This is a genomic window from Rhizobium favelukesii (genome assembly GCF_000577275.2).
Lineage (GTDB): Bacteria > Pseudomonadota > Alphaproteobacteria > Rhizobiales > Rhizobiaceae > Rhizobium > Rhizobium favelukesii.
In genome coordinates this window covers 344,058-401,728 of record NZ_HG916855.1, presented here as the reverse complement: position 1 = coordinate 401,728, position 57,671 = coordinate 344,058, and the positions used below count along the sequence as shown (strand labels likewise).

The 57,671-nt window shown below is 58.2% G+C and carries 42 protein-coding genes and 7 pseudogenes (1 of these 49 only partly in view); 27 read left to right on the top strand and 22 right to left on the bottom strand.

Annotated elements, in window-relative coordinates:
* Positions 1-125, top strand: the 3' portion of a protein-coding gene (locus LPU83_RS65360; RefSeq protein ID WP_024317162.1) for a DUF2798 domain-containing protein. It extends 97 nt beyond the left edge of the window; the window shows 125 of its 222 coding nt (coding positions 98-222); the start codon falls outside the window, past its left edge; its stop codon occupies positions 123-125.
* A gap of 30 nt (positions 126-155) precedes the next feature.
* Positions 156-1,103: an alpha/beta fold hydrolase gene (locus tag LPU83_RS65355; RefSeq protein WP_374046207.1), complete on the top strand. Its 948-nt coding sequence runs from the start codon at positions 156-158 to the stop codon at positions 1,101-1,103.
* Here LPU83_RS65355 and LPU83_RS65350 read toward each other — a convergent pair.
* Positions 1,092-2,006, bottom strand: coding sequence for a LysR family transcriptional regulator (locus LPU83_RS65350; protein WP_024317164.1), 915 nt, complete (start codon positions 2,004-2,006; stop codon positions 1,092-1,094). The genes LPU83_RS65355 and LPU83_RS65350 overlap by 12 nt on opposite strands.
* 335 nt (positions 2,007-2,341) lie before the next feature.
* Between LPU83_RS65350 and LPU83_RS65345 the strand changes: the two genes are divergently transcribed.
* The 3 genes and pseudogenes from LPU83_RS65345 (at position 2,342) to LPU83_RS65335 (ending at position 5,618) form a co-directional block, all read left to right on the top strand.
* Positions 2,342-3,310 carry a DMT family transporter gene (locus LPU83_RS65345; RefSeq protein WP_024317165.1) on the top strand — a complete coding sequence of 323 codons (969 nt, stop codon included), beginning with the start codon at positions 2,342-2,344 and terminating at the stop codon, positions 3,308-3,310.
* A 115-nt stretch (positions 3,311-3,425) separates the two neighbouring features.
* Positions 3,426-4,176: pseudogene (locus LPU83_RS65340) on the top strand (IS6 family transposase).
* 365 nt (positions 4,177-4,541) lie between these two features.
* On the top strand, positions 4,542-5,618 hold the full coding sequence (locus LPU83_RS65335) for a nucleotidyltransferase family protein (RefSeq protein WP_024317166.1): 1,077 nt from the start codon (positions 4,542-4,544) through the stop codon (positions 5,616-5,618).
* 192 nt (positions 5,619-5,810) lie between these two features.
* Here the strand turns inward: LPU83_RS65335 and LPU83_RS65330 are convergent, their stop codons facing one another.
* A complete protein-coding gene (locus LPU83_RS65330; protein ID WP_051166721.1) occupies positions 5,811-6,131 on the bottom strand; it encodes a macro domain-containing protein in 321 nt (106 codons plus the stop codon).
* 53 nt (positions 6,132-6,184) lie between these two features.
* Here LPU83_RS65330 and LPU83_RS65325 point away from each other — a divergent pair, with 53 nt between their 5' ends.
* The 9 genes and pseudogenes from LPU83_RS65325 to LPU83_RS65285 all read left to right on the top strand — a co-directional run bounded on the left by LPU83_RS65325 (position 6,185) and on the right by LPU83_RS65285 (position 17,297).
* Positions 6,185-6,835: an IS6 family transposase gene (locus LPU83_RS65325; RefSeq protein ID WP_037071065.1), complete on the top strand. Its 651-nt coding sequence runs from the start codon at positions 6,185-6,187 to the stop codon at positions 6,833-6,835.
* Between the two features lie 360 nt (positions 6,836-7,195).
* Positions 7,196-7,690, top strand: a complete 495-nt coding sequence (locus LPU83_RS65320; protein WP_024317167.1) for a YciE/YciF ferroxidase family protein — start codon at positions 7,196-7,198, stop codon at positions 7,688-7,690.
* 86 nt (positions 7,691-7,776) lie between these two features.
* The gene (gene katE / locus LPU83_RS65315; RefSeq protein WP_024317168.1) at positions 7,777-9,915 is read left to right on the top strand and encodes a catalase; all 2,139 of its coding nucleotides are present in this window, start codon (positions 7,777-7,779) and stop codon (positions 9,913-9,915) included.
* Between the two features lie 670 nt (positions 9,916-10,585).
* Positions 10,586-12,119: pseudogene (gene istA, locus LPU83_RS65310) on the top strand (IS21 family transposase).
* Between the two features lie 12 nt (positions 12,120-12,131).
* Positions 12,132-12,887: an IS21-like element helper ATPase IstB gene (gene istB, locus LPU83_RS65305; RefSeq protein ID WP_024317169.1), complete on the top strand. Its 756-nt coding sequence runs from the start codon at positions 12,132-12,134 to the stop codon at positions 12,885-12,887.
* A 53-nt stretch (positions 12,888-12,940) separates the two neighbouring features.
* A pseudogene (locus LPU83_RS65300) lies at positions 12,941-13,614 on the top strand (DUF72 domain-containing protein).
* A gap of 953 nt (positions 13,615-14,567) precedes the next feature.
* A complete protein-coding gene (locus tag LPU83_RS65295; RefSeq protein ID WP_024317170.1) occupies positions 14,568-15,080 on the top strand; it encodes a sigma-70 family RNA polymerase sigma factor in 513 nt (170 codons plus the stop codon).
* 481 nt (positions 15,081-15,561) lie between these two features.
* Entirely contained in the window at positions 15,562-15,981 is a 420-nt protein-coding gene (locus tag LPU83_RS65290; protein WP_024317171.1) for a CopG family transcriptional regulator, read from the top strand.
* 29 nt (positions 15,982-16,010) lie between these two features.
* Positions 16,011-17,297 (top strand): extracellular catalytic domain type 1 short-chain-length polyhydroxyalkanoate depolymerase, encoded by a 1,287-nt coding sequence (locus LPU83_RS65285; protein WP_024317172.1) that lies wholly within the window; start codon positions 16,011-16,013, stop codon positions 17,295-17,297.
* An 87-nt stretch (positions 17,298-17,384) separates the two neighbouring features.
* Here LPU83_RS65285 and LPU83_RS65280 read toward each other — a convergent pair whose 3' ends face one another.
* Together LPU83_RS65280 and LPU83_RS65275 are read right to left on the bottom strand one after the other, a co-directional pair.
* Positions 17,385-18,506: an AI-2E family transporter gene (locus tag LPU83_RS65280; RefSeq protein ID WP_024317173.1), complete on the bottom strand. Its 1,122-nt coding sequence runs from the start codon at positions 18,504-18,506 to the stop codon at positions 17,385-17,387.
* Between the two features lie 759 nt (positions 18,507-19,265).
* Complete coding sequence (locus LPU83_RS65275; RefSeq protein WP_024317174.1) at positions 19,266-19,787, bottom strand: sensor histidine kinase; 522 nt, start codon at positions 19,785-19,787, stop codon at positions 19,266-19,268.
* Between the two features lie 597 nt (positions 19,788-20,384).
* Here LPU83_RS65275 and LPU83_RS65270 point away from each other — a divergent pair.
* The 4 genes from LPU83_RS65270 (at position 20,385) to LPU83_RS65255 (ending at position 25,438) form a co-directional block, all read left to right on the top strand.
* Complete coding sequence (locus LPU83_RS65270) at positions 20,385-21,854, top strand: adenylate/guanylate cyclase domain-containing protein (RefSeq protein WP_231052152.1); 1,470 nt, start codon at positions 20,385-20,387, stop codon at positions 21,852-21,854.
* Positions 21,805-23,019 (top strand): IS701 family transposase, encoded by a 1,215-nt coding sequence (locus LPU83_RS65265; protein ID WP_082321218.1) that lies wholly within the window; start codon positions 21,805-21,807, stop codon positions 23,017-23,019. The genes LPU83_RS65270 and LPU83_RS65265 overlap by 50 nt, the downstream gene beginning before the upstream one ends.
* Positions 23,020-23,248: 229 nt before the next feature.
* Positions 23,249-24,012 (top strand): IS5 family transposase gene (locus tag LPU83_RS65260; protein ID WP_112334169.1). Its coding sequence is split into 2 segments (ribosomal slippage): positions 23,249-23,564 and positions 23,564-24,012, totalling 765 coding nucleotides; the frame shifts between segments, so codons are not numbered across the junction.
* 85 nt (positions 24,013-24,097) lie between these two features.
* The gene (locus LPU83_RS65255) at positions 24,098-25,438 is read left to right on the top strand and encodes an IS701 family transposase (RefSeq protein ID WP_040680878.1); all 1,341 of its coding nucleotides are present in this window, start codon (positions 24,098-24,100) and stop codon (positions 25,436-25,438) included.
* On the opposite strand, the gene LPU83_RS65250 is transcribed toward LPU83_RS65255, so the two are convergent.
* From LPU83_RS65250 to LPU83_RS75225, 4 genes are all read right to left on the bottom strand, one after another.
* Entirely contained in the window at positions 25,421-26,767 is a 1,347-nt protein-coding gene (locus LPU83_RS65250) for an IS701 family transposase (protein WP_065814349.1), read from the bottom strand. The genes LPU83_RS65255 and LPU83_RS65250 overlap by 18 nt on opposite strands.
* Positions 26,768-26,997: 230 nt before the next feature.
* The gene (locus LPU83_RS65245) at positions 26,998-28,212 is read right to left on the bottom strand and encodes an IS701 family transposase (RefSeq protein ID WP_082321218.1); all 1,215 of its coding nucleotides are present in this window, start codon (positions 28,210-28,212) and stop codon (positions 26,998-27,000) included.
* Positions 28,213-28,639: 427 nt separating this feature from the next.
* Positions 28,640-28,843 (bottom strand): hypothetical protein, encoded by a 204-nt coding sequence (locus tag LPU83_RS65240; RefSeq protein ID WP_024318617.1) that lies wholly within the window; start codon positions 28,841-28,843, stop codon positions 28,640-28,642.
* 313 nt (positions 28,844-29,156) lie between these two features.
* Complete coding sequence (locus tag LPU83_RS75225; protein ID WP_176703653.1) at positions 29,157-29,621, bottom strand: diguanylate cyclase domain-containing protein; 465 nt, start codon at positions 29,619-29,621, stop codon at positions 29,157-29,159.
* 346 nt (positions 29,622-29,967) lie between these two features.
* Here LPU83_RS75225 and LPU83_RS65230 point away from each other — a divergent pair.
* Positions 29,968-30,228, top strand: a pseudogene (locus tag LPU83_RS65230) (plasmid stabilization protein); the annotation flags it as partial.
* 306 nt (positions 30,229-30,534) lie between these two features.
* Here LPU83_RS65230 and LPU83_RS65225 read toward each other — a convergent pair.
* From LPU83_RS65225 to LPU83_RS75480, 6 genes and pseudogenes are all read right to left on the bottom strand, one after another.
* A pseudogene (locus LPU83_RS65225) lies at positions 30,535-30,754 on the bottom strand (cold-shock protein).
* Positions 30,755-31,408: 654 nt separating this feature from the next.
* A complete protein-coding gene (locus LPU83_RS65220; RefSeq protein ID WP_024318614.1) occupies positions 31,409-33,676 on the bottom strand; it encodes a glycosyltransferase family 4 protein in 2,268 nt (755 codons plus the stop codon).
* Positions 33,673-36,912, bottom strand: a complete 3,240-nt coding sequence (locus tag LPU83_RS65215) for a glycosyltransferase (protein WP_024318613.1) — start codon at positions 36,910-36,912, stop codon at positions 33,673-33,675. Before LPU83_RS65215 ends, LPU83_RS65220 begins: the two co-directional genes overlap by 4 nt.
* Positions 36,909-39,254, bottom strand: coding sequence for a UDP-galactopyranose mutase (glf, locus tag LPU83_RS65210; RefSeq protein WP_024318612.1), 2,346 nt, complete (start codon positions 39,252-39,254; stop codon positions 36,909-36,911). The genes LPU83_RS65215 and glf overlap by 4 nt, the downstream gene beginning before the upstream one ends.
* A 59-nt stretch (positions 39,255-39,313) precedes the next feature.
* The gene (locus LPU83_RS65205; protein ID WP_024318611.1) at positions 39,314-40,486 is read right to left on the bottom strand and encodes a glycosyltransferase; all 1,173 of its coding nucleotides are present in this window, start codon (positions 40,484-40,486) and stop codon (positions 39,314-39,316) included.
* Between the two features lie 257 nt (positions 40,487-40,743).
* The gene (locus LPU83_RS75480; protein ID WP_309475092.1) at positions 40,744-40,863 is read right to left on the bottom strand and encodes a DUF6766 family protein; all 120 of its coding nucleotides are present in this window, start codon (positions 40,861-40,863) and stop codon (positions 40,744-40,746) included.
* Positions 40,864-41,668: 805 nt separating this feature from the next.
* Here LPU83_RS75480 and LPU83_RS65200 point away from each other — a divergent pair.
* The 3 genes and pseudogenes from LPU83_RS65200 to LPU83_RS65190 form a co-directional block, all read left to right on the top strand.
* Positions 41,669-42,592 carry a hypothetical protein gene (locus LPU83_RS65200; RefSeq protein ID WP_024318609.1) on the top strand — a complete coding sequence of 308 codons (924 nt, stop codon included), beginning with the start codon at positions 41,669-41,671 and terminating at the stop codon, positions 42,590-42,592.
* Positions 42,593-42,614: 22 nt separating this feature from the next.
* Positions 42,615-43,106, top strand: coding sequence for a YciE/YciF ferroxidase family protein (locus LPU83_RS65195; RefSeq protein ID WP_024318608.1), 492 nt, complete (start codon positions 42,615-42,617; stop codon positions 43,104-43,106).
* Positions 43,107-43,303: 197 nt separating this feature from the next.
* Positions 43,304-43,892: pseudogene (locus LPU83_RS65190) on the top strand (IS6 family transposase); the annotation flags it as partial.
* 46 nt (positions 43,893-43,938) lie between these two features.
* On the opposite strand, the gene LPU83_RS65185 reads toward LPU83_RS65190, so the two are convergent.
* The 6 genes from LPU83_RS65185 to LPU83_RS65160 form a co-directional block, all read right to left on the bottom strand.
* Positions 43,939-44,643 carry an IS6 family transposase gene (locus LPU83_RS65185; protein WP_040680874.1) on the bottom strand — a complete coding sequence of 235 codons (705 nt, stop codon included), beginning with the start codon at positions 44,641-44,643 and terminating at the stop codon, positions 43,939-43,941.
* 91 nt (positions 44,644-44,734) lie between these two features.
* Positions 44,735-45,400: a nitroreductase gene (locus tag LPU83_RS65180; RefSeq protein WP_024317221.1), complete on the bottom strand. Its 666-nt coding sequence runs from the start codon at positions 45,398-45,400 to the stop codon at positions 44,735-44,737.
* Positions 45,401-45,477: 77 nt separating this feature from the next.
* Positions 45,478-46,395, bottom strand: coding sequence for an MBL fold metallo-hydrolase (locus LPU83_RS65175; protein ID WP_037071080.1), 918 nt, complete (start codon positions 46,393-46,395; stop codon positions 45,478-45,480).
* A gap of 665 nt (positions 46,396-47,060) precedes the next feature.
* On the bottom strand, positions 47,061-47,813 hold the full coding sequence (locus LPU83_RS65170) for an SDR family oxidoreductase (RefSeq protein WP_024317223.1): 753 nt from the start codon (positions 47,811-47,813) through the stop codon (positions 47,061-47,063).
* A 91-nt stretch (positions 47,814-47,904) separates the two neighbouring features.
* Positions 47,905-48,312, bottom strand: coding sequence for a cupin domain-containing protein (locus LPU83_RS65165; RefSeq protein ID WP_024317224.1), 408 nt, complete (start codon positions 48,310-48,312; stop codon positions 47,905-47,907).
* Positions 48,313-48,397: 85 nt separating this feature from the next.
* Positions 48,398-49,153, bottom strand: coding sequence for an SDR family oxidoreductase (locus tag LPU83_RS65160; protein WP_024317225.1), 756 nt, complete (start codon positions 49,151-49,153; stop codon positions 48,398-48,400).
* Between the two features lie 545 nt (positions 49,154-49,698).
* Between LPU83_RS65160 and LPU83_RS65155 the strand changes: the two genes are divergently transcribed.
* From LPU83_RS65155 to LPU83_RS65140, 4 genes are read left to right on the top strand one after another with little or no spacing between them, the layout of a single operon-like run.
* A complete protein-coding gene (locus LPU83_RS65155) occupies positions 49,699-54,180 on the top strand; it encodes a PAS domain-containing protein (RefSeq protein ID WP_024317226.1) in 4,482 nt (1,493 codons plus the stop codon).
* A complete protein-coding gene (locus LPU83_RS65150) occupies positions 54,177-54,818 on the top strand; it encodes a response regulator transcription factor (RefSeq protein ID WP_024317227.1) in 642 nt (213 codons plus the stop codon). The genes LPU83_RS65155 and LPU83_RS65150 overlap by 4 nt, the downstream gene beginning before the upstream one ends.
* A gap of 2 nt (positions 54,819-54,820) precedes the next feature.
* Positions 54,821-55,198 carry a response regulator transcription factor gene (locus LPU83_RS65145; protein ID WP_024317228.1) on the top strand — a complete coding sequence of 126 codons (378 nt, stop codon included), beginning with the start codon at positions 54,821-54,823 and terminating at the stop codon, positions 55,196-55,198.
* 1 nt (position 55,199) lies between these two features.
* Positions 55,200-55,892, top strand: a complete 693-nt coding sequence (locus LPU83_RS65140; protein ID WP_024317229.1) for a response regulator transcription factor — start codon at positions 55,200-55,202, stop codon at positions 55,890-55,892.
* 216 nt (positions 55,893-56,108) lie between these two features.
* On the opposite strand, the gene LPU83_RS75975 is transcribed toward LPU83_RS65140, so the two are convergent.
* Complete coding sequence (locus tag LPU83_RS75975; RefSeq protein ID WP_024317230.1) at positions 56,109-56,342, bottom strand: DUF4145 domain-containing protein; 234 nt, start codon at positions 56,340-56,342, stop codon at positions 56,109-56,111.
* Positions 56,343-56,501: 159 nt separating this feature from the next.
* Here LPU83_RS75975 and LPU83_RS65130 point away from each other — a divergent pair.
* Positions 56,502-56,933, top strand: a pseudogene (locus tag LPU83_RS65130) (IS66 family transposase); the annotation flags it as partial.
* 58 nt (positions 56,934-56,991) lie between these two features.
* Here LPU83_RS65130 and LPU83_RS75970 read toward each other — a convergent pair.
* The gene (locus tag LPU83_RS75970; protein WP_051166722.1) at positions 56,992-57,282 is read right to left on the bottom strand and encodes a dihydrofolate reductase; all 291 of its coding nucleotides are present in this window, start codon (positions 57,280-57,282) and stop codon (positions 56,992-56,994) included.
* Between the last annotated feature and the right edge of the window lie 389 nt (positions 57,283-57,671).

The window sequence follows — 57,671 nt, the reverse complement described above, 5'->3', positions numbered from 1 at the left end:
GATTCTGGAGCGGCTTCGTCCTGACATGGCTACGCTCGTGGAGCATCGGCTACCTCATCGTCATCCCCGCCATCCTGCTGATCGGCCCTCGCCTTCAGGCGCAGGTCGACCGCGTCGTCCGTTAACAAGCCGAATGTGGAGCAGCCGACATGACAATGGGTACCCTTAGAACGCTGTTTGCCACCACCGCGATCGTTTCCTCCATCGCGACCGTGACCCACGCCGACGGCCGCTCGCAGCAACCGCTGGCGAATATCAGCTTTATCCAGATCGACAACGATATCACGCTGAGAAGGATGGTCGTGCATAGTCCCGACCCAAAGGGGACCGTGCTCTTCCTGCATGGCTTCCCGGAAACCATATATGCCTGGAAGGAAGCATCCCTGGCGCTTGCCGACGATTACGAGGTCCACGCTTTCGATTGGCCCGGCTATGGGTTTTCATCGCGGCCGGCGACGGACCGCTTCTCCTATGCGCCGATCGATTACGCACGCGTCCTCGACGGCTATATCGAGAAGGCTCGCATCGACCGATCCAGGCTAACGATCTATGCCACAGATATCGGCGCCCTTCCGGCCCTGTTGCTGGCCCTGGAGAAGCCCGACATTGCACGGGCAATCATCGTTGGCGACTTTGCGCCCTTCGACCGGCCGGACTACATGTATGACAGCCTGCTGAAGCTGAAGGTGAAGCAATCGGCGGCTCAGGCTCGCGAATACTTCAACAACAACAGTGCCGAGATTCTGGAGGACACATTCAGGAGAGGTCTGGCGAAGGAGGCGCAGTTCGAGGTCTCCGCGCAGTTCAGGAAGGACATGGCGGGTGGCTGGTCCCATGGCGCGCTGACAACAGCAGATGCCTTCGCGAGCTACTACGCGCATTTCACCCGGGACCAGGATTATTTCGAGGCCAACCTGGACAGGCTCAAGACGCCGGTAAAGGTGGTCTGGGGTGAGAAGGACCTCTACATCAACAAGGCCATGGGGGCAGAACTAGCCGAACGGATCGGGGCCGAATTCTCGGTTCTCCCGGGCATCGGGCACTATCCGCACCTCCATGACCTGGATCGGACGGTCGAGGAAGTGCGCGCTTCATTCCGCTGACGGCACATCGCCATAGTTGCCGCAAGCCGCGCGAAGTCGGGGCAGGACCCAATCGATGAAAGTGCGCACCTTGAGCGCAAGCAGGCCCTGACGGGAATAGACGATGTGGATCGGCTTGGGATCGCCATCGTAGTCCTTTAGGATCTGCACCAGCGCGCCCGAGGCCATTTCCTCCGGAACCTGATAGTCGAAGAGGCGGGCGATCCCGGCACCATGTCGCGCGGCGACGACGCAGTTGGCCGCCGTGGTGACCTCGATCCGGTTCCGCGGCATCACCTCGAACGGCGCCCCGTCGATCTCGAAATTCCAGAAGAACGACCGGTTGTGGAACATGATTCCGTCGTGGCCGGCGAGCTCGCTGGGATGCTGGGGGGTGCCACGCCGTTCCAGATAGGCTGGGCTTGCGCAGGTCAACAGACGGAATTCGCCGGCCTTGACGGCATAGAGCGAACTGTCGACCAGTTCGCCAAGCCGGATCGCGACATCGACCTGCTCGTTGACCAGATGAACGGTACGATCGATGGAGAGAATGTTCAATGTCACTTCCGGATGCCTGTTCATGAAGTCGAGTGCGATCGGTAGGACGTAGCGGTGGCCAAACTCGATCGGCATCGTGATGGTCAGCAGTCCCCGCGGCGTCTGATACTCGCCCGACGCTCTGCGTTCGACCTCCTCCACGTCGGCGATAATCTTGCGCGCCGCCTCCACATAGTCGCGGCCGGCATCGGTGAGCTGCAGGTTGCGGCTTGTCCGGATAATGAGGTTTGCGCCGAGATAGCGCTCGAGATCGGCGACCTTGCGGCTGACACTCGGCAGCGGCGCATTCAGCTTCCGACTGCCCGCCGACAAGCTGCCGGAGTCAACCACCGCAAGCAGAACCCGCATTGCATCAAGCCGATCCATGACACCCCGCCGACTGGAATCCCCGATGTCGAGGATAAGGGAAATCGGCTCTGCTGAACAGGCGGCACGCCCGTCCGCGTGAATCCAATCCCGATGATGCCGCGATCACCACTTCGAAGCGTTGCACACGCATCGCGACCCCGCGATGCAGCACCGGGTCACGACCCAGGTGATGACCATCGAGAGGGTGGTTCTCATTTTCGCCGGCTACCGACCAGGGCGCGTGGCCGGTAAATTTTCCCCATTCGATCAAGCATTTCACTTCATTGCCAAACGGCACAGTCGGTGCCGCGGAGGCCAGGGCTCGGTGACGCAACTTCAAAAGGGTGAACACTATGGACAGACTTTTCTATGTTGGCGTGTCGGCCGCTCTCTTCGCGGCCTTTGCCTTTTCGCTCAACTTCGTCGTGCCCTTCATCATCGGTGACTATTCCACCTTTGATTTTGCCCTCATCCGTCACATCGTCTCGGCGCTCGTCGGGCTTTACATTCTGTTTTCCGAGAAGGGTGTCATACGCCACATCACGCTTCGGAACTGCCTGCAAGCCATCTGGCTCGCCTTCGTCGGCTATGTCGGCTACTTCCTGACGGTGACCGGAGCGGCAGTCTTTGCCGGCCCGGTCATCGCTCCGGCCTTTCTCGGTCTGGTACCGATCGTATTGATGGTGGCTGGCAATCAGCGTCAGGCATCATTGCCATGGCGATCCCTCATGGTGCCTCTGGCGCTGGTGCCGGTTGGCCTCGTTCTCGTCAATGGCACGGCATTCACGGCCGATGGACTGGACTCTGTGCAATCGTTGTGGATTGGCGTGCCACTGGCTCTTGCTGCCGTGGGACTTTGGGTCTGGTTCGCGCTTGCCAATCAGGCAGCGCTCGCCGCCCGGCCGGACATGCCCTCCGGTGTGTGGTCGGCGCTGATACTGGTCGGCGGCGGCGTCCTGATGCTGGCCTTCTATCCCATCGGTGCTACGATGGACCTCTTCCGCCTTCCGACATTGGGATTCGGCTGGAGCGCTGCCGGAAACCTCTATGTCTGGGGCGTATCTCTCGCGCTGCTGGCCACCGTAGGCGGCGTCTGGGCCTGGAATATTGCGTCAAGGACCCTGCCGGTTGCCTTGGCCGCGCAATTGATCGTCTCCGAGACTGCCTTCGGCGTGATCGGCGGACTTGTCGTGCATGCGCGCTGGCCAACGCCGATCGAAGTCGTCGGCGTTGTTGTCCTGATCGCCGGCGTCGTTCTTTCGGTTCGGATGTTCTATGATCGCCAATTTGCATCGGGAAAGACAGTGCTTGCAAACGAGTGACCCGCTGGACGCAGGGCCAAAACAGGCGCAGGCATCAGAGATGCAATCACGTTCAACGTAGTATTCGCTTTTGACGCAAACATACCGCATCGCCAGTCCAATGCATTGTCCGGCGATGTCACGTTGTCTGCAGCTTAACGGTTGAGGGATAATTGGGCGAGGATGAGCTCGACGACGATCAGTTACAAGAACCACCGCTTTCCACCGCAGATCATCGCCCATGCGATGTGGCTGTACTTCCGGTTTCCTTGAGCCTGCGGTTGGTCGAGGAAATGCTGTTGGAGCGTGGCATTGTCGTATCGTACGAAACGATCCGGCGATGGGGCCGTAAATTTGGGGCGGCTTATGCCAAGCAGTTGCGCAGAAAGAAGCCGTCGCAAAAGGATATCTGGCATTTGGACGAGGTGGTGATGTCCATCGGCGGCCGGAAACATTGGCTTTGGCACGCGGTTGACCAGGACGGCTACGTTCTCGACGAGATCGTCCAGGCCCGCCGCGATACCAAGGCTGCCAAGCGATCGCTGGTCAGGCTGCTGAAGAAGCAAGGCCTGTCGCCGAAGCGCATCGTCAGCGACAAACTGCGCTCATACGGAGCGGCAAGGCGCGATGTCATGCCCGGCGTCGAACATCGATCCCACAAGGGCCTGAACAATCGCGCGGAGAATTCTCATCTACCACTACGAGAACGAGAAAGAATGATGCAGTGCTTCCGATCCGTCGGCGGCTTGCAACGCTTCATCTCGGTCTTTTCAGCAATCAGAAATCTTTTCGTCCCGTCGCACCAGAAACGCTCAGCCCTCGCCACTCACATTCATCGCATCCGCGCAATAGCGCATTGGAAAGCCGTGACCGGCGCAACTGCGTAAGTTCATCGGCAAACGCCTTGTCGGGGATTAAGCGAACAACGTGACATCGCCGTGCAGGCCGATGAGAAGGCCTAACAGCCACCGAACTGACTGAGACGCGTGCAACTTCCCAACCCCGGTTTTCCAGGGTTTTTTTGTTTGTCATAGCCCTGAAGTATCAGGTCGGGCTCTGTTATAAGGTTTTGGCAGAAACTTATAACGTTGACATCAGAGGTGGGAGTTATAAGGTTTTGGCAAACACTTATAACAGCGGGTATTAGATGAGCGGAGACGATTTCGTCAGAAGAAGGCAAGAGCGCATGGACAAGGCGTGGGCCGAGTTTGTCGCCGAGAGAGCCGCCGCACTCCAGAAGGAAGAAATGCCAATGATGAAAGAGATCGACATCAGCTACCGAACGATGTTCGCGGAGCTGGCGCAGCGTACTCTCGACGCGCAATTCGCGGCAGACTTCCCCATGGAGGGATGGTTCGTAACCGTCACCGTGAAGGACCGCGATTACTGGTATTTCGATCTCCCTACTCCCGAGGGAAAGGACAAGCGAAGCTATGTCGGCCCACACAGCGACGAAGCGATCACGGCGCGGGTAAAGGCCCACAAGGAGATCAAGGACAACATCCGGGAGCGGAGGCGCATGGTGAGTACGCTGCGCCGTGCTGGCCTTCCCGGTCCCGATGCATTTGCGGGCGACGTCACGAAAGCCCTCGCTGATGCCGGATTGTTCCGGCTGCGTGCTGTCCTAATCGGGTCGGTGGCATTCAGTACCTACGCAGGGATGCTAGGGGTCCGATTGCCCTCGTCGGCAATGCAAACGGGCGACGCGGATTTCGCGCAAGACTTCGCGATCTCGGCCGGGGTCGAAGACAGCCTGCCTCCGGTGTTGGAAGTCCTCCAGTCGGTCGATCCCGAATTCCGAGCAGTTCCGCACCAGGCGGACAAAGCCAAGGTGGTCGCCTTCCAGAACGCCAAGGGCTACCGGGTGGAATTCCTGACGGGAAACCGGGGATCGGACGAATACACGGGCAAGCCGTCGCCCATGCCTGCCCTCGGCGGTGCGTCGGCGGAAAACCTGAGGTTCCTCGATTACCTGATCTATGAACCTATCCGCACGGTGCTTCTCCACCGCGAAGGCGTGAACGTGCTAGTCCCCGCCCCCGAGCGGTATGCCGTCCACAAGCTGATCGTGTCGTCCAGAAGGCTCACAGACACGCTTGGACGCGTGAAAGCGGACAAAGACCTGACGCAGGCCGCCTTGCTCTTCGAAGGCCTCGTGGAGACGCGGCAGAGCGATGCAATCGCTATTGCGTGGGAAGAAGCATGGGATCGAGGGGATGCGTGGAAAGAGGCTATCGGCAAGGGCATCGCGAGGCTGCCGGAAAAGGGCATCAAAGCCCTCGGAAAGGCTCTCGGTCCCGAAGTGGTGGAAGACCTGGTAAAAAGATAATCGGACCTATGGGAGGCAGGGAGTAGGAACATGACGGCTGTCGGGATCGATTGACATCTACGTGGCGATCCGGCCAGACCTCGAATGGAATGGCCTGCCGATCCACGGTAGCGCTGGCCTACTAGGAGACGCCGAACTTCCTTCGCAACATGCCCACGCTGTTCCGCAGCGGCTGGGGTTCGCCGAGGTCGATCAGATGTGGAGGCTCTGTGAGAGATAGTCGCGGATCTCGAACAGATTGACGGCGAAGCGTTCGGCGTCACCGGGATAGATGACGATCGTGAGTTTGTTGGAGAACACCTTCTCACGAGAGGCGTCCGCGAAGGACTGCGCGATCCTTTCCGCGATTTTCTTTCGAGACAGCGCCACTCGACCCCGACCTGTGCCGACCAATGCGATTGCGATATCCCCGAACTCACCCTGGGTGGCGATATACTCCCACAGACCCTCAAGGGCTGCGTCTATAATCTTCGGCGTCGATTTCGCCGTTCCCTGCGCGTTAAGCTCCGACATGGCAAGAAAGCAGAAGGCCTTTCCCGTGTGTCGAAATTTTCGCAACGCTGCCGATGGGGTATCGCTCTTTCCGGTTTCCGCTCAGCCTACGAATGGTCGAGGATATGCTGGCAGCTCGAGGCATCATGGTCTCTCATCAGACCGTGAGATTGTGGGCGGAGAAATTCGGCAGGCACTTTGCCAATAATATCCGGAAGCGTTCAGCCGGCAGGCTCGGTGACAAATGGTACCTCGACGAGGTCGTCATCACCATTGGGGGAAAGAAACACTGGTTGTGGCGCGCCGTCGATCAACATGGCTTCGTCCTCGACGTTCTGGTCCAAAGCCGCCGTGATGCCAGGGCTGCCAAGCGTTTGATGCGCAAGCTTCTGAAAGGCCAAGCTTCTGCCCCGCGCGTTATGATCACCGACAAGCTTCGGTCCTATGGTGCGGCGAAGCGGGAGATCATGCACGGCGTCGAGCATCGTTCGCACAAGGGCTTGAACAATCGGGCGGAGAATTCTCATCAGCCTATTCGACGACGCGAGAGGATCATGAAGCGGTTCAAGTCAGCCAGACAGCTTCAGCGCTTCGTCTCGATCCATGATCCAATCGCCAACCTCTTCCAAATTCCCCGCCACGAGATCCCATCTCCCCATTACCGCGAGCTGCGAGGGGCCGCGATGCAGATGTGGAGCGAGATCGCCCATCTGCAGGCCGCTTGATCACAGACCTCCTGCCCTACCTTGACCCGACGCCGATAAGTTTACAGTGCCCAGTGAGGCGCCTTGAGCCGCCCTGCCGCATCCATTTTCGGCAGAGACAACCCTACCTAAATCTTGTCGGAGCCGAAAAGCTGTCGAAAAGGCCGAAATCGATGGAACAACGGCGCTGGGTGGCAGTTGTGCCTGCGACCCGGTCGACCCGTGCTCTCTGCATAGGACTGTCTGGCAGTAATGCCGACCGGCTTTCTCTCCTTTGTGGGTTGAGACGACGTCCTGGAAACGGACGTCCATCATTTCTTGCACGGGAACATCCACCATCACGCGGAGTTTCGTGCCCGCAAATGCCATAGGGAGGACACCATGGCTGCCGAAAAGACCCTCAACGACCTTTTCCTTGATACTCTCAAGGACATCTATTTCGCTGAAAAGCAGATCCTGAAGGCCCTTCCCAAGATGGCTCGGGCGGCACAGTCCGAAGAAGGCAAGGGAGGTTTCCTGCAGCATCGCGACGAAACACAGGGACAGATTGAGCGCCTCGTGTTCGAGTTAATCGGCAAGCCAGCTCGTGGCAAGACCTGCGAAGCGATCCAGGGCATCCTCGCCGAAGGCGAAGATATCATGGAGGAATACAAGGGCTCGATCGCGCTGGAGGCCGGCTTGATTTCGGCTGCTCAGGCGGTCGAGCACTGCGAGATTGCGCGCTATGGCACCCTGATCGCCTGGGCCAAACAGCTCGGCCGCAACGAAGCGGTCCCGCTTCTTCAGGCAACCCTTGCCGAAGAGGAAGCCACCGACAAGAAGCTTACCCAACTCGCACAGGCGTCAGCGAATCCCAAGGGCAAGAAAGCCGCCTGAACAGAGGCAAGCCGCCCAGGAAGGCCGGTCCTTCGGGCGGCCTTTTCCTATTTCGACCTCGTGCGACATCCCAAGGGAGCCAAGATATGGCCAAGAAACCTAGAGCCACACAGTCCAACACCGTCACCATTCACGATCAAAAGCTCCACCGCGGCGAAGGCAGCGAGCTCCATCAGTTCGCGGAAGCCGGACAGCCGATTCTCACAACCGCCCAAGGCGGGCCAGTTGCCGATGACCAGAACTCGCTTCGCATTGGTGCGCGCGGTCCCATCGTAGTCGACGACTTCCATTTCCGCGAGAAGATCTTCCACTTCGACCACGAAAGGATTCCCGAGCGGGTCGTCCATGCTCGGGGGTACGGCGCGCACGGATTCTTCGAAACGCATCAATCGCTCGCGGCGTACACCAAGGCGGATCTCTTCCAACGGCCAGGTGAGAGGACACCTGCCTTTGTCCGTTTCTCGACTGTCGCGGGCAACAAAGGATCTGCAGATCTCGCCCGAGACGTTAGGGGCTTCGCGGTGAAGCTGTACACCCAGGAGGGTAACTGGGATCTGGTGGGGAACAATATCCCGGTGTTCTTCATCCAGGATGCAATCAAGTTTCCCGATCTCATCCATGCTGCCAAGCAGGAGCCCGACAGAGCGTTCCCACAGGCACAGACCGCCCATGACAATTTCTGGGATTTCATCAGCCTGACGCCGGAGAGCATGAACATGATCATGTGGATCATGTCGGATCGCACCATCCCGCGCTCCTTCCGATTCATGGAGGGCTTTGGCGTCCATACCTTCCGCCTGGTCAACGCCAAGGAAGAGTCGACCTTCGTCAAATTCCACTGGAAACCAAAGCTTGGCCTGCAGTCAGTCGCCTGGAACGAAGCGGTCAAGATCAACGGCGCCGATCCGGACTTCCATCGCCGGGATCTCTGGCAGTCGATACAGTCCGGCAACTTTCCGGAATGGGAACTGCAGGTCCAGCTCTTCGACCAGGACTTTGCCGATAGCTTCGACTTCGATGTGCTCGACCCGACAAAAATTATTCCGGAGGAAATCCTACCCCCGCAGCCGGTCGGTCGCCTGGTGCTCGATCGTATGCCTGACAACTTCTTTGCAGAGACCGAGCAGGTGGCATTCATGACCCAGAACGTCCCGCCGGGCATCGATTTCAGCAACGATCCGCTGCTGCAGGGCCGCAACTTCTCCTACCTAGATACACAGTTGAAGCGGCTTGGCGGGCCGAACTTCACGCACCTGCCGATCAATGCGCCGAAGTGCCCTTTCGCACATTTCCAGCAGGACGGGCACATGGCGATGCGTAATCCGGTTGGCCGGGTCAACTATCAGCCGAACTCCTTCGGCGAGGGACCTCGGGAGTCGGCCGTCAAAGGGTATCGCCATTTCCCCGCTGAAGAGCAGGGTACGAAGGCGCGGCTGCGCCCGGAAAGCTTTGCCGATCATTACAGTCAGGCCCGGCAGTTCTACATCAGCCAGACATCAGCGGAACAGCGCCACATCGCGGCCGCGTTTACCTTTGAACTCGCCAAGGTCCAAACATCAGCCATCCGCGAACGGATAGTTTCGCACCTTCTGAACATAGATGAGACCCTCGCCTCCACCGTCGCCCACAAGCTCGGTTTCCAGTCGATGCCGAAGCCGGCTGATGCAGCGGTGCCAACTCGCCAGGACCTCCACCCTTCGCCGGCCCTCAGCATCGTCGAGCGTGGGCCGAAACGCTTTGAAGGACGAAAACTCGGCATACTCGTGACCGATGGCGTGGACGCACAGCTTCTGAATGGCCTTGCGGCAGCAATTACAAAGGAAAAGGCCGTCTTCGAGCTAATCGCGCCGAAGGTGGGTGGTGTTACGGCCTCTGACGGGACATGGGTAGAGGCCCACCATATGATCGATGGCGGGCCATCTGTCCTCTTTGACGCTGTGGCTCTTCTCACGTCGTCCGCCGCCATGGACGACCTCGTGAAGGAGGCAACCGCGCGTGACTTCGTCGCCGACGCCTTCCAGCACTGCAAGTTCATCGGCTATCACCAGTCGGCGCTGCCGCTCCTTGAAAAGACTGGTATTGCGGACGCTCTCGACGAGGGCGTCTGGATGCTACCGGGAGACGAGGGCCTTGCTGCCTTCGTCGTCGAGCTTGGCAAGCTGCGAGTGTGGGGACGTGAGCCATCAGTGAAGCTGGGCAAGGCATCGGCGGAGATCAAAGCATGACTGGCGAAGCCACGCACCGTTTCCGCGCCAGCGGCGGCCTCAACAGTCTGGGATAGCCAAGATCTGGCACACGCCGTCGCCACCCAAAATCATCTCGTCCGATCACCCTGGTCGTCGCTGGGTTTGCGAACGGCTCGTTCCAGGGAACTGTCGCTGGGCTGCATGGTTCTCAGAGCAGTACCAACCCCGTCGCAAAGTGTTGCTTGCGGCGGTCGGCGTTGCGGGGAAGGTGAGTTGAAGGAAGTCGAGAGTCGGAGGTTGCGCCGAGCAGAGCGTCGCGAAAAGCAGCGGCAAGCAAACGTCTTGCGCGCCAGTAAAATGCATCATCTCAGGTTCACTAATCCGTCGAGCGCTTCAACGGCCGGACAGGGTCTCTGCCGTCCCATCCACATCGGTTGCTCCGGGTGGTACTACTGGCACTTGAAAGGGAAGTTCTACCCGGCGGAAGTGGCTCCAGACCAGTGGTTTTCCATTTATCAGAACGAATTCGATACGGTGGTGCGGATTCCGACGTGAAGCCGGCCGCCATTCCGATCAAAGACCGGCCACCATTCCGATTTGAAGCCGGCCACCGTTCCAATCAAAGACCGGCCGGTTTTCGGCACTGAAGATTACCTCCTGGGTCAGTAACTTTGGCATCAAATACCTCGCGATGAACGGGGACATTTTGATGCCGGCAAAGAGAAGGCCGACCATGAGACAGTTAAGACAAATGCTTCGGCTTGCCGGAAGCGGGACGAGCTCCCGCGAGATTGCAGTCGCATTGGGAATAGCGCGCAGTACGGTGCAGGATAATCTGCAGCGCGCAGCAGCAATTGGATTGAGCTGGCCGTTGCCGGGCGAACTCACTGACGATGCTCTCGAGAACAAACTCTTCGCTCGCAACGGCATCAAACAGGGCACGAGACGACGCGTCGAGCCCAACTGGGCCGATCTTGCCGTCGAGCTCAAGAAGCCCGGCGTGACGTTGCTCATCCTGTGGGAGGAGTATCGTGGGTCGCACCCCGAGGGTTACGGTTACAGCCGTTTTTGTGAGCTCTTCAGAAGCTTCGAGCAGCGGCTTTCGCCGACGATGCGCCAGGAGCATGCGGCCGGCGACAAGGTCTTCGTCGACTATTCCGGCAAGAAGATCCCGATCGTTGATCGCAAGACCGGTGAGATCCGTGAGGCAGAGATCTTCGTGGCTGTGCTCGGTGCATCCAACTTCACCTTTGCGGAAGCGACCTGGACGCAAACGCTCACCGACTGGATCGGCTCGCATGTGCGAATGTTTCGTTTCTTCGACGGCGTTCCGCGACTGATCGTCCCCGACAATCTGAAGTCGGGCGTCAATCACGCCAGCTTCTACGACCCCGAGATTAACCGCAGCTACGGCAGGATGGCATCCCATTATGGCGTCGGTGTTCTTCCGGCACGGCCAAAAAAACCGCGGGATAAATCGAAAGTTGAGAACGGAGTCCGTTTTGCCCACACCTGCATCCTGGGGCGGTTGCGTAAGCTGACTTTCTTCTCGCTGGCTGAGGCCAATGCCGCTATTGGCCAAGCACTTGATCGCATCAACGATCACCTCATGCGTCGATTGGGTGTTACCCGGCGGCACGTATTTGAAAGTGTCGAACGTGCTGCGCTCGCTAGCCTTCCGGTGAAGACTACGAATTCGCCGAATGGCGTCTGGTCCGTGTCTCGACCGATGATCACGTCGAGTTCAAAAGCTTCTTTTATTCCGTCCCCATGCCCTCATTCGCCAGCAGGTCGATCTGAGAGCAACGGCGCGTACCATCGAGATCTTTCACCGCGGCAAGCGCATCGCCGTCCATCAGCGCCGCTATGGCGGCCCTCGTCATGGAACCGACCCACATCACATGCCCAGTTCCCACCGGCGATACGCTGAGTGGACACCGGATCGCTTTCGGCGCTGGGCCGCATCCATCGGGCCCCAGACAGAAGGATTGGTCATCGCAATCCTTTCCAGTCGTCCGCACCCCGAGCAGGGCTTTCGAACATGCCTGGGTGTTCTGCGCCTGTTTCGCGACATCGACCGCAATCGTGCCGAAGCGGTATCAGCCCGCGCTGTCGAGATCGGTGGGCTGAACTGCAAAAGCATTGCGTCGCTCCTGGCCAATCACAAGGCCGCCCGCCATTCCACCGAACCGACCGCCATCGTCGATCACGCCAATCTGCGTGGCCCTGATTACTTTCATTGAGGAAACAAACCAATGCTGATCAATCCTACCATCGATATGCTGCGCGAACTCGGCCTTTACGGTATGGCCACAGCCTTCCAGGAGCTCGACGCACAATCTGAAGCGCGCGGCCTCGAGCATGGAGGGTGGCTTGCCATACTGCTCGAACGAGAGGCTACCATGCGCGGCCAGAAACGTTTCGAAGCCCGCGCCAGGGCTGCCAAGCTGCGTCATGACGCGCAGATCGAGAATGCCGACTTTCGTGTTGCACGCGGCCTCGACCGTAATCTGTTCATGGCGCTCGCCGGCTGCGACTGGATCCGCAAGCATCATAGTCTGCTTGTCACCGGGCCAGCCGGTGTCGGCAAAAGCTGGCTTGCCTGCGCACTCGGCCACAAGGCATGCCGCGAGGATTTCTCCGTCGCATACCACCGGGTTCCACGGCTGTTCGCCACGCTGGCGCTTGCAAGAGGTGACGGGCGATACGGCAGGATCCTCAAATCTCTCGCCAAGACCGACCTGCTTATCCTCGACGACTGGGGACCGGAAAAACTCAACGATGATCAGCGGCGCGATGTGCTTGAGATCATCGAAGACCGCTACGAGCGTCGATCGACAATCGTCACCAGTCAGGTCCCGCTGGATCGCTGGTGGGAAATTATCGCAAACCCCACGCTCGCAGATGCCATCCTGGATCGCCTCGTTCACAATGCCTATCGCATCGATCTCACCGGTGAAAGCATGCGAAAACAGCGCTTACCGATAGCGGCTGAAACACAGCACGCTTGACCTGAAACAAAACCAGATCCAAACATCAAACAGACCCAGGATCAGTCCGAGAAATGGCCGCCTTCAAATCGGAATCGATGGCCGGCTTCATCGGAATACGCACGGTGGAGTTGAACGCTCCATTCTACTCTTGGCCAACTGTCGCGACCGTCAAAATTTGGTTGCGTCAATCCAGAGCGGACTTCGTCTACACCGTCAAGGTGTGTGAACTCATAACGCATATCAGGCGTTTCGACGGAACAGCTACTCTGATTCGAGACTTCGGTTACATTGCTGATTTGCTCGGCAATCAAATGGGTTGTTTTCTGTTTCAACTACCCCGAGCGTTCGCTACAGTCCGGAGACACTTCGAACTATACTGAGCCAACTTGATCCGAGCCGGCGAAATGTAGTGGAGTTCCGTCACAGAAGCTGGTGGAACGACGATACGTTCGCGCAATTCCAGACGGCGGGAGCCATCTTCTGCTCGTGCAGCGGGCCTAGGCTTCCCGACGAGTTGCTGAAGACAGCAGACGATATCTACATTCGCTTTCACGGCACAACACAATGGTATCGACACAACTACAGCGAAGCGGATCTGCTGGTGTGGGCTGATCGGGTAAAGCGACGTGATGCAAGAACTGTATGGGGATACTTCAATAACGACCGCGGCGGGAATGCTATCAGGAATGCCAAGTCGTTCTTGCAGATGCTGGGCTCGCACCCGGGCCTGGACAACCCCGCATGACCGTGATTGACGCTATTTCGATGATACCACCTCAGTCTGCCGACGGTAGCGATACCGGTTTTTCGGCGAAATGTGCTGGGAACCGCACGTTGAACCTGGGTGTTATCCTGCGTCCGCCTCGTCGAGAACACGATCCTTTACCGGAGTGAGGCGCAACGGCGAGTGCCTTGTCATAGACGTCAGAGGCGGATGTCCCTCCCCTGATCGACAATTGTCGACGCCTGCTCCGCGACAGTATCCTTTGCCGCGTCGGCATCGCTGCGGCTACCGCAAAGGCCAGCACAACCCACAAGCGGTTGATCCCGTCGTCTCGTGACCCATGATGTCCCCGGCATGCATTCCAGGCACGAGCCCCACCATACAGGTGGAGGTCCGATCCGTAGATGGGGCAACGTGTTACTTGATAATCGCATCGCGATCATCCTGAAGGACGGGATTGTCGACCTCTTCGCAACGAATGTCGCCGGGGCCCCTGCCAGGTCAATGCTCTCATGATGGTCTCCGCCGGTCGGTGGCGGTCGGCCGTGAAAAGGCGAACCTGCGGTCGAAAGTTTTGTTCCGACGTCCTTAGACAAACGCGGGTATCCCCTGCGCGGGCTGCAAAAAAACAAAGGCTCTCGACCGGAACTTCCATCAACGGCCGGAACAACACCCTCCCCGTTGGGCAAATATGGCCGACATCACGAGATCTAGGCCAATGGATCACCGCGGATCCGAATTTCAGATGAATCGAGGTGTGAGTTCCGTAGAACTCACCTCGTTTCAGGACCTCCCGCCAGATGGTGGCCGAGGGGATTCCTCAGACCTACTTTTCGCCACCCACGAGAATGGCAAGATTCGTTCGTGGCGCGATCACGTCAAACCCAACCTTTTGGTTCGATATCGGACGGTGGGCAAAATGCCGGAACCACTAGTGCTCGTATCCATTGCGGTTGATGTTCGGAGGAACCGCAATGCCGCAATACGCTTCCCTTCAAGATGACATCGTTGCCCTGCGTCCTGTCATGCAGGCCTTCGCGCATCGCTTCACCAGATCAGATGCCGACGCCGAGGATCTTACTCAGGAAACGATCATGAAGGCCCTCAGCCATCTGGATCATTTCACGCCCGGAACCAACCTCAAAAGCTGGATGTTCACCATCCTGCGGAACCACTACTGCAGCCAGTACAAGCGCTCGAAGCGTTGCCGTCCAGCCTCCGATCTCTCCGACGGCTCCTTCGAGATCCCCGTGCCATCGGATCAGGATTGGCCATTGCGGCTGAAAGATGTTTCAGACGCGATTGATCGCCTGCCCCAACAGTTGAGACAAGCGCTAATGCTGGTCGTGGCCGGGCGCTCGTACATGGATGCTGCAAAGGAGTGCGGGTGCGAAATCGGCACCATCAAAAGCCGCGTCGCACGTGCTCGGATGGCTTTGATGCTGGCTTTGGACGAGGTCTCCTTCAGCGAAGCTGCAACACAATAGAACTGCGACCGCGTGCATCAGGCATCATTCGAGGCTGAGGCCGCTGGGCGTGCAAATGGAAGACCCTCCGCCTCGAGCTAGCAGGCCATCGCACCGAGGCGTCGGGCACCGGAATCCACACCCGTGATCAGGGCCACCTTTCCCTGCAGTCTGCCACTGCCTTTGTAGGAATGCTCCCATGCTCCGGGACCGGTTGCATCGCTCCTGCCGGTGAAAGGGACCGAAGGGTCGGACCGCTGCCTCAAAGGCATAGGATTATCGAGAGAATGGGGAGGCGGATCGATCAGCCCTTGAAGAATCAGAATGATGAGCCAGCCATCTCTATCCAAGCATTACTGGTTAGTGGAGTGACGATAGCACCTGTGACGCCCTCGGATCCCTATGCCTCTCCAAACGCCTGATCATTTTCGAGGTTTATCGTTGAGGCCCTTGTAAAACATCCGGATACCATCCATGTAACATCCATGTGGATGGTAAAAGCATGGCTGACAACGTTTACAAGCTTCGCGACAAAAACAGCGAGTCGGAAAAAATCACGATCAATCTCGGCTATGTCGATCTAGGTCGTATCGACCTTCTCGTGCAGGAAGGCTTCTATTCCAATCGCAGCGATTTCATACGAACAGCGATCCGAAACCAGCTCGCCAGCGAGGGTGAGGCGGTCAAACAGTCAATCATCAAGCAAACGCTGGAACTCGGCCTACGCGACTACAGCAAGGCCGATCTGGAAGCCGTGAAGGCCGCGGGAGAAAAGCTCGAGATCAAGGTGCTTGGACTGGCCCGCATTGCCCCGGATGTCACGCCTGAACTCGCCTTGGCAACAATCGAATCTATCACCGTGCTCGGCGCACTTCAGGCCAGTGCGGAACTGAAATCGACATTGGCCGAACGTATTCGCTAGGCCTGTAGCCCCACCAACGAGGACATTCCATGAACGATGATTTCTTCATTGCCGTGAGGCGGGCGACGTCCTTGACGCGAACCTCGAATATTGCCGAGGCAACCCGCGTGATCCAGGATGCACTTGCTGGCCGTCCCGCCTCCGGCGCTCGTGCCTCAACAGAACCCGACATCGCGGACACTCCTCGGGTGCATCATTCGAAACCTTTTCAGATAGATCCCAACGCCGAAATTATCGAGCCGGGCACACAGCCAGCGACCGGAGCCATGGAGCGGCATGACGGTCTTGGATCCGATCGGTTCCGAAAGCCCCTCGGCGAGACACTGCGCATCTTGCGCGAAGGACGGACGGCCTCTGGCGCATTCGCCTCAATGCCGGGCATAGACCTGCCCGGACTGGCGAAACATGGCCCCTCTCCTGCCGTGCCATCTGGAGCGCAATTTCTGACGCGATCCTATGCCTGCGCGGCCGGCATCCGAAGCTACAAACTCTACATACCGGCATCCGCGCTGGACCAGCCACGTGGACTGGTCGTCATGCTCCACGGCTGCAAACAAAACCCCGACGACTTTGCCACAGGCACCGGCATGAACGCCGTTGCTGAGGTGCATGGCCTCCTCGTTGCCTATCCCCACCAGACAGCATCGGACAATCCCTCATGCTGCTGGAACTGGTTCAGAACTGCTGATCAGAAGCGCGATGCTGGGGAACCCTCGATCATTGCAGGAATTACGGCGGAGATCATGGCGGAATTCGACCTCGATCGGAACCGGGTCTTTGTTGCGGGCCTGTCGGCAGGCGGCGCGATGGCCGCGGTTATGAGAGAGACGTATCCTGATCTCTACGGCGCCGTAGGCATTCATTCCGGACTAGCCTATGCTTCGGCAAGCGACGTCATGTCGGCTTTCTCCGTCATGCGAGGCGAAGCATGTCTCATATCTGAACCGAAACCCCGTTACCGCTCCAAACCAGAGGTTCGCACGATCGTGTTTCATGGAGGTGCGGACCGCACGGTCAATCCTTCCAATGCTGAGCGGATAGTCGCGGCCGCCATTCCGCCAGAGCCCAACTCCACAACACAAACGCACACCGGCCGCTCCGCTGGTAAGCGCGCCTATACGAGGAAAATTGTTACAAATGCGCAGCGGCTCCCGGCGCTGGAATATTGGTTGGTCGAGGGCGCCGGCCATGCCTGGTCCGGCGGTGATGCCGGCGGATCGTACACAGACCAGGACGGGCCAGACGCAACAAACGAGATGGTGCGCTTTTTCCTCGAACCCAGCAACGCTTCGCAGGAAAATGTGGCCGCTAAGTAGCTCGAACTAGCGGTGCGCGAGCCTCGCCGCATCCAGGAAAGGATCTTCCAATCGCTCGGCGCACATCGCTGGCAGCAAAAAGCGTAACTATTCGTCACCGCTGAGAAAGTGCCCGATGGCGGCAAGCGGCCGTATTCCATCGCAGACGATTTTGGTGATAGCCAGCATCGGCACCGCGAGGATCGCTCCGGGCACACCCCACATCCAGAACCAAAAGATCAGCGCTATGATAACAAGCACAGGATTAAGGGTAAACCGCCGGGCGAGGAGCAGCGGGGTGACAATCTCGCCCTCGACGATGTGGATCGCAAAATAAAGTGCTGCCGGCAGAAGAGCCAACCACAGTGTGTCGATCACCAAAAGGCCGGCCAGCAGAAAAATCCCGACGCCTAGAAGAGGCCCCATGATCGGGACGTAGTTGAGAAGGAAAGCTGCGACACCCCACAGAACCGGATCACCAAGGCCGGTCAGCCACATGGCAATCCCTGTGGCGAGCCCGACGGCAGCATTCATAAGGGTGATGGTGACGAGATAGGCAGAAATGTTCTTCTCGACATCCTGGGACAATTCCACGACCTGCCGCTTTTCCTTGAAATTGGGGAGAATTTCGACGGCCCGTTTCAGGAATGTGCTGCCTGATACTAGCAAAAAGAACAGGATGACGATCGTCTCGAAGAAGCTGGCGGCAAAGTGGGTCGTGCCCGCGAAGAGCGTCGCAGCGATCGTTGAACCGGAGCCGGTGTTCGATCCCGATCCTTGTTGCATGAAGCCGTCAATCTTGTGCAGAAATGTTTGCAAAGCCTCGACGGGTTCGTTCAGGAACTTAAGGCGCTCCTGCAATCGGGGAATGCCTTCGGGCAGTTTCGCAGCCCATTCGGTCGCCGGACCAGAGATCGCAGCGCCGATGCCAACGATGGCTCCGAACACCAGCAGAATGAGCACGAGGGCCGCAAGGCTTCGCGGAAGACGAAGTTTCTCCAGCAGCCGCATGCCCGGCTGAAACAGAAGTTTGAGGACCAGGGCCAACACGATCGGAAGTACAATTTCCGATGCCAGATACGCCAAGCATAGAACGGCGAGCGCCACTAATATTGCAAGCAGCACAACAATTGGATCGGAAGGAAGATCGAGAGATCTGACCCGCATGTCTGCGACGACCTCTAGCTCTTCTGTTGGGACAACCAATTCGGTCTTGTCATCGATGACCATGATGCTCTCCCTTTGACCGCACAAGCCTCAGCCGGGTGTTTCCGGCCACGGAATAATTTGAAGAAGCGCCCGGCGCGATCAGAAAAGTTCGGAGAGGCCGAACAAAGGCAAAAAAGCTCAGGAATTGTTCACCCCCTGTTTGCCGCTTTTATGGCTCTGCTCGCCGGCCTTGAGAGTTGCTCGTGAGAGCTGTCCTTCCGGTGGTTCCGCTTGACGATGGCATGAGTTCCTCCATTGAAGAGATCGGATGGATCTTTTTAGCAGAACCAGAATGGAGGTTAACTGTTCCGGTTTTATCCGCCGCACCGCGAACAAATCGATCGTGGTCACAGACGGCGTGTGCCCTAGCCGGGGAACTTCATTTTCCGGGAGATCCCTGAGCAAACTCGTCAAACTGGCATGGATATGACGCCGCCGAAGTGCCGTTGAGATTAGAGAGGGATTGATGGAAACGCCCGCGCTATTTCGTCCGCAAGTTCTCCTGCGTCGTAGGGTTTACGCAAGGCCGTTTCATGACGATAACCGTCGATAAGACCATCGCTTCCGTAACTGGTCGCTAACACAAACGGAATGCCGCGTTCGTACAGAACCTGTGCGACGGCGAAGGATGAGGTGCCGGCCAGATTTACATCAAGCACGGCGAAATCGATCTCACCGGTACGGGCAAGATGGAGCGCTTCGTTGATGCGGCTGGCTGACTAGAGCACTTGATGCCCCAATTCCGTCAGCAAATCTTCAAGGTGAAGGGCGACCAAGTATTCATCTTCGACGATCAGAATCCGGATTGCTGTCTGGTTGGCCGCCAAGGTCCTTCAGCCATTCTGCCGACCGGCAGGGGTGCATCGATCGTGCAGACGACACCGGCGGGTCCGCCGCCAGCGCCCGCTCGATTAAGCGCGAACCGAAGCCCTTGTGTTTCGGGGGAACGACCTTCGGTCCCCCGTTCTCGGCCCAGTGCAGAATTAGGCGGCGCTCGTCGCCTTCGCCTTCCATCGCCCAAACGATGGAGACATGGCCGTTTTCGGTGGAAAGCGCTCCATACTTCGCAGCATTGGTGCACAATTCGTGCAGCGCCATGGCGAAGCCCAACGCGGCGCTCGGCGCAAGCTGCAGGTCTGGACCTTCGATGTGGAAGCGGTTTTCGCCACCCGCATGTGGCTTGACGGTGTCGGCGATGATCTCCGCCAGGTTTGCACTCGCCCAGCTTTCGCGAGTCAAAACGTCATGCGCCTTTGCCAGGTTGATCAGCCGCGACCCGAATGCATCGCGCGCTTCCTCCAACGTCGAGGCGTGGCCCCGTCCCGATATTGCCTCATCCCACCATCGCGAACTCCGAGACGGCGCTATGCAAACATGGCGGCAAATCGCACGCCTTCAATCCGCCTGAACCCCGCAAGCATTGCACTGACTTGGCTGTCGAATGTTAAGTTTACGATGGCGTCTGAACGCCCCAATCGATCATGCTGGCAATTTGGTCGTAGGGTTTGCCCGTCAGCATCTGCAAGACGAAAACGCCGCAGCCATCATCCCTTGGACATTGCGTGACAAAATTAAAGCGGACCTGACCGGCTGCGGGTTGTGTCAATGCTCAGTTCCTTAACTCAATTCCATAATGCACAGCATCAGCACCACGGAACTGGTAGCTCCGAGTTGGAGCTGCCTCCCATAATGGAGACTGTTGGGTCGGCAGAGTGGCGCTTCTGAAGCGCTAAGCGGGCGGCGACGACTGGCGGCCTAACGATTCGCCGTGACCGAATCGGTGCTTCGACTGTGGGGATGTGGTAGTGTCACGGTGCAGCCGTTGAGCAATGGTGGCGGATGACCCAGAGGCGATTGCAGGCGATCATGGCTACCGACATTGTCGGATACTCGCGGCTGATGGAAGCCAACGAGGAACAAACGCTTGCCGCTCTCGCACGATTGCACGGCACCATACTAGCAACCGAAATCGGCTCGCGCGGAGGGCGGATCGTCAAGCTCATCGGCGATGGCGTTCTGTCGGTATTTGATACCGCGAGCGAGGCGGTGTCCTGTGCCATGAACATCCAGAAGCTTCTCGGGAGCGAGGCCGAACTGAGGGTCTGCCAAGAACAAATCCGCTTGAGAATTGGTATCAACCTTGCGGAAGTCGCCGTGATCGAGGGTGACATTTTCGGCGAAGGGGTGAATGTGACCTCCCGTCTTGAGCGGGAAGCGAGTTCGGGGGGCATCTGCATCAGCGATGCCGCATATGCTCAGGTTAAAGGAACTGCGCATTCACTATTCAAGGACGGGGGAGATATTCGACTGAAGAATATCGCCAAACCGGTCCATGTTTGGCATTGGCCTCAGGCTCCCGTTCCGCGAGCCTCCGGCAGACCGGTCGTAGCGGTGTTGCCCTTCCGAAACCTAAGGGAAGCTGATGATCAGCCATTTGTTGCCGATGGTTTCACAGAAGACATCATAGGAGGTCTAGCCCGCTTTCGAAGTCTATCGGTGATCGCAGCCGCTTCGTCGTTCGCGGCCCAGGACTTGTCCGAAGATACAACCGAGGTCGCTCGGAAATTGGGCGCAACCTATCTCGTCACGGGCGATCTCAGGCTTGCTGGAGGTGTGATCAGGGCAACCGTCCGCTTGATCGAGGCGGCGAACGCTCGGCTCATCTGGTCGGAGAAATATGACCGCTGTGCCGGGGATATCTTCGACATCCAGGACGAAATCGTCAGAATGCTCGTCTCAAGTCTGGTGGGTCAAATTCACAACATCGATTACCAGGAGTCGTTTCGTAAGGCACCCGACAATCTCGAGGCTTACGAATTCTACCTGCGTGGCCTCGCGCATCTTCGAGGGTATGAATCCGATGACAATCTCAAGGCCTGCGAGATGTTCGAAGCTGCTGTCCATCGCGACAACGGGTTTGCTCTCGCCCACGCTTATCTCGCTCTGTCGCAAATCGCGGTACACGGATACGCCAAGGCTCCGCCTGATGTGCTTCGAGATTGCACTTCCCTTGCGAGAAGGGCCGTTCTCCTTGATGAAGCAGAGTCAGGTTCACACCGCGTGCTCGGTCTCGCCCTTCTATATTTGAAGGACTTCGATGGTGCGGAAGGGGAGCTTCGACGGGCATGCGCACTCAATCCAAGCGACGCGAACGCCGCCGTTCAATTGGGCGGACTCCTGGCGCGGCGCAACCGCGTTGAGGAGGGTGTTCGATGGATCGATGAGGGTATGCGGCTCAATCCATTTCCGCCACACTGGTATTATGCCGTGCTAGCATTACAGTTGCATATCTATCTGTGGTCTGAATCTATGGGTCTCCATGATTCGGAGGTCATGGATGACAGGTGCATCAATCGAGACGACGCTTGAGCTTTGGGCATCATCGTTGCGCGACGTGAAGGCTCGCATGCGCAGACTGTTTACGCAGGAGCGAGTTGCAGCCTCTGCGAACCTTTTCCTGGACGGCTTGCTGGGTGACGAGCGGCGTAAGACAGGTTGGATGCGTGCTGAGGCGGCCGGTGATCCCGGCCCGTGGCGGCAACAAGCCATTCTGGGGCGCGGGCGCTGGGACGCGGACGCACTTCGCGACATCGTGCGAGAGTATGTCGTAGAAAACCTCGCCACGGATGATGCGGTCCTGGTCATCGACGAGACGGGCTTCCTCAAGCAGGGCAAGACATCGTGCGGTGTTGCACGTCAATATACAGGTTCGGCTGGCAAGATAACGAACTGCCAGATCGGTGTGTTCGCCGCCTATGTGTCCGTTCGCGGTCATGCCTTTATCGATCGGGCCCTGTACTTGCCCAAAAGCTGGACCGGCGATCCGGCAAGGCTGGCAGCAGCTCATGTTCCTCAGGCTACAGCCTTCGCTACCAAGCCAGGCCTGGCTGTCGAGATGATACGGCGTGCGCTGGCAGCCGATGTGCCGTTTTCATGGGTGGCCGCAGATGCGGTCTATGGCGTCGGGGACGTTGAAGGGACCCTGCGTCGAGCCTGCAAAGGCTACGTTCTTGGGGTTAAATCGGACCACCATTTCGGCTCCTGGTCGGGTAAGCCTCCGGTCGCCGGCACAGCGCAGGAGATCGCCCGTGATCTCGATTCAAGTGCATGGCAGCGTCTTTCCGCCGGTGAGGGCACCAAAGGCGCGCGGCTTCATGACTGGGCCTACTGTGAACTCGCCGATCTCGATGCCGACGAATACAACGAGACGACATCAGGGCTTTGGACCCGTGGCCTCCTGATCCGGCGCAATATCAGCGACGGTGATCTCGCATTCTTCACCACATGGTGCCTGGCCGGGACGGACATCCAGACGCTCGTTTCCGTTGAAGGCCATCGCTGGGCGATCGAAGACAGCTTCGAGACCGCCAAGAACGAGCTCGGACTCGATCACAATGAAACCCGGTCATGGCATGGCTGGCATCGCCACGTCTCCCTCGTCATGCTTGCCTTCGCCATGATGGCGGTGATCCGGTACCGCGCCAATGACGCGACGCCCCCAAAAAGACCGCGGATGCCGACCATCAGGATTTGATCCGCTGGTCTATCCAGGAAGTCCGGCGCATCGCCATCAGACTCGCCCAGCGTCGCATAAACCCCGCCTACGTCATCGCATGGTCATGCTGGAGACGCGCCCATCAGGCGGCCGCTCGACGAGCTCATCTCAAAACTAAAATGCAACTGTAATGCTAGGGCGTAAACCCATTAATGTTCTTGGCGTTTTGCGTGCCTCGTGATTCAAGGCTTCCGAATGAGGAGCCATGATGACACGCCGCCGCTACGAACTCACGGACCAGGAATGGTCGATTATTTCGCCACTTCTTCCCAACAAGCCGCGCGGCGTTCCCCGTGTCGACGACCGACGGGTGTTGAATGGCATCCTTTGGCGCTTCCGAACAGGCTCTCCTTGGGCGGAAGTTCCTGAGCGGTATGGGCCGCCAACCACCTGCTACAACCGCTTCGTCCGCTGGCGGAAGGCTGGTGTCTGGGATCGGCTTCTTGAAGCGGTTTCAGAAGCTTACGATGGCGACATCGTCATGATCGACTCGACCTGTGTTCGCGTTCACCAGCACGCGGCCACGGGAAAAAAGGGGATCAAGACGATGGTGGCATGGGACGTTCCCGCGGCGGGCTCACGAGCAAAATCCACGCGCTCGTCGATGCTGAAGGTCGGCCCGTCACGCTCCGTCTGACCGGCGGGCAGATTGCTGATTGCACTGAAGCCGATGCGCTGACTGACAGCCTCGGCGAAGGCGACATCCTGCTTGCCGACAAGGGCTATGACAGTAACGCCATCCGGGCTAAGGCGGCCGCGCGCAAAGCCTGGGCCAACATCCCGCCCAAAGCAAATCGGACGGGCTCCTTCTCATTCTCGCGCTGGGTTTATCGGCAGCGAAACCTCGTGGAGCGGTTTTTCAACAAGATCAAACAGTTCAGAGGTATCGCCACACGCTACGACAAGCGCCCGGAAAACTATCTCGCCGCTGTCAAACTTGTCGCGGCGCGGATCTGGTGTCAGAGTTTATGAGTCGACGCCCTAGCACTACTTTGGCAGATTAATCCTCGGTTAACGATGATCGGCCATCTTTGACACTTCAACAGGGGTGCGAAGGATGGCAGAGCAGGATGTTGCACTGACGGAATGGCTGAAGCCGTTCGTTGAAAAGCTTGGCCACAAGAAGCGTCGGCAGATGTGCCCGATCTATGTTTCTGGCCTGATCGGGCCGGGAGATCGCAAGAGTATCGAGCCGATGGCGGAGCGCCTGGCACCTGATCGCTACGACCGCCTGCATCATTTCATCTCGGATGGCATTTGGGACGCCGGTCCGCTTGAGGCGGAATTGGCGGTGCAGGCTGACAGAATAGTCGGGGCTTCGGATGCTTTTCTGGTGATCGATGATACAGCTCTTCCGAAGAAGGGCGATCATTCTGTTGGGGTCGCACCACAATATGCATCGATGCTAGGCAAGAGAGCCAACTGCCAGACGCTGGTGTCATTGACGCTGGCACGCGACGAGGTTCCTGTTCCCGTTGGCCTGCGGCTGTTCCTGCCCGACAGTTGGACCAGTGATCAGGATCGGATGGCAAAAGCCGGTGTTCCCGAGCTATTGCGCATATCCCGCACCAAACCGGAGATCGCGCTTGACGAGATCGACAGGCTGATTGCCGCGGGCGTGCGGTTTGGCACCGTGCTTGCTGACGCAGGTTACGGTCTGTCGGCCGCTTTTCGCCAGGGTTTGAGTGCGCGGGATCTCACCTGGGCGGTCGGCATTCCCAAGCATCAGAAGGTGTATCCCCATGATGTCGCATTGATCTTTCCTGTTGCTGGCCATGGACGACCGCGCAAGCATTCAATCCCCGATACGCTGTCGACAGCAGCCGAAACGATCCTTGCGGCATCGACATGGAAGACGCTCAGCTGGCGGCGCGGCACCAAAGGTCGATTGGTAGCGCGCTTTGCTGCCGTCCGCATTCGAATTGCGGATGGCAGTCCGCAGCGTATCCTCGACAAGGGACAGCAGCATATGCCGGGCGAGGAAGCCTGGTTGGTTGGCGAGTGGCGCTCAAACGACGAACGCAAATATTATCTGTCCAATCTGCCGACCGCGGCGACATTGAAACAACTCGCGGCGGCCATTAAAGCTCGTTGGGTCTGTGAGCAGGCTCATCAGCAGATGAAGGAAGAACTCGGCCTCGATCACTTCGAAGGCCGATCATGGCAAGGCCTCCATCGACACGCACTGATGACCATGATCGCTTATGCCTTCCTGCAGCATCAGCGCCTATACAAGGCAAAGCGGGAAAAAAGGAACAGACGCGGCCCGCCTAAACCGACACTGCCAGCTATCCGACGCGCCGTCATAGCCGCGCTCTCAAACCACCATCCACCACAACGATGTCCACACTGCCGTATCAGGTTCCAAATGACCCCAAAATCAATTCTGCCAAAGTAGTGTTGATTTTGGGGTCATTTGGAACCTGATACGGCAGTGTGGACATCGTTGTGGTGGATGGTGGTTTGAGAGCGCGGCTATGACGGCGCGTCGGATAGCTGGCAGTGTCGGTTTAGGCGGGCCGCGTCTGTTCCTTTTTTCCCGCTTTGCCTTGTATAGGCGCTGATGCTGCAGGAAGGCATAAGCGATCATGGTCATCAGTGCGTGTCGATGGAGGCCTTGCCATGATCGGCCTTCGAAGTGATCGAGGCCGAGTTCTTCCTTCATCTGCTGATGAGCCTGCTCACAGACCCAACGAGCTTTAATGGCCGCCGCGAGTTGTTTCAATGTCGCCGCGGTCGGCAGATTGGACAGATAATATTTGCGTTCGTCGTTTGAGCGCCACTCGCCAACCAACCAGGCTTCCTCGCCCGGCATATGCTGCTGTCCCTTGTCGAGGATACGCTGCGGACTGCCATCCGCAATTCGAATGCGGACGGCAGCAAAGCGCGCTACCAATCGACCTTTGGTGCCGCGCCGCCAGCTGAGCGTCTTCCATGTCGATGCCGCAAGGATCGTTTCGGCTGCTGTCGACAGCGTATCGGGGATTGAATGCTTGCGCGGTCGTCCATGGCCAGCAACAGGAAAGATCAATGCGACATCATGGGGATACACCTTCTGATGCTTGGGAATGCCGACCGCCCAGGTGAGATCCCGCGCACTCAAACCCTGGCGAAAAGCGGCCGACAGACCGTAACCTGCGTCAGCAAGCACGGTGCCAAACCGCACGCCCGCGGCAATCAGCCTGTCGATCTCGTCAAGCGCGATCTCCGGTTTGGTGCGGGATATGCGCAATAGCTCGGGAACACCGGCTTTTGCCATCCGATCCTGATCACTGGTCCAACTGTCGGGCAGGAACAGCCGCAGGCCAACGGGAACAGGAACCTCGTCGCGTGCCAGCGTCAATGACACCAGCGTCTGGCAGTTGGCTCTCTTGCCTAGCATCGATGCATATTGTGGTGCGACCCCAACAGAATGATCGCCCTTCTTCGGAAGAGCTGTATCATCGATCACCAGAAAAGCATCCGAAGCCCCGACTATTCTGTCAGCCTGCACCGCCAATTCCGCCTCAAGCGGACCGGCGTCCCAAATGCCATCCGAGATGAAATGATGCAGGCGGTCGTAGCGATCAGGTGCCAGGCGCTCCGCCATCGGCTCGATACTCTTGCGATCTCCCGGCCCGATCAGGCCAGAAACATAGATCGGGCACATCTGCCGACGCTTCTTGTGGCCAAGCTTTTCAACGAACGGCTTCAGCCATTCCGTCAGTGCAACATCCTGCTCTGCCATCCTTCGCACCCCTGTTGAAGTGTCAAAGATGGCCGATCATCGTTAACCGAGGATTAATCTGCCAAAGTAGTGCTAGCATTACAGTTGCATTTTAGTTTTGAGATGAGCTCGTCGAGCGGCCGCCTGATGGGCGCGTCTCCAGCATGACCATGCGATGACGTAGGCGGGGTTTATGCGACGCTGGGCGAGTCTGATGGCGATGCGCCGGACTTCCTGGATAGACCAGCGGATCAAATCCTGATGGTCGGCATCCGCGGTCTTTTTGGGGGCGTCGCGTCATTGGCGCGGTACCGGATCACCGCCATCATGGCGAAGGCAAGCATGACGAGGGAGACGTGGCGATGCCAGCCATGCCATGACCGGGTTTCATTGTGATCGAGTCCGAGCTCGTTCTTGGCGGTCTCGAAGCTGTCTTCGATCGCCCAGCGATGGCCTTCAACGGAAACGAGCGTCTGGATGTCCGTCCCGGCCAGGCACCATGTGGTGAAGAATGCGAGATCACCGTCGCTGATATTGCGCCGGATCAGGAGGCCACGGGTCCAAAGCCCTGATGTCGTCTCGTTGTATTCGTCGGCATCGAGATCGGCGAGTTCACAGTAGGCCCAGTCATGAAGCCGCGCGCCTTTGGTGCCCTCACCGGCGGAAAGACGCTGCCATGCACTTGAATCGAGATCACGGGCGATCTCCTGCGCTGTGCCGGCGACCGGAGGCTTACCCGACCAGGAGCCGAAATGGTGGTCCGATTTAACCCCAAGAACGTAGCCTTTGCAGGCTCGACGCAGGGTCCCTTCAACGTCCCCGACGCCATAGACCGCATCTGCGGCCACCCATGAAAACGGCACATCGGCTGCCAGCGCACGCCGTATCATCTCGACAGCCAGGCCTGGCTTGGTAGCGAAGGCTGTAGCCTGAGGAACATGAGCTGCTGCCAGCCTTGCCGGATCGCCGGTCCAGCTTTTGGGCAAGTACAGGGCCCGATCGATAAAGGCATGACCGCGAACGGACACATAGGCGGCGAACACACCGATCTGGCAGTTCGTTATCTTGCCAGCCGAACCTGTATATTGACGTGCAACACCGCACGATGTCTTGCCCTGCTTGAGGAAGCCCGTCTCGTCGATGACCAGGACCGCATCATCCGTGGCGAGGTTTTCTACGACATACTCTCGCACGATGTCGCGAAGTGCGTCCGCGTCCCAGCGCCCGCGCCCCAGAATGGCTTGTTGCCGCCACGGGCCGGGATCACCGGCCGCCTCAGCACGCATCCAACCTGTCTTACGCCGCTCGTCACCCAGCAAGCCGTCCAGGAAAAGGTTCGCAGAGGCTGCAACTCGCTCCTGCGTAAACAGTCTGCGCATGCGAGCCTTCACGTCGCGCAACGATGATGCCCAAAGCTCAAGCGTCGTCTCGATTGATGCACCTGTCATCCATGACCTCCGAATCATGGAGACCCATAGATTCAGACCACAGATAGATATGCAACTGTAATGCTAGGGAATGCGATGTATTTGGGGGGTGCCTATGAAGAGGCTTTGGCCGCACTTCGTCGGCTTCCCAATCCAGGCAAGTTTACTTGGGGACGGATAGTAGCTTGCCTCAATCGAGCGGGACGGTCGAAGGAGGCAGCCGATGAAGCACGACTTCTTCTTGCCGCCCATCCTGATTTCACTATCAATGAATTCTTACGGCATGGCGTAGTGGTTGAGTCCGAGGGGCAGCTTCTGCAGTTCCGAGAGGGTTTCGACCCCCTTGACCTACCCAACTAGCTGGGGCAAACGCCGTGCTATCGGCTCGATTAAGGAGGGGAGCCTTGGTTACGTGTGGGGTCCGATCCACAAATGCCAAGCTCCCGCCACGTCCTCGGAGAGAGGGTCAGTTGATCAGCAAATTCGGGCTAGTGATGAAGTGATCGTCTTCCACGTCCTCTTCGATCATCATGATCTCGATCAGGTTTGCGGAAGGAAAAACGTGTCGCCTTCCACCTGCCTGAACGACGACAAGACTGTCTTGCATCCGGATGCCGGTGGCGACGAGGTTACGCTCGTGGCCTTCGTGGAAGATCGATACGACAAACATAGTCCCTGCCAATTGAACAAACTCGACTTAGGTTTGCACACATGCGTTAGCAAATCGTCACTAAAAATTGTAGCGGAACCGCCAGTATCATGCTGTCTGGTCCAATGCGAACTCGGATGCTCGAGGCCGGAACGAGACTCCTGTTGGCTCGTTGAGGCAGTGGAACGCGCGGTATGTCAATCCCGTCAAATGGACCGGGTGCTGCGCATCCAAGCCAGAAAAGCTGGCGACCTGGCCCTGCGCTCACCCCTCGTATACGCGGGGCCATTTTTCGTAATTCGCGTGAACAGCGAGACCGCGGATACGGGGTCAATCATCCCGTAATCTCGCAAACCACCGCCGCCTTCAATCTCGAGGCCGTCTCGATCAGCACCTGGTCGCCGGCGGCATGACCTAAGCTGTCGTTGACCTCCTTGAAGCCATCGAGATCGATCGTGAGCACCAGTCGGCCCTTCTCCTTGCTCATGCGATCGAACTTCTTCTGCAGGCCGCGCCGATTGAAAAGTCCTGTTAGCACGTCGGTGTCAGCATTGGCCTCAAGTTCGGCGCGTCGCAGGTGTTCTTCAGTAAAGTCGATCACCACGCCAATTATACGGAAGGGTGTTCCCTGAGCGTCCCTAAGCAGACGCCTGTCACAACGCATCCAGCGCTCTCCTTCGGTGGTTCGAAGACGATATTCCGCTACAGACTTGTCGACCTTCCCTTCCAGAAGCGGCGTGAGGTCGGCAGCAGGATGGTCATCTTGGTGCACGTTTACCAGGTACGCCTTGAGGTCCATTCGACCTGCCTGGGGTCCGCCGATGAAACGCGCCAGCCGGTCCGACGTCTCGAAACTCTTTGTCTGCAGGTCCATGTGCCAAAAGCCGCCCCTCGGCTTGGGTCCGACTTTACTTCTGTTGCCCGGACGGCGTCACGCAGGTAGCGCACTTCTGTATCAATGCAAAACTGCTGGGGCGCTGACCAATGCCATTACCAAGGCAGCGTTGACCGATGGCACTATCAAGTGCCTCGACCTAACCGATCTCCAACGTGGGTCCGAAGGCCGCAATCACGATTTCCGGTCAGCGGAACTTTGGCGCGAAAATGCAGTTCTCCTTGCTTCATGTCAGCCAAGGAGATGTCCGATGCCGCAAGGTGACAAGTCCGCATATACCGACAAGCAGAAGCGCAAGGCCGAGCATATCGAGGAAGGCTACGAAGATCGTGGTGTTTCTGAGAAGGAAGCCGAGCGCCGTGCCTGGGCCACCGTCAACAAGGAAAGTGGCGGCGGCAAGAAATCCGGCTCGGGCCGGGACCATGCCGAGGACCATGCCTCTTCCGAAAAGGGCGGACGCAAGGGCGGCGCGGCAGCTGCATCGCGAACCAAGGAAGAGCGTTCCGTTGCGCTGACAACAACAACTAATCTGTTATGCCCACTTTGGGGGTCGCTCCAACAGCGATCCATAGGGCATAACGTCGAAGTCGGATCAGGAGGCCAACAAAAAAAGCCGGGGCGAAATCGCACCGACCTTCCTCATCATTGCCTATTTGTCCTGCCAGTACATCCATGGTCAAAAGTCTCAAGCGATGACGGCAATCGCGAGCGGCGAATTCATTCGGCGCTCCAAGCAATGCCGATGTAGGTAAGGCGACGATTGTGTTGTAACAAAGACTCGTCGACCTTCAATCCCGCTCAATGAGACTGACGATTTCTAGAGAGCCCGGAGATCTTCCGCGGCGGTCTTGCCCGACTGTCGATCGCGCGTCGCTCGTAGCTAACTTTCTGGCCGTCCTTGAGCCCCTGAAGGCCGGAGCGCTCGACCGCAAAAATACGCACGAACACATCCGGCAGCCGTCGTCCGGCTGGATGAAAGCGTAACCCTTTTTAGAGTTGAACCACTTGACAGTAGCTGTTTCGAAACCTCGTTTGATTGCGGTGCCGAGATAGCGCCGGACAAAGCTCCTAACAAGGCGTTTTGCGCACCAACTTGGCCCTGGCGCCTCTTCCGCGAAGCGGTTCGAACGCGCTACCGCCTTATCCACTCGGCGTCGTCATCATGGTGGAACCGCCGCCGTTTCCTCCGGCGGTCGGATCCCGGTCGTTGGCTGTGGCCGGTCGACTGACTCCTCCTGCCGGATTTGTTGTCGAAGGTCCCGGCGCCATGCGGCTGCGCGTTGATCGAATTTGGAGCCGTCGACGCCGTGGTTTGCGGATCCTTGTCGATGCTCTCGCCCCAGAACTCCACCGCGCCCAAGCGATCATTGCCCACACCAGGCTGCTGACGAGAACGAGGAAGACTGGTCGGCCGTAGCTTGCCCCTGCCGGGCGTCGGTCGCCGTTTCCTCCATAGTCGAAGGACTGCCCCTCCAAAGCAGCCCCGACTCGGCGCCGTCCTCTGCCGTGAGACCGTGGGGCGGGTCCTCCGCGCCTCGGGGGCTTGGGTGGCCATCTTGGCTACAAAGCTGAACTCCATGTGGACGACGAAGGCGTCGTCCTCGATTATTCGCTTAGATCCCATAGAGAGTTTTTTGACCACTCTGCCACGGCGGAGGTTGTGGCGCGAGAGACTGGAGCGAAACTTAGCTTTAGGAAAGCCCGCTCCTTCCGATAACGTCTCGCTGTATACATTCCAACGCTTCTGCCAGAGGCTGATATACGACGCGAGTTGCGTCAGAAATTTCCGCCGACAGAAGACCGTTTTGACACGGTCGATCATCATCCCATCCGGAATGGTTTAGGATTGGGTACAGGCATATGCCTTCGATCGGAACCCCGGCATCCATCGCGGCAACGACCTCGCTATAAACATACATGACCCAATCAGGGCGCCTTTGGGCTTCGATACCGGTTTCGGCAACGAATATCGGTTTGCCATATCGGGCATAGGTTTCGATCAGAATAGTTCTAAATGGTTTGTAAAGCACGTTGGTTACGTCGATCGGTGGCCCCCCGTGAATCCACTGATTGTTGTGATAGTAGTTTACCCCAACAATATCGAGATAGCGATCTGCACCGCCGATTTGAGGCCATAGCCTTCCTGCTAATAAATCCCACCCCTGGAACTGCGACTGCCGGTGTGCTTCGGCAACAAGCTTCTCCCAGGGTCGCGAAGGATCGATGATGACATTGATAACGGGATCGCAGTGTACGAAACGCGCCCGTGGATCGACAGCAAGGATGGCATCCATGGCGGCGATGGAAGCGCGCGCGAGTTGGACTTTCAATTCGAACCCGCGTCCGTTTGCAAAAGGGTTCAGGTAGCCGGCGTCACCTCCACTCCACGACAAAAACGAGATCTCGTTCACTGGGCAATAGAACGGAACGTCTCCCGTATTTTTCCGCGCCACTGCGGCGACAGCACCAGCAAAATTAGCAAACCGCGTCATAAACTCCTGCCCCCAAATATCGATATGGTCTGGCCAGCCAAAGTGCAAAAGATCCCAGATGACCTGGGTGCCCGCCTCCTTCGCCGCTTCGAGCATTGGAAGAAAGCTAGACCAATCATAGTGGCCAGATGACGGCTCTATAAGATGCCAGCGGAGGCCGTCGCGCACGGTTTCGATCCGGTGCGCTTTCAGTTGATCGTAGTCCTGTCGCGCATGCGAGTCGTGGCCCGTCGAGGCGAGGACATCGAGACGCGTCCCCGCAGTTTCGCCCTCGCCTGGACGGAGGCGGTGCGTTGAACACTCGAAACCGCCCTGAATGAAAGATTTGAATAAACCAGATGGCCCGGCTCGCGCTCGATCTTCCAGGACATCCAGAAAGAGACCTTCCCATCGCGGCACGATCGTAGCAGCGCTGTAGTCATTTTCCACTTTTGACATCAAGGCCTTGCCCAACCGGGCACGCAGATCGGCTGACATAATCAGCTTCATCATGGCCTGAGCGACAGCGCTAGGATCGTTGTAGGGCACGAAGAGACCCGAAGTCCCCTCCTCGACCTGCTGAAGTGCGCCGTTATCAGGCGTCGCGATGACGGGCAGACCTGCTGCACCTGCCTCCGCGAGAACATGCGGCATCCCCTCGTCGCGCGAGAGCCAGGTAAAAATGTCGAAGGCTGACAGAAGGTTGGGAACATCCTTCCGATCTCCGAGAAAGGAAAGCACGTCACCCAATCCCCGCTTAGCAGCGAGTGACTGCAACTCTATCGCGTACTCCGGATGGAACGCGTCGGCCCCTCCTACAATTACAAAACGCGCAGACGCAACGTCCATATGCACCATTGCCGCGGCCTCTATGAAGTCTTCGACGTTTTTTTTGGGATCAAGCCGTCCGACCCAACCCACCAGGACCGAATCCTCGGCCACGCCCAGTGACGAACGGTTTGCGGCACGCCGGGTGGCGTCAAATTCCGAGAAATCGACCATCGACGGGATTTCAAGAGCACTTGATTCACGACCGGCCATCACGGAGGCTGCGGCGTCGCGGATTGATCGACAGACGCCGACGTAGCGACTTGTGAAGTGCTTCGGCCCAGCAAGCGCCTCCGACACCAGCCCGCCATGTTCGATCAGTGGCGGGCGGAGATGGAGACGTCCAAGCGCCGGGTAAATATCGGCGACGTTCTGGCAGGAGACCACCACGTCGTAGCTTGGGATTTTCGTTGCCAGATAGGTTATCGTATCCTCAAACGACAATTCATAAGGGGTCGTATCGACATCCACGCCCAACGCCGTTAGCTGCTCGTGTGTCTGCTCGGGCATGTTCGGCTTGTGGAAACATGCCACGACGTCAATGCGATAGCGGCTTCGATCGAGATTTCGGGCAAGGAGCCGGACTTCGGTCTCTTCACCGCCAACGACCAACCATGCGAATACGAAAAGGATGCGGACTGGTTGTTTGCCGGAGCTCATTCTTGAACCTTGAAAACAATTTGCAGGAATTCCGGCCGGTTCGTAACGAGATCGGCCAAGAATTGCGGCGCATCATCAAATGGAACGACGTGCGTGATCATGTGGTCGCGGATAGCAGAGCCGTGGCTTCGCATAAGGCCCACTGTCTCTCTGGCAAGCCGACATCGGTCCCACAACGCCCCCAATCCCCGCGGCACACGATTGATTTGGGCGCACCTGATGTTTAGACCATTGTGATGAAACTCTTCGCCAAGCCGCAATCCCTGAGCTCCACCTTGGTAAAAGGCGAGATCGATGACTGTTCCCTGCGGCCGCAACGCCTTAAGCGCAGCATGCAAGCTCGTCGCCTGCGCACGCGTCTGGAACACTATATCGGCGCCGCGGTCTCTGCCGCCGTTGTGCCACCGGGCCTTCACGTGCTGCCACACTAGCTCCTCCTCCATCGCGCCGAGGCCAAGATCGTGCGCCTTGTTCTGACGGAATTCCGACGGGTCGCCGACAATGACGTTGGAAGCTCCGCACTTCTGCGCAAACAGCGCAGTCATCAGACCCACGGTTCCCGCACCGAGGACAACGACGTTTCGTCCCTCAATGCCAGCGCCGAGGTAAGGCACGCTGCTTCCGAACGCCTCTGAATCGGCGTGCAAAATTCCATTAGCCGCGATCGGTCCCATCTGAGCGACGAACACTCCAAGCATGGGATCGATATCGTTGGAAAGCGGCACCAGCACGTCATGGCATGGGTCTGCAGTGTGGCCGCTCTTGTGCGCAAACGTCGTCGCGACAATATCGCCGTTCGCGAAGCCGGCTGCCCGCGTCTCCGAGACCCGCGCCACCTCCATGTAGCCAAGAAAGGGAACTGGATAGTGAAGGTCAGCCTCGCCTTCCACAAATACACCCCTCTCCCCATCGAACCTCGAATGGAAGTAAGGGTTGGTATTTTTCATGAACGTGAGTTCGGTACCTGCTGAAAATCCGCTATACAACGTCTCCAACCGGATGTGGCCTTCGGGGGGCGGGCCCTCTTCGTATTCCAAGAAGAATGCTTTCCCCGCACGTTCTATGCCCAGCGAACGAATTCGCCGATGGCCGGGCTGCAGGCCCTGCGGCTCCTCTTTTCGGAATTGATGCCGAAGAGGAGCCATCGGCCTGCGCTCGAAGACAGGAGGGTCGAGTCTTAGGGGTTCGTCTTGTCGAGCTGAGGCTGCGACAGCCAGCGCGATCCGATGCGTTGCGAGCGCGTCCGAGTAGGCACAGCGAATGTGGTTTTCCTGCCCGCGCACGGCGTCGACAAAATCGCGATCCTCGCGCCAGACGGGATCGCCTTCGGCTTGGCGAACCGGACGTCCTGCTCCGACATCGACCATGATGTCATGATCTGTCAATTCTATCGCAAGACGATCGGCGAAGATGTTGAGCCCCACCCTATGGTTCCAGCCGAGAAGGCAGGTTGAGGAAAAGTTGGCGATGACGCCGGATTCGAAGGTCATTGTCGCGGTCGCAACCGCGGGCACATCGAGGCCCGGAAATTCTAAACGATCTTTAAAGCCGACACGACCATATACGTCGGTAACTTCGCCAATGAGGTAACGCGCCAGGTCAATGATATGAGTGGTCTGTTCGATCATCTGCCCACCTGATCGATCAATCTTCCACCACCATTGCGGTGGAGGCGTCTGGTCCAACCAGTAGCCGGAGAGAAGTTGCGCCGGGTTTTCCACCAACAACCGGCGGGCCTCCTCTACAGTATCGAGGTACCGCCAGTGATAACCCACGGCCGTTATCAATTTCGCTCGCGCAATCATGGTTGCAAGTTCTTTAGCAAGGGCCAAATCGAGGGTGATAGGCTTCTCGACAAAGAACGGGATGCCGCGTTGGATCAGCTCCCGTTCCGCATCGCCGTGCGCAAAGGGAGGTATGCAAATATAAACCGCGTCGACCGCTTCGGCGTCCAGCATGGCCTGGTGGCTGGTGAACGCTTTCGCGCCAAAGCGCGATGCCGCGTCGCTTGCGCGACCTAAGTCAGGATCCGCAAAGGCGACGAGCGCCACATCGTCAAACCCGGCAAGGATGTCGAGATGGCGGTGCGCGATTCCTCCGCAGCCGATGAAGCCAATCCGTGTCTTGTCCATGAAAGGCTGTCCTCTTTTGACTTCTGTTTTGGCGGGGAGAAACCGTTGATAGATGGCAACCGTTTCGGTGGCCATCCGATCCGCTGAAAAGGCGCTGTGAAATCGATTCATGCCAGACTGACCTATTGACCTGGCGCGAATGGGATCAGAGAGCGCGTCGATCAAAACCTCAGCTAGGGAGGAGGAATTTCCTGGCTCAGCCAAGAATGGGTGATCTTCGCCAAGCGCTTCGATGGTCCCCCCAATTCGGGTTGCGACGACCGTTAGACCTACAGACATCGCTTCGAGCACCGCCAACGGCAGGCCCTCAAAGCGCGAGGGCAGGACAAAGAGGTCGGCATTCATCATGATGTTGGGAACGTCGTTTCGGTGTCCGAGAAACTGGACATGATCGCGCAGTAACAGTTCGTCGACCAGATCGTGGACAGCGTTCATTTCCTCGCCCTCCCCCACGAGAAGAAGCAAGGCGCTGGGATGGGCTGCAACCACTGTTGGCATTGCCCTTACGAGGGCAGCGTGATCCTTCTGTTTCGAAAACCGCGCCACCGTAAGAAGGGTTGGTCGGGATTGATACGGGCGTTCGCCCATGCCGTGTGCGTCGCTTTCCCCCCGATCCCACGCATAGATCCCGTTGCGGACAACCGTCAGCCGGGCCGGATCCACACCATTTCTTTCAAAACTCTTGCGAGAGGCCTCGGAGACCACGATATGATGGGTAACTGTCAAAATCGCCCTATGATATTGCGCGATCTGCTCAGCATCTGTCAGCACATATGGCAAATGCTCCGTTCGTATGACGGGAATTCCGCAATCGCCCCCTACACGGGCAATCCCGTGTCCCTCCCACCCGATGCCGGCATGGATGTGAAGCAGCGATGCCCCCGACGAACGCAGCCATTCTTCAAATGTCGCCAGGTCATCGGCGCTCTTGATCCCCAAGCCCCAGCGTACGGCGCGGGTCAGCAACGCGGAGTTCTGCGGAGCCGCTAGCGTGACTTTGTACTGTGTTCCAAGCGCCTGTCCGAGCGTAAGCATGTGCTCGCCCATCCCGGACGGCTCGCGGCTGTCGGTGGCGATAACGATGTGCTGCAAGTGACTGGTCATTTCACGCTCGCAGCAATGGTGCTCGCGTGCGCCTTTGACATCTTCCGGTATGTCGCCAGAGCCTGGCCCACCACCTGATCCATATTATAGTACTTGTATGTCGCCAGCCGACCGACAAATGTCACGTCGCTAGAACGTCGCGCAACAGCTTCATATTGCTTGTACAGTGCCTGATTGTCCGGTCGAGGGATGGGATAGTAGGGTTCCCCTTCTCCACCGGCGAACTCATAGGAAATGGTTGTCTTCGGATGGATCTGGCCAGTCAGATGCTTGTATTCGGTGATCCTCGTATACGGCACTGTCTCCGAGGGATAGTTGATCACGCCGACTGGTAGCAGGCGTCTGGCATCATGTGTTTCGTGTCGGAACTCAAGGCTACGGTATGGAAGACGACCGAAGCGATAATCAAAATATTCGTCGATCGGTCCTGTGAAAATCGTATGTGCCTCGGGATGGTCCCTTCGGATGTCCGCGAATTCCGTGCCGAGCGATACGGTGATGTACTCGTGGTCCAACATTTTCTCGAACATCCTAGTGTAGCCATGCAGCGGCATAGCCTGGTAGGTGTCGAGGAAATATCGGTCGTCATCGCTAACGCGTGCCGGGACACGCGAGGTTACCGATCTGTCAAGCTGACTCGGATCGAGACCCCATTGCTTGCGGGTATATCCTTGGAAAAACGCGCGGTAGAGATCGCCACCGACCTGGGAGACAACCGCATCCTTCGCTGTTTCGATCGGATCGCAAGGCTCTGCACGAGCGGCCAAAAATAAGGCGGCCTCTGCTTCGTCCTTCAGATTGAGACCGTAGAACCCATTGAGGGTCGTTCGGTTGATGGGAACTGGCAGTCGATGATCGCCGATGTCGGCGAGCACACGGTGTTGGTACGGCCTCCAATCGGTAAATTGTGACAAGTAGTCGAAAATTTCCTGACTGTTGGTATGAAAAATATGCGGTCCATATCGATGAACGAGGATGCCGTCTTCATTGTGAAAATCGTACGCGTTGCCGCCGATATGCGGACGCCTATCACACAAAAGCACATGCCTCCCATCGGCCGCCAATCTTTCTGCCAGCACCGAGCCCGCAAAGCCTGCACCGACGATCAGGTAGTCAAAGGATGACCTCGACCTGGCGCTTGTCGGTGGAGATGGGAATTGTGTGAGAGAATGTGTGAATGCGGACCGACGGATGATGGCTTCCTCAACCAGCACACTCATCGCGTGAAACGTGTCGTCCCACGACGAAGCGGCGAGAAGGGTATCAACTGATCTCAGCCAGGCGCCGTCGGATTCTTTTAAGACAAGCGCATCGTCGCACGCTGTGGCAAACTGCTCGGCATCCCGCGCAAGAGCAACACCGGAAACGCCCCCGTATTGACGCACGACGTCGGCGATAGGCGTCGATACGATTGGTCGACCGGCAGCAAGATACTCGGGCGTCTTGGTGGGGCTTATGAACCGTGTTGCGTCGTCGAGAGCAAATGGCATCAGTGCCCCGCTCCAGCCCGACACATACGCTGGCAGTTCGCCATATGCTTTTCGGCCCAGGTAATGGATGTTCTCCGCTTTGGGGAGGTCGTCGGGTGAAATCTTGACGATTGGCCCGATAAACACAAAAGAGAGGTTCGGTCTAGCGTTGGCTACACAGCTTATGAGGCCGAGGTCGAGGCGCTCGTCGATGACGCCATAATATCCGAACTTTGGAGCGCTGATGGACCTTTGATCGGCCGGCTCCTCGAGGTTTCCACGAGCAGCGTGGAAATGGTCTACATCGACGCCAGATGGGAAAGGATGAATATTGTCATGCAGATGCCGCTTGGCCTCATACAGGCTGTGGCCGCCGGTGAAGGCCACATCGGCGCGTTTAAGGAGTGCAGCCTCGGCGTCCTTGAGAGTTGGCGGCGCAAATTTGAAGTTGGCCAACTCGTCCATGCAATCGTAAATGACCGCCGCCGCATCGATGTGACGAGCGAGCCCATACATGAGCGGAGTATAGAACCATAGGATCGGGCGGGCCACGCCGTAGATCGACAATAGTTCATCCAACAGGTTTCTTAGTTCACGCTCCCTCTCGTCCTGACCTAACCAGTGAGGGATTCGTGGACGTATGGCTTTCACCGCCGTCCCCTCAAATGGATGGATCTCCAGATAGGCTAAATGGTGATCTGTGGGGATGAACTCTTCGAAATAGAAGACCTGTCTATCTCGCGCGAAACGCTCCATCAAATGCTGGGGACGCTGCAGCACAAAATCCCAGCGCAAATGGGAAAAACATATGATCGGCGCCTTGCGTTGTTCGGCTGTACGGAACCCTTGGGTGAGTGAGCTGGAAAGATTCATTTGCGGATCCGCGGTTTATGGAAGCCTTCCAACCTCCACTCCGGCGGTTTGTTCCGCAGTCATTTCTGCCCCGCACGCGAATCCATGATTTCGCAAAGCTTGCGGACTGAATGTGGCCACGTCCAATTATCAAGGACAACCTGGCGCGGCGAATAATTTGAGAGGTTTTCAAGCATGCTCGAAATGGCATGGTGAAAATGATCCGCTGCTACAGTCTCCCCTGTTCGCGGAGTAATATACTGAAGTCCACACACGAGAGCGCTATTGGCGAGAACCGGCAGGCCAGCCAGCATGTATTCGGTTAAGATTGCCGGGGCGCCGTCGTTGATGCCGCAAACCACGCCGATCTTTGCCTGGTTCATTAGACTATTAACCTCTGCATATGGCACGCCTGGCGGACCAACAAAGTCGACGTCAATCCCCAAGGCTTGCACTTGTGTGCGCAGCATATTCCCGAGTTCCCCATAGCCGCAAACGCAAAGTGCCCTCATGCCATGCGGAAGTTTAGCCAGGGCATCGAAAAGGATATCGTGGCGCTTGTAAGTTTGAGCGGCGGCTACATAGATAACGTCATATCGCCGTGGGCCATCGAGTGGATAGAACATGCTCTGAGACGCAAATTCCGGTCCGATCGGAAGGACCGCCGTCTTCATTTCCGGATGTCGCCGGTTCACCTCCTGCGACTGCCACAAGGCGCCGGTCAGCACCAGATCGAAATGTTGGCTAATTGATCGGGGAACTCGCCACGTAGGGGCATCGATAGAATTGTAGATTTTATAGCTGCTCTTGCATGCAACAAGTATGTCTTCTGAAACGCCAAGCCCCCACACGCAGAGAATATCGGGAGCACCAAACGTAAGGATGTGGGCCAGCATATCATTCGACGCGAATGGCGCCTCTGGGCCGTTCATTGCAAATGAACGGCGAACAAGAAACGGATTAGTCGTCAAATCCTCGGGGGGCGGGCGGTCGCCGCGCCAATGCGTCCAAACTTCGACGCTGTCGACTATACCCATCTTCAAGCAAGCAAGGGGCAGGCGTTCAATGTAACTGCCCTCCACCACTAGATCATGGATTGGCTGTTCGACAGTAAAGGGGGGACTTCCCCGCGCTCCACTGGCCCACTGGGCTCGCAACTCCTCGATAGCGAGCGGCGAGGGAGGCCCGGACCAGCCGGCTTGATAGTCACTGATAACGACAAGACGCTTTTTGCCTAAATATTGCCTGTTCAATACCCTCCACTCCGTCCACCCCTGATGCCGACCATTACGTTCGCAAACCAGCGGTTCGTTCTAGTCGCCGATGAGAAACCCACCGGTCCAATGCACCACACAGTCCGTGCCGTATCGAAAGTCCAGCTTCTCTCGCGGTGGCAATGAAAGCGGCTCGTACCACCAGAACGGCGGCAGAGGGAAACTCACTGCGAAGCCGCGTTGAAGAGGAAGGCGGTCAAAACCACGTAGGCGGACATGTGCAGGAATTCGCTCTCTCAGTTCTCGAACAACGCCGATAGGAAGCTGCCCGACCCCGTGTAGTCGAGCAATGTCAGTTGCGGGAAGCCGTGTTCCGCCAGATCCTGATTGAAGCTCTGCCATCCGCTGTGCAGCATGCCGACGATCGTGACAATGTAGCTGCGATGAGAACAATAGTCAGTCCTTTCTCGCGGAGAAATCGCAGTCCTTCGTTCAGTACGGCAGTAGGATCAGTGTTCGATGCGGCGCCGCGCTCACTTCAGATTAACTTGCATGGCCGACGAACGTTCCCCGCCTGAATGGTTTTCGTGCGGTCGCGATTCCGCGCACCCGCGGTCAGATTCCGACCGGCAGCCATTGCCTCGCGAGTGGTTCCGCCATGCCTCATCCTCTCCTCCATCAAAAGAGGGTTTCGATACCTGCATGCATTAGAGATAGCTCCCCTCCAAGGGGGTGACGAGCCGAACCTGCGAGCTACGTCAGCGCGTCACAATCGGCGAGAAAACTATGACCGCCCGGTACCAGGATGACGACGCACGCTTCATCCTGGTTGGATTGGAATTCGAGGGATTTCAAATTTCCAGATTGATGACAAAAATCCGAGATTTCGCGGCCGCCTACATCGAACGTATATCCGCGGAATTGAGGGCGGTCGACCTCCTCCGAGCTACCCTGTGGCGGAGTCGAGCGCCTGGACGGCAGCATGCCTCTCACTGTCTTCCTCCGGATTCCATTTGCGGACATACGTGTTCCCCAGCGTCACCATTGAATCCCTCGCGATCACGAGGCTTCAGACATTCGACACGTCCTTTGCATCCTGCTCGGCATCGATGGCGCTCAAGTTGACCGCTGGCAAAGCGAAAATACTCCTTGGAACATTCGGATGAAGCGGGAGTTGGGACGCATTCACAGAACCGCGAAAAAGCTCTGGAGGCTTGTACAATGTCCCAACCATCCATCTCCCGCCTGCCGGGCGATACTCCGTATGCGGTCAACCCGGTGGACCCGCGCATTACGGCCACTCTCAATAAGATATCATGGGGTGCGGTGTTTGCCGGCGTCGTGATTGCCCTCGCCGCACAGTTCCTGCTCAATCTTCTCGGCGTCGGAATTGGTGCTGCGGTCCTCGATCCCGCCACATCGGACAATCCTACAGCCGCTAGTTTCTCCATCATCGGTGGCCTCTGGTTCGTCGTTTCCGGCATCGTCGCCTCGTTTATCGGCGCATATGCTGCCAGCCGGCTGTCAGGCCGTCCGAGCAAGTCCACAGGCGGTTTCCACGGCATCACCTCGTGGGCCGTCACCACGCTGGTCATTCTGTACCTCCTGACGACCTCGGTCGGCGCACTCGTCGGCGGCGCGTTCAGCGGCCTTTCGAGCGTGGTCGGCGGCGTCGGCAAGACTGCAGCAACCGCAGCGACCACCGCGGCGCCGTCGATTGCCGCGGCAGCCGATCCGATGGCCGATATCGAACGGCAAATCCGCGGGGCCAGCGGTGGCTCCGACCCGCAAGCCCTGCAAACGGCGGCGGTGACGGCGATGAAAGCGGTAGCAACGGGCGACCAGAGCCAGGTCGAGGACGCCAAGGCACGGGCCGCCGACGCTCTAGCGAAAGCTCAGAATACTCCTGTCGACCAGGCCCGTGCGAAAGTCGATGAATACGAGGCCAACTACAGGGCATCGATCGATCAGGCAAAGCAACAGGCTTTGGAGGCGGCACAGACCACGACGGAGGTCGTTTCCAGCGGCGCTCTGCTCGGATTCTTCGCGCTCGTTCTCGGCCTGATTGCAGCATGGTTCGGCGGTGTAGCTGGCACGAAGCCTGGCCCAATCCTTGAAGAATATACACGCGACGGAAACCAATAATCTCAACACGAGGAACACGAACATGGCAGAACCTAAAAACCTCAGTGATCTCCTTTATGAGACCCTCATGGATATCTACTTCGCGGAAAAGCAGATACTGACCGCCCTGCCCAAGATGGCGGAAGCCGCACAATCACCTGATCTCAAGGAGGCATTCGAAACACATCGCGGTCAGACCGAAGATCACGTAACGCGCCTCGAACGGGCCTTCGAACTGATGGGCAAGCCAGCGCAGCCGAAGACCTGTAATGCCATCCTCGGCATCATCGAGGAAGGCAAGGAAGTCATGGAGGCGTTCAAGGGCACGGCAGCCCTCGATCCGGGCCTGCTCGCCGCTGCGCAGGCTGTGGAACATTATGAGATCAGCCGCTACGGAACGATGGTAACCTGGGCGGAGACGCTCGGTTTAGATGACGTAGCTGACCTCCTCGCGGAGACTCTTGACGAAGAGGAAACGACAGACGAACTGCTTACCGAGATCGCTAAAGCGACCGTGAACGCGCGGGCCGCCTGAATCCGGGCACCTCGCGAGCGAGACGTGTGAACATACGAGGTACGTCGGGTTGGTCGTCCTAGCGGCCAACCTGCACGTGGCGACCTAGTTCTAGTTCAACCCCTGAGAGGCTCATCTTGTGCGCGCCCGACGGCGCAGGATTATCATCGGCACCGTAACGTTAACCGTGCATCGATGAAAATGTGGGATCTGGTGGGATGACCAGATTTAGCCGTGATCCTCTTTATCGGCGCCACCGATTTCCAGCGGAGGTGATTGCCCATGCCGTTTGGCTCTATTTCCGGTTTCCGCTCAGCCTACGGATGGTCGAGGATATGCTCGCAGCTGGTGGCGTCATCGTCTCTCACCAGACGGTGCGACGCTGGGCTGAGAAGTTCGGCAGACGCTTTGCCAATGATATCCGGAAACGATCAGCCGGCAGGCGCCGGTGACAAATGGCATCTCGATGAGGTTGTCGTCGCCATCGGTGGAAAGAAACACTGGCTTTGGCGCGCCGTTGATCAAGACGGCTTTGTTCTCGACGTGCTGGTGCAAAGTCGCCGCAGTGCCAAGACTGCAAAACGTTTGATGCGAAAGCTTCTGAAAGGGCAAGGCCGTTCGCCGCGTGTGATGATCACCGACAAGCTCCGGTCCTATGGCGCAGCAAAACGCGATATCATGCCCGGCGTCGAACACCGCTCGCACAAAGGCCTGAACAATCGGGCGGAAAACTCTCATCAGCCGATCCGACGACGGGAGAGGATCATGAAGCGCTTCAAGTCAGCGCGACAGCTTCAGCGTTTGGTGATGTCAGGTTAACTTCCTCAGGAACACTTTCCGTTAGGCGGGAGGCTCAGGCAGCGGTGCCCGTGACTGCTCTCCAATGCGCGATCGCTCTGATGCGGTGCAGGTGGACGGCGATGGCGGAGTGTTTGGAGCGTGGCGGGACGAAGAGATTTCGGACCGCCGAAAAGACGCTCGTGAAGCGTTGCAGTGCGCCTGGCGAGCGAAACCGTTGCATTATTCGTTCTCGTTTTCGCAGGGGTAGATGGGAGTTTTCGGCGCGATTGTTCAGCCCTTTGTGCGATCGATGCTCGACCGTGGGCATGATCTGCCGCAGTGCCGCGCCGTAGAAACGAAGCTTGTCCGTGACGATGCGCTTCGGTAAGCATCCCTGCTTCTTCATCAGCCGGGTCAGCAGGCGCCTGGCAGCCTTGGTGTTGCGGCGGGCCTGAACAATCTCGTCGAGAACATAGCCGTCCCGATCGACGGCCCGCCAGAGCCAATGCGTTTTGCCACCGATCGTGATGACGACTTCGTCCAAATGCCACACGTCATTTGGGCTCGGTGCTTTGCGCCGCAAGAGGCCGGCATAGTCACGGCCGAACTTCTTCGCCCAACACCGGATCGTCTCATAGGAAACGACGATGCCGCGCTCCAGCAGCATCTCTTCCACTAGGCGAAGGCTCAGCGGAAATCGGAAGTACAGCCAGACCGCCCGAGCGATCACAGCGGACGGGAAACGATGACGCTTGTAGCTGACAGTCGACTCAATCATGACTACCAACTACCGCCTACAACTTCATCATCGGTTAACCTGACATCACCGATTCTTGAGGCGGATGCACTCCTTATTATGAGATATTCGGCTAACCGCCGACGAACGTGACCGTTTCGTGGAGCGGGGCGCGGCCCGTACGGGCGGAACTTGTCGAGAGGTCCTCGTACCCGATCGACATGCCGCAAAAGAGGATGAGCCCGTCCGGGGGTGACAGCACCTCCGCGACCGTCTCGCGGACCTGCGACCACGCCATCTGCGCGCAACTGTGCAGCCCTTCGGCGCGGAGCAGCAGCATGACGCTCTGCAGATACATGCCTACGTCGGCCCATTGGGGCCGGCCCAGGTCGCGGTCGATGTAGCAGAACAGGGCGGCGGGCGCGCCGAAACAGTTCCAGTTGGCGATGGCTGCCCGCTGCCGCGCCTCCCAGTCCTCGCGCGCAATGCCGAGCGCGCTGTAGCGCTCCTTGCCGAAGGCGGATCGGCGCTCCCCATAGGGGGACTTCAGCACTTGCGGGTACATCTCATACTGCCGCTCGTCCCAAGCGTCGCCGTGGGCCACGCGCTCGACGGCGCATGTCTTGAGCTCGGCCAGCGGCGCGCCGGTCAGCACGTAGGTGTTCCACGGCTGAATGTTCGATCCGGACGGCGACCAAGCTGCGGCGGATAGCACGCGCTCAAGCACCTCCCTCGACACGGGCTCGTTTTTGAATCCGCGCACCGCCCGTCGGCTTTTGACTGCCTCGTATACGTCCATGATGATCTCCTCCTTGTCGCCGGCCATCCGTTCGTTCAAATGCCGGTCGTCTAGTTCGGCCCTAATCCGACAGGCAGTCAGTAGTCCCAGAAGATCGGCACCCAACGAAAGGCATCGCCCTCCACCGCCACATGGCCGATGGATGGGAACGGCAGGTGAGTGGCCACCAGAAGCTCGCCGCTCGCCGACAGCTCCCGCAAAAGGCGGATCCGAACGCGGGCCGCTTCCTCGGGGTCGTGTTCGAAGCCGTTGAACCAGTCCGGGTGCTCGAACCCGACAGCGAACACGGCATCGCCGGCGAACATCAGACGGTCGCCGCCGGACGCGAGGCGTACTACGCTGTGCCCGGGTGTGTGGCCGCCGGTGCGGGTGACGACCACCCCCGGCGCGACCTCGTACACCTCCTCGAACGTCTGCAGATTGCTGCGATACTCTTCCGCGAACCGCTTGGCGGCCGCCCGAAGCGCGTCCGGGAACCCCTGCGGCATGGAGACGTGGGAGAAATCGGGGTGCGTCCAGAACTTGACCTCGGCTTCCGCCACGTGGATTCGCAGGTCCTTACGCAACTGGTCCTTTACCCCGTCGACGAGCAGCATGCCAATGTGGTCCATGTGCATGTGGGTCAGCACCACGTCGGTCACGGACGGAAGATCGATGCCGGCGGCGACCAGCCGATGGGCCAGTTGCCCGGCCTTCGGCAAGTTCAAGTTCGGGTCGTCCCCCAGCCCGGCGTCGATGAGTACGGTCCGGCCGCCGCTGCGCACCACGACCACGTTCAGCCCCCAATCGAGCGTCTCCGTCGGCAGGAAATTGTAGTCCAGCCAGGCCGCCCGGACGGTCGGGTCGGCGTTGTGGCCCAACATCTTGCCCGGCAGCGTCAGCACTCCATCGCTGACCACCATTACGTCAATCTCGCCGATCTTCAACGCGTAGCGCGACGGAACCAACTCGTCGGCCCCCGGTCTACCGGGATGTGAAACGTTGTCCGAGCTCATGTTAACCTCCTGCTGATTTCCTGATTGAATTTCAATACTCGCGTTTGCAATGGAGAGTGAATCACCTTGTGGTATAGGCTGCGTATGTCTCACGCATAGGAATCGTTACCTGTGAATTCATTGCAGTTGTCCCTTCCGATGTTGGCGGGCGTGAAGTTGCCAGCCGATCACACCAAGGCAGATACCGGCTGTACAGATCGCGACCTCGGCCTCCTTAAAGAGGTCGATTGAGGCCGTCGAGTTCAGCGCGACTCTGTCCCGGATCAGCTGTGCCCGGCGTTCGTCGAAGCCCGATTCCCTTCAAAGGTCCTGGCAATATCGGCGGCTTCAACCTCGAAGCGCCTCGCCCGTTGAAGCGCTCATTCAGCGTGATGTCGTGGAGCACGGTCCCGACGGCGACCACCTCCGCGTCGTGTTCGATGGACTGAATTTGTCCCAACCGTGCCGCAAAGAGCCAGGAGCGGATAACGTGGTTGAACAGATACGGTTCACATCGTTCCCGGGCATACTCCATTGCTTGGGTCACAATCGGCGTGTCAGGAACCGAAATTCCCGGTCGGTTGCGTTCATGTCCATCCCAGTTTTGGTTCGGGAAGGGCGGAAGCCCTCCTTATCTCCCAGTTTGCTGGCCGTTCGCTGGTGTCGATGGCGATGTCGGAAGACGTCTAATTGGCCATGGAACGGTACAGCCAGTCGACATAGCTCAGCGAACCGACACGCGCTCCCGCAAGCGGCAGCAATGTGTCATCGTTCAGTTCGACGCCGTAGTAGCGGGCGCTGTTATCTGTCACGACCTGGCGCATGTCTTCGTTTGCTGCAAGGTGCATACGTGCAATCTCGTCGAGACCGAACTGGTCGTGCCCGCCGATCTCCACGGTATCGTTCTTTGCTGCCCCCATCGCCAATTCGACCAGCATCTCAGCGACGTTGTCAGCAGCGATCGGCCTTACTGATGCCGAGGGAAGCCGGAAGCCGTCTCCGTCTGCGCCCATGTCGACTACGCCACTGATAAACTCGAAGAATTGCGTGGAATGGAGGATGGTATAGGGCCGTCGCGCTGCCCTGATGAGATTTTCCTGCACCATCTTCGCGCGGAAATAGTCACTTTCAACAAGGCGCGGTGTTCCCACCACGGAAAGCGCGAGGTAGTGCCTGACCCCCGCATCTGCTGAGGCACCCAACATGTTCCGGGTGGAAGCCTTGAAAAAATCCAGGGCCGTGTCGTCGCCAAACGACGCGGCATTGGTGACGTCGATGACAACGTCGGAACCCACTATGGCCGCTCGCAGGCCTTCCCCCGTCACACTGTTGACGCCGAGTGAGGTGGACGCAGCTGTCACCTCTGCGCCTGCCTGCCCAAGTTTCTCTACGAGGTGCGTCCCGATTCGCCCGGTCGCCCCCATAACCGTGATTTTCATCGACTTGCTCCCTCTCTCGTGCCTTGGGCAGCGGTCTGGTTTAGCCCTGCCATGCAGCTGGCAAACATTGGACCGTCGCCAGCCTGGGGAGTCACTCCACCGGCATGACGACCGGAGCGTCCTTGTTCTTGAGCAGCACGACGATGAATTTCGCCGGTTCCGTCGTGCTCGCATTTCGGCTGATCAAATGAATGTCGGAGGGGCCTTCGTAGAAGGTCTCGCCCGGCGACAAGGTGACTTCTTTCTCTCCCTTGACCTGCATCACGATCGAACCCTCGAGAACGTAGACGAATGCATTTGCGTCGTGCTTGTGGATAGGGTCGGAGCCTCCCGGCCCATACTCGACCGATATCATGAGCGCCTCCTTGCCGGGATAGTTGGGAAGGTCCTTGCTCATGAGCGATGTGACCTTTGCAGCGTTTCCGGCTACGGCAACCTGCAAAGTGCCAAGTAGGCAAACTGAAGCCGACACAAATATCGTTAACAAAGCTGACTTCATTGTCGTTATCCCTTTGGTTGTTGAATGCATATGTGCGTTCGAAAGCTGGGCAAAAGACGAGCCCAGAGATGGTTCGACGCTTAGCTTACTTCGGCTGTTGGGACGAACGGAACCAGTCTTGGAAGCCGACCTTGCCGATCCGCGCACTTTCGCCGGGCACGATCGACTGATCGTTGAGTTCAGATCCGAAATAGCGCGCATGGACGTCTGCCTCGACCATCCGCGGGTCGTTGGCCGCTTTCAGGTACCGGGCAATGATCTCGTTCATGGGAGCGCGCTCGGGACCAGCAATCTCAATCGTGCCGTTAAGCGGCTTCCCGAGGGCGACATCCGCCATCACATCGGCAACGTCATCCGAGGCGATAGGCTGGAAAGCGGCCGGTGACAAACGAGCGACTGCGCCGACCGTCGCTTCGTCGGCAATACCCTTCAGAAATTCCATGAACTGGGTGGAATGGACGATCGTGTAGGGGATGGATGATTCCTTGATCAGCCTCTCCTGGGCAAGCTTCGCCTTGAAGCACCCGTTGTCCGGCAGCCGTTCCGATCCGACGATCGAGAGGGCAATGTGGTGTTTGACACCAGCCTTGGCATCGGCGGCGAGCAGGTTGCGGCCGGCCGTTTCGAAGAATTCAAGCACAGCCTTGTCTTCCCACGATGGTGCGTTTGCAAGGTCAATGACGACCTCGGCACCGGCCAGCGCTTCCGCAACTCCTTCGCCGGTGACGGTGTTGACGCCGGTGTTGGGCGACGCGGCCAGAACCTCGTGGCCCTTGTTGCGCAAGCGCGCTGCGGTCTTGGACCCGATGAGCCCGGTGCCGCCGATAATGACAATTTTCATGACTATCTCCCTCGTTGTGGCGCTCTCGGGCCAAATGACTCGATCGCATCGGAAAGTGACAGGGGAGACAAAATCATTCTATCGTGCAGAGGGTGTAGCGCTCTAGTCACCAGGTATAGGTGACATGTCCAAGGTGATAGGCGCGATACGCAGGATGCACGGGCTGACAATAACTGCTCGTCGGTTCAGCCGCCGACGTGGCTTCATTGCAATTCACTCCGTCATGCGCAGGTTCGAGAGTTTGCTCGATCCGGACACGATGAGTGACCGCGAACGGAGCTACTGAGACAATTACCCTCGTTTGATGAGGTAATGTTGTCGCCTGGCCCGGCCGAATTTTTCCGGTTCGCCCGGGCCTATTCCAGCTTTCCAGACACACAGCGCAGCGGCAATGTCTCCCGACAATGCATGGATTTCCATGAGTTGCGACTGGAGCCTTGCGGGATTACGCTCGGATCATGAGTTCGCCAGCTCCAAAATCGAGAATACGTTCTGCACGAGACGCTGATGGTCCTCTGGCTTTCTTTGTCCGACAGGAGCTGCTGATGATGCGCATCTGGTCGCACCGCCCCCAATTCTTGCATCTGGGTCTTTTTATTGCCGCCTATGTCCTGGGCTGCGGATTCGCCCAGTTGCTCGCAATCGTGCCTGGAACAGGTATTTCCATTTGGCCGCCGAGCGGGCTTTTCATTGCTACGCTTGTTCTTGCCTCCAGGCCTAGCTGGCCGTGGTGGATTCTGGGCGGCTGTCTGGCTGAATTGTTCAGCAATTTCCTGTGGTTTCACAGTCCGCTGCCTGCTGCCTTCCTGATGTATATCGGCAACGCTCTAGAAGCGGTAACCGGGGCATGGCTCGTGAGCCGGACTTTGAGGCGACCGGTTCGGCTGGAAACCCTGCGGGAAGTTCTTGCATTCGTCTTACTGGGCGCAGGAATTGCGCCAGTTGTAAGCGCGACGGTGGGAAGTGCGACGCTTGCGTGGTTTGGCATACGATCGCAAACCTTCGGAGCGGCTTGGCCCCTTTGGTGGATCGGAGACGCCACTGGGGTCTTGATCGTAGCTCCACTGGCGCTGGTCGTATTTCAGAACTGGCACGGCAAAGCCCAGTTTTCGGCCGTTCGTTGGATCGAAGCCTGCGTCCTGGGGCTGATCTTTCTCGGCGTCGCCGCCCTTGCCCTGAGCGGTTACCTCCCCTTCGCCTATATCATCATGCCGCCTCTCCTTTGGGCTGCGGTGCGTTTCGAGTTCAAAGGCGCGGCCGTCACCTTGGCTCTCCTCGCACTGATCACCGCCGCTTTCACAATATCCGGCGCCAGTCCGTTTGCCGGCGATCCCGAGTCCCAGGAACACAAGCAGATCATGCTGCAGCTTTTTCTGGCGATCTCGGCATTTTCAGCGCTCATCGTGGCCGCGATATCCCGGCAGCACCAACTGGCGATGTTTACGTTGCGCCAAAGCGTAGAGGCCTTGCGCGACCGGGAGCAGGAGCTCTCGCAACTGGTCGATATGGTCCCGAGCCACGTTTGGCGTCTGAGGCCCGACGGCGAGCCCACCTTCTTCAACAGGCGCATGGTCGATTTCCTCGGTCTGGACGTCAGTGATGCCGACAAACCGGGCATGAGCCGGTTGGAGGCTGTCATTGGAACCGTCATTCATCCCGATGATGCGTTTGAGCTCAGGAACACCTTGAGACGTTGTCTTGTCACTGGCGAGACGTTCGCCATGCGCTATCGACTGCGGCGGACCGACGGCGTCTATCGCTGGATGTCAAGCCGTGCTGAGCCGATGAGGGATCAGACTGGAAGCATCACCCAGTGGTATGGCATCGGTCACGATGTCGAGGACCAGATGCAGGCCGAGGAGGCAGTGCGGCGCAGTGAGCGGCAGCTTCAACAACTGATCGACGCTGTGCCGGCCATGATCTGGACTGTAACGAGCGAAGGAAAGCCGGACTACGTGAACAAGCAGTTCACAGAAATTGTGGGTGCTACCCTTGCCGATATGAGAGCGCCTGACGGCATTGCGTCATTAAATTTGATCCATCCTGAAGACAAGCAAAGGGCAGCACAGGCATTGGCCGACTCGCTTGTTACCAGACAACCTTACAGCCTGAGGCTTCGGCAAATTCGGCACGACGGGGTCTATCGCTGGGTTGAGGCCCGGGTTGCGCCTCTGCAAGATGAGTCCGGTGCTATCCTGCGATGGTACGGCGTCAATGTCGACGTCGACGACGAAGTTCGCGCGCAGGAGGCGCTGCGCGAGCGTGAGCGCGAGCTGTCGCTGATCGTTGATATGGTTCCGGTACATATTGGCCGCATGTCGCCCGATGGCGAGCCGACTTTCTTCAGCAAGCGCACCCTGCGATCCATCGGCATCGACCATGTCGCGGCCTGGGACAAGCCGGAGGTGAGCCGCCTGGCGGCACTCATCGGTGCAACCGTCCACCCGGAGGATGGACCGCGCATGCGAGAGGTGCTCAAACATGCGCTGGCCACCGGTGAACCCTATACCATAAGGTATCGCCGGCGCAGCGCGGACGGCGTCTATCGCTGGATGGAGGGCCGCGCCGAACCATTGCGGGATGAAAAGGGAGTAATCGTGCAATGGTACGCGGCTGCCATCGACATCGATGAAGAGGTGCGCGCGCAGCAGGCGTCGCAAGAGCGGGAACAGGAGCTCCAGCAGTTGATCGACGCGGTGCCCGCTCTGATTTGGGCCACTACACCCGAAGGAACGCCGATCTACATCAACAAGCGCTTCAGGGATGTAACGGGCGCTACACTCGAGGATATTACCGCGCCCGATGGTTCGCCGTCCCTGAGCGTGATCCATCCGGACGACAGAGACGCGGCTCGGCAGGACGTCAGCGATTCGTTCAGAACGGGTGCCCCCTACGTTCAGAGGTATCGTCAGCTGCGGATCGACGGCAGCTATCGTTGGACTGAGACCCGGGCAGAGCCGTTGCGCGACGATACCGGTGCGATTGTCCACTGGTACGGGGTCAGCGTGGATATCCACGATCTCGTGACTGCGCAGGAGGCCTTACAGCAAGGCGAACGCCGCTACCGCGACCTCTTCCACTATATGCCCATCGGACTCACCCAGGTGGATGCAAGCAAGCTCATTCCCCTATTCAAGGAGTTGCGGGCACAGGGTGTGACGGAACTCAAAACCTACATCGACGAACATCCCGAATTCCTGCCGCGTGCGGTGGATGCTCTGGAGGTTGAAGAAGTCAACCAACATATCATCGCGATGTTCGGCGCAAAGGATGCCGGAGAGATGCTCGGGCCGATTGCCCGTTACTGGCAACCGAGCATTGCCACCATACGCCGCTCCATCGAGGCGCGATATCGTGGCGAGGAAGTCTTTCAGGAAGAGACCAGGGTGGCGCGCATGGACGGCAGCGTCATCGATGTCCTTTTCACGACCGCTCGCCCCGGTGCGGTTGCCGACAAGAGTCTGGTCGGCTTCATCGATATCACAGAGCGCAAGAAGGCCGAGGTGGCATTGCGCAACCGGGAACGCGAATTCTCGCAGCTCGTCGACTTGGTTCCGAGCCTGCTATGGCGGCTAAGCCCGGCGGGCGAGCCGGTCTTCTTCAGCAAGCGCATGATCGAGTTCCTCGGTTTGGATGTAGGGGATTACGATGGGTCGGAAATGAGCGGGCTAGCTGCAGCCATAGCGGCTCTCGTCCATCCCCATGATGCGGTCCGACTGGCGGAAGCGCTCGACCACTCCTTCGCCACCGGCGAGACCTTTTCCCTGAACTATCGCCTGCGTCGTGCAGATGGGGTCTATCGCTGGATGTCGGGGCGTGCGGAGCCCCTGCGGGACGAGAGCGGGCGGATCGTCCAGTGGTACGGCCTCTCGCATGACATCGACGATCAACTGCGCATCGAGGAGGAGGTGCGCGAGAGAGAACGGTCGCTCTGGCAGCTAGTTGAAACACTGCCCGTAATGATCGATTGCGCCGCGCCGGATGGGGAGCCGCTCTATCGCAACCCTCAACTCCGCGATTTCCTCGGATATAAGCTCGAAGACCTGGACGGAACGGGGAAGTCCCGATTGGCCGGCACACTCGATGCCGGCGTTCATCCTGACGAGGTCGCTGGCGTCAAAGAGAACTATGCGTATTCATTGACTACGGGCGAGCCATATGCGCGTAGACACCGCCTGCTGCGATTCGATGGCGAATATCGCTGGGTCGAGACGCGTGCTGCGCCAATGCGTAACGCCGGAGGTGCGATCGTTCAGTGGAATGTCATCTGCCTGGATATCGACGGCGAAGTTCAGGCGGAGGAAAAGTTGCGTCTTGCGCAAGAGAGCCTTGCCCGGGCAAGCCAGGCAGCGAGCCTCTCTGAGCTTTCGGCTTCTATCGCGCACGAGGTGAACCAGCCCCTGGCGGCCGTCGTTGCAAACTCGCACGCCTGCCAACGCTGGCTCATGTCCGAACCGCCAAATATCGAGCGAGCGGAGAAAACGGTAGAGCACATCATTCGGGATGCCAACTCGGCGGCTGATGTTGTCAGCCGCATTCGCGCCTTGTTCAAGCAATCCCTGGACACGAGGATCCATACGGCACTCGCCAGCGTGATCAACGAAGCACGGAGCCTGGTGGCTGTTGAAGCGTCACGGCGTCGCGTGCGGATGGAGGTGAAGATCGACGGCGACTTTCCGCTCGTCGCCATGGATCGCGTCCAGATCCAGCAGGTTCTGATCAATCTCATTCGCAACGGCATGGAGGCAATGGACTCTATTGCAGGCGACAGAGTGCTGGGGATACGCATGCGCCATATGGGGGATGTCATCCAGACTGATATCAGCGATCGAGGCCAGGGTATTGAATTTCCCGACAGAATATTCGAGCCATTCTTTACGACAAAAGAAGACGGCATGGGCATGGGGCTGGCGATCTGCCGTTCGATTGTCGAGTCACACGGCGGACGATTGTGGGCGGAGAACAACGAACCGCATGGCGCGACGTTCATCTTCACCTTGCCGGTTGAAATGAAGGCAGTGCCATGAAAACCGATGATCATATTGTCTTCATCGTAGATGACGATGAACGAATTCGAGAGGCCCTCTGCGAGCTCTTGGACTCGCATGGCATGCGCGCTGTCGCATTTGGATCTGCGGGCGACTATGTGAACGCGGATAAGCCAGACGTACCTGCCTGCCTCATCCTCGATATCGAATTGCCTGATATCAACGGCCTCGACCTGCAGAAGCAGATCGCGGATGGGGCTCATCCGCCGATCGTCTTCATCACAGGGCACGGCGACATTCCATCTTCGGTGCGTGCGATCAAGCACGGCGCGGTGGATTTCCTGACCAAGCCTTTTAGCGATGCGGATCTGATGGCGGCGGTCCATGCAGCGATTGCCGAGGATCGGCAAAAGAGGTTGGAACGCGCTGAACTCCGCATGCTGAGACAACGCTACCTGGAGCTGACACCGCGAGAGCGCGAGGTCCTGCCGCTCGTCGTGAGTGGTCTTCTCAACAAGCAGGCGGCAGCAGAGCTGGGGATCAGCGAAGTCACGCTGCAAATCCACAGAAGGAACGTGATGCAGAAAATGGCGGCGGCGTCGCTCGCCGATCTCGTGCGTATAGCAGAGAGATTGGAAACACCGATTACCCATTCGCGCAGAGTGGGAGGGAATTGAACATGAACAAGACAAGACATGTCGTGGCAATTGTTGATGACGATCCAAGAATGCTTGAGTCGGTGGGCAATCTTCTGGAATCTGCGGGCTATGTGGCTCGCAGCTTCTCGTCGGCAGCATCGTTGCTCGTCAACGGACTATCGGACCTGGATGTGCTCATCACCGATATAGGGATGCCTGGAATAGACGGCTTTGAACTTCGTGACGTCGTGAAGAAGGCACGTCCGGAACTGCCGGTATTCCTGGTCACGGGCCGCCACGAAATAGCGGATCAGAGCCGCGCTCAAGGCATCAGCGGTTTTTTTCGCAAACCCTTCGATGCCCAGGCGCTGCTCACGGCCATCGCCAATGCGTTACACAAGTCGAGAGATGGAGGGTGACATGAGAGTTGACCAACCGTTGCTGCAGAGTTCGGCGGCGTTATCACCACAGCGCAGAAATGAAGAGGATCAGCCGCTTGTCGCTATTGTCGATGATGATGCATCTATTCGGGAAGCGTTGGCGGAATTGATCCTGTCAGCGGGCCTCCAGCCGGTCAGCTTTGCCTCGACCCGCGAATTGCTTGACGCCGATATATTGGACAGCCCCGGCTGCTTGATACTCGATGTGCGCATGCCCGGCGCAAGCGGTCTCCATTTGCAGCAGCAGCTGGCGGAAAACGGCAACCCCAAGCCGATCATCTTTCTGACCGGGCATGGTGATATTCCGATGACCGTCCAAGCGATGAAGGCCGGCGCGGTGGATTTTCTCACCAAGCCGGTGCGGGACCAGACACTGCTTGACGCTGTGACCACGGGCATCGCGATGGATGCCGAACGACGGGCGGAAGCCATGATCGCCAGGCGCAATATCGAACATCTTGAGACGCTGACGCAGCGCGAGCGCGAGGTGCTGTATAAAGTGGTGCATGGACGTCTTAACAAGCAGATCGCCTTCGATCTCGGCATTAGTGAAGTGACCGTCAAGCTGCATCGCAGCAATGTCATGCACAAGATGGAGGCCGCCTCCATCGGCGAACTGATCCGGGCGTGGGAAACTCTGCCGGCGCAAATGCGTCAGGCCGGCGCGCGCTAAATTGAAACCGCTGTGCGGGAGATCTGCTCCGGCAGAGCGGTTCGAATACAACTAAATATGCTCCGCATTCGATATACTGCGTGCAGCAATTCGGCAGCTTAAGCAGCCAACTCGTATCCATACGAGCAGGGCCGCGGGATTTTGGGCGCCGCGCGCAGATCTTACGCTTGCCGCAGCACCGCGCGCCATCCTCAAAGCGTTCGTCATGGCGGAACGTTATGACAAAGTCGGTGTTGACACGCCCTTCCCTTTCGCTTCCACGAGCTTTCGAGCGGTTTCGCTGAGCCTTGTCCTGCGGGTATCTATAAGGTCTTCAAGTGCTAGCTCGAGAATTTCGAAGCAATCGATCAACGTGGTGAAATCCCGACGTCCTTCGTGACTGCCTACATTTCCAACGTGTCTCAGAGCGTCAAGCGCTTCCTGATGATCGGGTGATGTCTCAGCCAGCATCTTGATCCGTTCCACCAGCCTTTTCCGCGCGTGATACCAAGGTCGTCCAGAAGATGCTCAACCACAATCCTCAAACGGTTCGCGCATGAGCCAAGATCGACCCACAAAAGGCTGAACGCGATCCGCAAATGCTCTTTGCATGTCTTCGACAAATTCTTCGTGCGGGATCTCGTGTGGCGGTTCTACCGGACGCTGAAGAGCGTCAGGCGAAAGCCCTCGCGCGGCCTTGCCGCCGCATTCCACAAACGCTTCGCGCGCATCTTCTCGCTGCGCACCGGCTATCATGACCTCGACAAGCTTCTGGCTCGTCTCTCTCGCCGAAAGGATGAATTGCTCAAGGTGTTGGAACGGCCGGGCATTCCGCTGCACACCAATGCGCCGGAGAACGATCTGCGCAGCTTCGTCACCAAGCGAAAGATCTCCGGCGGCACGATGAGCCGCGATGGCCGCGTCGCTCGCGACACCATGCTTGGGCTAATGAAGACCTGCAGGAAGCTCGGTCTGTCGTTCTGGCACTATCTCGGCGACCGCCTCGGCCTCGATGGCCAGGCTACTCCGCCGCTGGCCGCCCTGGTCGCGGCAAAGGCCTGAGCGCCCAAGGATCCTGCGCGCCCCGGCGGTCGCCATCTGCATCACCAATCACGCGGGATCAAACCTTGTCACGCGAATTCGGGAATCCGGAGCTGCGTTCATAGATGCGGCGCGTGTAAGGTATCGCACCTTCAACTCGCTCTTCAGCGCAAATTGAGAACTCGTCCTCAGGAACGAATGGAAAAAAGCGGTCACCACCGAATACAGTGTCCAGCACGGTCAGATGAATCCGCTCGGCGAGCGGAAGGAAGAGCTCATAAATCTCCTGACCACCACCAATGATGATCTCTGAACCCGGCAATTCCGACGCCAATGAAAGTGCCTCGCTGACCGACGCAGCCGAGCGCACCTCAGAAGTCTGGGAAGCGAACGAGCGAGATAGCACGATGCAATGCCGACCCGGGTAGCGAGAGATAGGTCATGCGTCCTATGATCAGAGCATTGCCCATTGTCACTTCCCTGAAGCTCTTTGTTCGCCGGGGATGTGCCATGGAATATCGTTGCCTTTGCCGATGGCACGGCCGGCATCGATAGCTGCGATCAGGACAATAGGCTTCATGGCTGTGCTCTGTTCAATCGGCAGATGGGCGGCATCGCTCTATCGTGGAATCGGCCAAATGTTAGCGGCATCGTCGGTGATCGCAATGTCCAAAATGAGCGCATTTCGCCCGTTGCGCGATGTCCCCGCCTCCGACTGTGGAAAGACACATAGCCGGAGTGAACACAAAATCGGCACTG

Excerpts from the sequence above, each read along its gene's own strand:
- LPU83_RS65145 (WP_024317228.1), top strand. The coding sequence starts at position 54,821 with ATGAACAAGACAAGACATGTCGTGGCAATTGTTGATGACGATCCAAGA.
- LPU83_RS65160 (WP_024317225.1), bottom strand. The coding sequence starts at position 49,153 with ATGAAAATTGTCATTATCGGCGGCACCGGGCTCATCGGGTCCAAGACC.
- LPU83_RS65290 (WP_024317171.1), top strand. The coding sequence starts at position 15,562 with ATGGCTGACAACGTTTACAAGCTTCGCGACAAAAACAGCGAGTCGGAA.
- LPU83_RS65150 (WP_024317227.1), top strand. The coding sequence starts at position 54,177 with ATGAAAACCGATGATCATATTGTCTTCATCGTAGATGACGATGAACGA.
- LPU83_RS65325 (WP_037071065.1), top strand. The coding sequence starts at position 6,185 with ATGGGGTATCGCTCTTTCCGGTTTCCGCTCAGCCTACGAATGGTCGAG.
- LPU83_RS65250 (WP_065814349.1), bottom strand. The coding sequence starts at position 26,767 with ATGGCAGAGCAGGATGTTGCACTGACGGAATGGCTGAAGCCGTTCGTT.
- LPU83_RS75225 (WP_176703653.1), bottom strand. The coding sequence starts at position 29,621 with ATGGACCTCAAGGCGTACCTGGTAAACGTGCACCAAGATGACCATCCT.
- LPU83_RS65200 (WP_024318609.1), top strand. The coding sequence starts at position 41,669 with ATGTCCCAACCATCCATCTCCCGCCTGCCGGGCGATACTCCGTATGCG.
- LPU83_RS65185 (WP_040680874.1), bottom strand. The coding sequence starts at position 44,643 with ATGATTGAGTCGACTGTCAGCTACAAGCGTCATCGTTTCCCGTCCGCT.
- LPU83_RS65140 (WP_024317229.1), top strand. The coding sequence starts at position 55,200 with ATGAGAGTTGACCAACCGTTGCTGCAGAGTTCGGCGGCGTTATCACCA.
- LPU83_RS65155 (WP_024317226.1), top strand. The coding sequence starts at position 49,699 with ATGATGCGCATCTGGTCGCACCGCCCCCAATTCTTGCATCTGGGTCTT.
- LPU83_RS65165 (WP_024317224.1), bottom strand. The coding sequence starts at position 48,312 with ATGAAGTCAGCTTTGTTAACGATATTTGTGTCGGCTTCAGTTTGCCTA.
- LPU83_RS65345 (WP_024317165.1), top strand. The coding sequence starts at position 2,342 with ATGGACAGACTTTTCTATGTTGGCGTGTCGGCCGCTCTCTTCGCGGCC.
- LPU83_RS65195 (WP_024318608.1), top strand. The coding sequence starts at position 42,615 with ATGGCAGAACCTAAAAACCTCAGTGATCTCCTTTATGAGACCCTCATG.
- LPU83_RS65350 (WP_024317164.1), bottom strand. The coding sequence starts at position 2,006 with ATGGATCGGCTTGATGCAATGCGGGTTCTGCTTGCGGTGGTTGACTCC.
- LPU83_RS65255 (WP_040680878.1), top strand. The coding sequence starts at position 24,098 with ATGGCAGAGCAGGATGTTGCACTGACGGAATGGCTGAAGCCGTTCGTT.
- LPU83_RS75975 (WP_024317230.1), bottom strand. The coding sequence starts at position 56,342 with ATGCTGGCTGAGACATCACCCGATCATCAGGAAGCGCTTGACGCTCTG.
- istB (WP_024317169.1), top strand. The coding sequence starts at position 12,132 with ATGCTGATCAATCCTACCATCGATATGCTGCGCGAACTCGGCCTTTAC.
- LPU83_RS75480 (WP_309475092.1), bottom strand. The coding sequence starts at position 40,863 with ATGCTGCACAGCGGATGGCAGAGCTTCAATCAGGATCTGGCGGAACAC.
- LPU83_RS65245 (WP_082321218.1), bottom strand. The coding sequence starts at position 28,212 with ATGATTCGGAGGTCATGGATGACAGGTGCATCAATCGAGACGACGCTT.
- katE (WP_024317168.1), top strand. The coding sequence starts at position 7,777 with ATGGCCAAGAAACCTAGAGCCACACAGTCCAACACCGTCACCATTCAC.
- LPU83_RS65170 (WP_024317223.1), bottom strand. The coding sequence starts at position 47,813 with ATGAAAATCACGGTTATGGGGGCGACCGGGCGAATCGGGACGCACCTC.
- LPU83_RS65180 (WP_024317221.1), bottom strand. The coding sequence starts at position 45,400 with ATGGACGTATACGAGGCAGTCAAAAGCCGACGGGCGGTGCGCGGATTC.
- LPU83_RS65220 (WP_024318614.1), bottom strand. The coding sequence starts at position 33,676 with ATGAGCTCCGGCAAACAACCAGTCCGCATCCTTTTCGTATTCGCATGG.
- LPU83_RS65240 (WP_024318617.1), bottom strand. The coding sequence starts at position 28,843 with ATGTTTGTCGTATCGATCTTCCACGAAGGCCACGAGCGTAACCTCGTC.
- LPU83_RS65215 (WP_024318613.1), bottom strand. The coding sequence starts at position 36,912 with ATGACCAGTCACTTGCAGCACATCGTTATCGCCACCGACAGCCGCGAG.
- glf (WP_024318612.1), bottom strand. The coding sequence starts at position 39,254 with ATGAATCTTTCCAGCTCACTCACCCAAGGGTTCCGTACAGCCGAACAA.
- LPU83_RS65285 (WP_024317172.1), top strand. The coding sequence starts at position 16,011 with ATGAACGATGATTTCTTCATTGCCGTGAGGCGGGCGACGTCCTTGACG.
- LPU83_RS65295 (WP_024317170.1), top strand. The coding sequence starts at position 14,568 with ATGCCGCAATACGCTTCCCTTCAAGATGACATCGTTGCCCTGCGTCCT.
- LPU83_RS65335 (WP_024317166.1), top strand. The coding sequence starts at position 4,542 with ATGATGAAAGAGATCGACATCAGCTACCGAACGATGTTCGCGGAGCTG.
- LPU83_RS65175 (WP_037071080.1), bottom strand. The coding sequence starts at position 46,395 with ATGAGCTCGGACAACGTTTCACATCCCGGTAGACCGGGGGCCGACGAG.
- LPU83_RS65270 (WP_231052152.1), top strand. The coding sequence starts at position 20,385 with ATGGAAGCCAACGAGGAACAAACGCTTGCCGCTCTCGCACGATTGCAC.
- LPU83_RS65280 (WP_024317173.1), bottom strand. The coding sequence starts at position 18,506 with ATGGTCATCGATGACAAGACCGAATTGGTTGTCCCAACAGAAGAGCTA.
- LPU83_RS65320 (WP_024317167.1), top strand. The coding sequence starts at position 7,196 with ATGGCTGCCGAAAAGACCCTCAACGACCTTTTCCTTGATACTCTCAAG.
- LPU83_RS65265 (WP_082321218.1), top strand. The coding sequence starts at position 21,805 with ATGATTCGGAGGTCATGGATGACAGGTGCATCAATCGAGACGACGCTT.
- LPU83_RS65355 (WP_374046207.1), top strand. The coding sequence starts at position 156 with ATGGGTACCCTTAGAACGCTGTTTGCCACCACCGCGATCGTTTCCTCC.
- LPU83_RS65330 (WP_051166721.1), bottom strand. The coding sequence starts at position 6,131 with ATGTCGGAGCTTAACGCGCAGGGAACGGCGAAATCGACGCCGAAGATT.